Source organism: Paraburkholderia lebeckiae (genome assembly GCF_050436325.1).
In the GTDB taxonomy this organism is placed as follows: Bacteria; Pseudomonadota; Gammaproteobacteria; order Burkholderiales; family Burkholderiaceae; genus Paraburkholderia; species Paraburkholderia tuberum.
The window spans coordinates 2327045-2383960 of sequence record NZ_JBNDLZ010000002.1 but is presented as its reverse complement, the minus strand read 5'-3'; the positions used below and the strand labels follow the sequence as shown (position 1 = coordinate 2383960).

55 protein-coding genes, 1 tRNA gene and 4 pseudogenes (2 of these 60 only partly in view) are annotated in these 56916 nt (G+C 62.8%); 28 read left to right on the top strand and 32 right to left on the bottom strand.

Annotated features, from left to right (window positions below):
* Positions 1-161 carry the beginning of a beta-glucosidase family protein gene (locus OKW44_RS14175; protein ID WP_018423745.1) on the bottom strand. It extends 2056 nt beyond the left edge of the window, so the window shows 161 of its 2217 coding nt (coding positions 1-161); it begins with the start codon at positions 159-161; its stop codon lies beyond the left edge, outside the window.
* A gap of 398 nt (positions 162-559) precedes the next feature.
* On the opposite strand from OKW44_RS14175, the gene OKW44_RS14170 reads away from it, so the two are divergent.
* The 4 genes from OKW44_RS14170 to OKW44_RS14155 all read left to right on the top strand — a co-directional run bounded on the left by OKW44_RS14170 (position 560) and on the right by OKW44_RS14155 (position 3035).
* Positions 560-1147, top strand: coding sequence for a helix-turn-helix domain-containing protein (locus OKW44_RS14170; RefSeq protein ID WP_018423746.1), 588 nt, complete (start codon positions 560-562; stop codon positions 1145-1147).
* A complete protein-coding gene (locus OKW44_RS14165) occupies positions 1144-1671 on the top strand; it encodes a GNAT family N-acetyltransferase (RefSeq protein WP_018423747.1) in 528 nt (175 codons plus the stop codon). Before OKW44_RS14170 ends, OKW44_RS14165 begins: the two co-directional genes overlap by 4 nt.
* A 97-nt stretch (positions 1672-1768) precedes the next feature.
* Positions 1769-2224, top strand: coding sequence for a MarR family winged helix-turn-helix transcriptional regulator (locus OKW44_RS14160; RefSeq protein WP_018423748.1), 456 nt, complete (start codon positions 1769-1771; stop codon positions 2222-2224).
* A gap of 166 nt (positions 2225-2390) precedes the next feature.
* The gene (locus OKW44_RS14155) at positions 2391-3035 is read left to right on the top strand and encodes a trimeric intracellular cation channel family protein (RefSeq protein WP_018423750.1); all 645 of its coding nucleotides are present in this window, start codon (positions 2391-2393) and stop codon (positions 3033-3035) included.
* A 127-nt stretch (positions 3036-3162) separates the two neighbouring features.
* On the opposite strand, the pseudogene OKW44_RS14150 reads toward OKW44_RS14155, so the two are convergent.
* From OKW44_RS14150 to OKW44_RS14130, 5 genes and pseudogenes are all read right to left on the bottom strand, one after another.
* Positions 3163-3363, bottom strand: a pseudogene (locus OKW44_RS14150) (type II secretion system F family protein); the annotation flags it as partial.
* Positions 3364-3464: 101 nt separating this feature from the next.
* Positions 3465-4658, bottom strand: a complete 1194-nt coding sequence (locus OKW44_RS14145; protein ID WP_018423752.1) for a YbfB/YjiJ family MFS transporter — start codon at positions 4656-4658, stop codon at positions 3465-3467.
* 120 nt (positions 4659-4778) lie between these two features.
* Complete coding sequence (locus OKW44_RS14140; protein WP_018423753.1) at positions 4779-5642, bottom strand: MurR/RpiR family transcriptional regulator; 864 nt, start codon at positions 5640-5642, stop codon at positions 4779-4781.
* A 94-nt stretch (positions 5643-5736) separates the two neighbouring features.
* Positions 5737-6819 carry an ABC transporter ATP-binding protein gene (locus tag OKW44_RS14135; protein ID WP_018423754.1) on the bottom strand — a complete coding sequence of 361 codons (1083 nt, stop codon included), beginning with the start codon at positions 6817-6819 and terminating at the stop codon, positions 5737-5739.
* Between the two features lie 78 nt (positions 6820-6897).
* The gene (locus tag OKW44_RS14130) at positions 6898-7683 is read right to left on the bottom strand and encodes an SDR family oxidoreductase (protein WP_026226401.1); all 786 of its coding nucleotides are present in this window, start codon (positions 7681-7683) and stop codon (positions 6898-6900) included.
* A gap of 318 nt (positions 7684-8001) precedes the next feature.
* On the opposite strand from OKW44_RS14130, the gene OKW44_RS14125 reads away from it, so the two are divergent.
* The 3 genes from OKW44_RS14125 (at position 8002) to OKW44_RS14115 (ending at position 11147) form a co-directional block, all read left to right on the top strand.
* On the top strand, positions 8002-9234 hold the full coding sequence (locus OKW44_RS14125) for an ABC transporter substrate-binding protein (protein WP_018423756.1): 1233 nt from the start codon (positions 8002-8004) through the stop codon (positions 9232-9234).
* A 174-nt stretch (positions 9235-9408) separates the two neighbouring features.
* Positions 9409-10299: a carbohydrate ABC transporter permease gene (locus tag OKW44_RS14120; protein ID WP_018423757.1), complete on the top strand. Its 891-nt coding sequence runs from the start codon at positions 9409-9411 to the stop codon at positions 10297-10299.
* Positions 10296-11147: a carbohydrate ABC transporter permease gene (locus OKW44_RS14115; protein WP_018423758.1), complete on the top strand. Its 852-nt coding sequence runs from the start codon at positions 10296-10298 to the stop codon at positions 11145-11147. Before OKW44_RS14120 ends, OKW44_RS14115 begins: the two co-directional genes overlap by 4 nt.
* Before the next feature lie 47 nt (positions 11148-11194).
* Here OKW44_RS14115 and OKW44_RS14110 read toward each other — a convergent pair whose 3' ends face one another.
* A complete protein-coding gene (locus OKW44_RS14110; RefSeq protein WP_018423759.1) occupies positions 11195-11488 on the bottom strand; it encodes a DUF1330 domain-containing protein in 294 nt (97 codons plus the stop codon).
* 211 nt (positions 11489-11699) lie between these two features.
* Between OKW44_RS14110 and OKW44_RS14105 the strand changes: the two genes are divergently transcribed.
* Positions 11700-12851, top strand: coding sequence for a peptidyl-alpha-hydroxyglycine alpha-amidating lyase family protein (locus tag OKW44_RS14105; RefSeq protein WP_018423760.1), 1152 nt, complete (start codon positions 11700-11702; stop codon positions 12849-12851).
* Positions 12852-12917: 66 nt separating this feature from the next.
* On the opposite strand, the gene OKW44_RS14100 is transcribed toward OKW44_RS14105, so the two are convergent.
* The 9 genes from OKW44_RS14100 to OKW44_RS14060 all read right to left on the bottom strand — a co-directional run bounded on the left by OKW44_RS14100 (position 12918) and on the right by OKW44_RS14060 (position 22841).
* A complete protein-coding gene (locus tag OKW44_RS14100) occupies positions 12918-13358 on the bottom strand; it encodes a hypothetical protein (RefSeq protein ID WP_018423761.1) in 441 nt (146 codons plus the stop codon).
* Between the two features lie 203 nt (positions 13359-13561).
* Positions 13562-15265, bottom strand: coding sequence for a purple acid phosphatase family protein (locus OKW44_RS14095; protein WP_018423762.1), 1704 nt, complete (start codon positions 15263-15265; stop codon positions 13562-13564).
* Positions 15266-15496: 231 nt separating this feature from the next.
* On the bottom strand, positions 15497-15721 hold the full coding sequence (locus OKW44_RS14090) for a hypothetical protein (RefSeq protein WP_018423763.1): 225 nt from the start codon (positions 15719-15721) through the stop codon (positions 15497-15499).
* A 115-nt stretch (positions 15722-15836) separates the two neighbouring features.
* A complete protein-coding gene (locus OKW44_RS14085) occupies positions 15837-16259 on the bottom strand; it encodes a hypothetical protein (RefSeq protein ID WP_018423764.1) in 423 nt (140 codons plus the stop codon).
* A 29-nt stretch (positions 16260-16288) separates the two neighbouring features.
* Positions 16289-18238, bottom strand: coding sequence for a putative bifunctional diguanylate cyclase/phosphodiesterase (locus tag OKW44_RS14080; RefSeq protein ID WP_018423765.1), 1950 nt, complete (start codon positions 18236-18238; stop codon positions 16289-16291).
* A 330-nt stretch (positions 18239-18568) separates the two neighbouring features.
* Positions 18569-19510 carry an ABC transporter substrate-binding protein gene (locus OKW44_RS14075; protein ID WP_018423766.1) on the bottom strand — a complete coding sequence of 314 codons (942 nt, stop codon included), beginning with the start codon at positions 19508-19510 and terminating at the stop codon, positions 18569-18571.
* A 125-nt stretch (positions 19511-19635) separates the two neighbouring features.
* Positions 19636-20664: an ABC transporter permease gene (locus tag OKW44_RS14070; RefSeq protein WP_018423767.1), complete on the bottom strand. Its 1029-nt coding sequence runs from the start codon at positions 20662-20664 to the stop codon at positions 19636-19638.
* Between the two features lie 13 nt (positions 20665-20677).
* Positions 20678-21988 (bottom strand): sugar ABC transporter ATP-binding protein, encoded by a 1311-nt coding sequence (locus OKW44_RS14065; protein WP_018423768.1) that lies wholly within the window; start codon positions 21986-21988, stop codon positions 20678-20680.
* Between the two features lie 91 nt (positions 21989-22079).
* The gene (locus OKW44_RS14060; RefSeq protein WP_018423769.1) at positions 22080-22841 is read right to left on the bottom strand and encodes a GntR family transcriptional regulator; all 762 of its coding nucleotides are present in this window, start codon (positions 22839-22841) and stop codon (positions 22080-22082) included.
* A 190-nt stretch (positions 22842-23031) separates the two neighbouring features.
* Here OKW44_RS14060 and OKW44_RS14055 point away from each other — a divergent pair, with 190 nt between their 5' ends.
* From OKW44_RS14055 to OKW44_RS14040, 4 genes and pseudogenes are all read left to right on the top strand, one after another.
* A complete protein-coding gene (locus OKW44_RS14055; RefSeq protein WP_026226402.1) occupies positions 23032-24327 on the top strand; it encodes an L-fuconate dehydratase in 1296 nt (431 codons plus the stop codon).
* A gap of 15 nt (positions 24328-24342) precedes the next feature.
* Positions 24343-24600, top strand: a pseudogene (locus OKW44_RS14050) (RidA family protein); the annotation flags it as partial.
* Between the two features lie 27 nt (positions 24601-24627).
* Positions 24628-25824 (top strand): aminotransferase class V-fold PLP-dependent enzyme, encoded by a 1197-nt coding sequence (locus tag OKW44_RS14045; protein ID WP_018423772.1) that lies wholly within the window; start codon positions 24628-24630, stop codon positions 25822-25824.
* Positions 25825-25901: 77 nt separating this feature from the next.
* A complete protein-coding gene (locus OKW44_RS14040; protein ID WP_018423773.1) occupies positions 25902-26921 on the top strand; it encodes a D-cysteine desulfhydrase family protein in 1020 nt (339 codons plus the stop codon).
* 93 nt (positions 26922-27014) lie between these two features.
* Here the strand turns inward: OKW44_RS14040 and OKW44_RS14035 are convergent.
* Positions 27015-27099 (bottom strand) — tRNA-Leu (locus tag OKW44_RS14035).
* A gap of 284 nt (positions 27100-27383) precedes the next feature.
* Between OKW44_RS14035 and OKW44_RS14030 the strand changes: the two genes are divergently transcribed.
* The 4 genes from OKW44_RS14030 (at position 27384) to OKW44_RS14015 (ending at position 30115) form a co-directional block, all read left to right on the top strand.
* Positions 27384-27581: a hypothetical protein gene (locus OKW44_RS14030; RefSeq protein WP_162634082.1), complete on the top strand. Its 198-nt coding sequence runs from the start codon at positions 27384-27386 to the stop codon at positions 27579-27581.
* A 49-nt stretch (positions 27582-27630) separates the two neighbouring features.
* The gene (gene yfcF / locus OKW44_RS14025) at positions 27631-28287 is read left to right on the top strand and encodes a glutathione transferase (protein WP_051103837.1); all 657 of its coding nucleotides are present in this window, start codon (positions 27631-27633) and stop codon (positions 28285-28287) included.
* 593 nt (positions 28288-28880) lie between these two features.
* A complete protein-coding gene (locus OKW44_RS14020; RefSeq protein ID WP_026226403.1) occupies positions 28881-29606 on the top strand; it encodes a cytochrome c oxidase assembly protein in 726 nt (241 codons plus the stop codon).
* Positions 29603-30115 carry a HemJ family protein gene (locus tag OKW44_RS14015; protein ID WP_018423777.1) on the top strand — a complete coding sequence of 171 codons (513 nt, stop codon included), beginning with the start codon at positions 29603-29605 and terminating at the stop codon, positions 30113-30115. The genes OKW44_RS14020 and OKW44_RS14015 overlap by 4 nt, the downstream gene beginning before the upstream one ends.
* Here the strand turns inward: OKW44_RS14015 and OKW44_RS14010 are convergent.
* Positions 30079-30591: a DUF2231 domain-containing protein gene (locus tag OKW44_RS14010; RefSeq protein ID WP_018423778.1), complete on the bottom strand. Its 513-nt coding sequence runs from the start codon at positions 30589-30591 to the stop codon at positions 30079-30081. The genes OKW44_RS14015 and OKW44_RS14010 overlap by 37 nt on opposite strands.
* A gap of 87 nt (positions 30592-30678) precedes the next feature.
* On the opposite strand from OKW44_RS14010, the gene coxB reads away from it, so the two are divergent.
* From coxB to OKW44_RS13980, 6 genes are all read left to right on the top strand, one after another.
* On the top strand, positions 30679-31329 hold the full coding sequence (gene coxB, locus OKW44_RS14005) for a cytochrome c oxidase subunit II (RefSeq protein WP_239499229.1): 651 nt from the start codon (positions 30679-30681) through the stop codon (positions 31327-31329).
* Positions 31326-33863 (top strand): cytochrome c oxidase subunit I, encoded by a 2538-nt coding sequence (ctaD, locus tag OKW44_RS14000; RefSeq protein WP_018423780.1) that lies wholly within the window; start codon positions 31326-31328, stop codon positions 33861-33863. Before coxB ends, ctaD begins: the two co-directional genes overlap by 4 nt.
* Complete coding sequence (locus OKW44_RS13995) at positions 33860-34195, top strand: hypothetical protein (protein ID WP_018423781.1); 336 nt, start codon at positions 33860-33862, stop codon at positions 34193-34195. The genes ctaD and OKW44_RS13995 overlap by 4 nt, the downstream gene beginning before the upstream one ends.
* 51 nt (positions 34196-34246) lie before the next feature.
* Positions 34247-35572 carry a ferredoxin reductase family protein gene (locus OKW44_RS13990; protein ID WP_018423782.1) on the top strand — a complete coding sequence of 442 codons (1326 nt, stop codon included), beginning with the start codon at positions 34247-34249 and terminating at the stop codon, positions 35570-35572.
* A 176-nt stretch (positions 35573-35748) separates the two neighbouring features.
* A complete protein-coding gene (locus OKW44_RS13985; RefSeq protein ID WP_018423784.1) occupies positions 35749-36519 on the top strand; it encodes a tetratricopeptide repeat protein in 771 nt (256 codons plus the stop codon).
* A 20-nt stretch (positions 36520-36539) separates the two neighbouring features.
* Positions 36540-37238 carry a hypothetical protein gene (locus tag OKW44_RS13980; RefSeq protein WP_018423785.1) on the top strand — a complete coding sequence of 233 codons (699 nt, stop codon included), beginning with the start codon at positions 36540-36542 and terminating at the stop codon, positions 37236-37238.
* A gap of 336 nt (positions 37239-37574) precedes the next feature.
* Here the strand turns inward: OKW44_RS13980 and OKW44_RS13975 are convergent, their stop codons facing one another.
* Positions 37575-37835, bottom strand: a complete 261-nt coding sequence (locus tag OKW44_RS13975; RefSeq protein ID WP_239499230.1) for a hypothetical protein — start codon at positions 37833-37835, stop codon at positions 37575-37577.
* Positions 37836-37857: 22 nt separating this feature from the next.
* Between OKW44_RS13975 and OKW44_RS13970 the strand changes: the two genes are divergently transcribed.
* On the top strand, positions 37858-39636 hold the full coding sequence (locus OKW44_RS13970; RefSeq protein WP_239499231.1) for an arabinofuranosidase catalytic domain-containing protein: 1779 nt from the start codon (positions 37858-37860) through the stop codon (positions 39634-39636).
* Between the two features lie 267 nt (positions 39637-39903).
* Complete coding sequence (locus OKW44_RS13965; RefSeq protein WP_018423787.1) at positions 39904-40293, top strand: YunG family protein; 390 nt, start codon at positions 39904-39906, stop codon at positions 40291-40293.
* Positions 40294-40355: 62 nt separating this feature from the next.
* Here the strand turns inward: OKW44_RS13965 and OKW44_RS13960 are convergent, their stop codons facing one another.
* From OKW44_RS13960 to ehuA, 6 genes are all read right to left on the bottom strand, one after another.
* Positions 40356-41705 carry an MFS transporter gene (locus OKW44_RS13960; RefSeq protein WP_018423788.1) on the bottom strand — a complete coding sequence of 450 codons (1350 nt, stop codon included), beginning with the start codon at positions 41703-41705 and terminating at the stop codon, positions 40356-40358.
* 208 nt (positions 41706-41913) lie between these two features.
* Positions 41914-42687 carry an ectoine utilization protein EutA gene (gene eutA / locus OKW44_RS13955; protein WP_018423789.1) on the bottom strand — a complete coding sequence of 258 codons (774 nt, stop codon included), beginning with the start codon at positions 42685-42687 and terminating at the stop codon, positions 41914-41916.
* Between the two features lie 3 nt (positions 42688-42690).
* Complete coding sequence (gene ehuD, locus OKW44_RS13950; protein ID WP_018423790.1) at positions 42691-43350, bottom strand: ectoine/hydroxyectoine ABC transporter permease subunit EhuD; 660 nt, start codon at positions 43348-43350, stop codon at positions 42691-42693.
* A gap of 4 nt (positions 43351-43354) precedes the next feature.
* On the bottom strand, positions 43355-44014 hold the full coding sequence (gene ehuC, locus OKW44_RS13945) for an ectoine/hydroxyectoine ABC transporter permease subunit EhuC (protein ID WP_018423791.1): 660 nt from the start codon (positions 44012-44014) through the stop codon (positions 43355-43357).
* A 74-nt stretch (positions 44015-44088) separates the two neighbouring features.
* Positions 44089-44931 carry an ectoine/hydroxyectoine ABC transporter substrate-binding protein EhuB gene (ehuB, locus tag OKW44_RS13940; RefSeq protein WP_018423792.1) on the bottom strand — a complete coding sequence of 281 codons (843 nt, stop codon included), beginning with the start codon at positions 44929-44931 and terminating at the stop codon, positions 44089-44091.
* 83 nt (positions 44932-45014) lie between these two features.
* Entirely contained in the window at positions 45015-45920 is a 906-nt protein-coding gene (ehuA, locus tag OKW44_RS13935) for an ectoine/hydroxyectoine ABC transporter ATP-binding protein EhuA (RefSeq protein WP_018423793.1), read from the bottom strand.
* Positions 45921-46208: 288 nt separating this feature from the next.
* Here ehuA and doeA point away from each other — a divergent pair, with 288 nt between their 5' ends.
* The 4 genes and pseudogenes from doeA to OKW44_RS13915 all read left to right on the top strand — a co-directional run bounded on the left by doeA (position 46209) and on the right by OKW44_RS13915 (position 49325).
* Entirely contained in the window at positions 46209-47429 is a 1221-nt protein-coding gene (gene doeA / locus OKW44_RS13930) for an ectoine hydrolase DoeA (protein WP_018423794.1), read from the top strand.
* Between the two features lie 65 nt (positions 47430-47494).
* Positions 47495-48586: an alcohol dehydrogenase family protein gene (locus tag OKW44_RS13925; RefSeq protein WP_018423795.1), complete on the top strand. Its 1092-nt coding sequence runs from the start codon at positions 47495-47497 to the stop codon at positions 48584-48586.
* Positions 48587-48798: 212 nt separating this feature from the next.
* Positions 48799-48963 (top strand): annotated as a pseudogene (locus OKW44_RS13920) (type VI secretion system tube protein Hcp); the annotation flags it as partial.
* 88 nt (positions 48964-49051) lie between these two features.
* Positions 49052-49325, top strand: a pseudogene (locus tag OKW44_RS13915) (hypothetical protein).
* A gap of 37 nt (positions 49326-49362) precedes the next feature.
* Here OKW44_RS13915 and OKW44_RS13910 read toward each other — a convergent pair.
* From OKW44_RS13910 to ehuR, 7 genes are all read right to left on the bottom strand, one after another.
* Positions 49363-50760, bottom strand: a complete 1398-nt coding sequence (locus OKW44_RS13910) for an aspartate aminotransferase family protein (RefSeq protein ID WP_018423797.1) — start codon at positions 50758-50760, stop codon at positions 49363-49365.
* Between the two features lie 44 nt (positions 50761-50804).
* Entirely contained in the window at positions 50805-52328 is a 1524-nt protein-coding gene (locus tag OKW44_RS13905) for an NAD-dependent succinate-semialdehyde dehydrogenase (RefSeq protein WP_018423798.1), read from the bottom strand.
* A 166-nt stretch (positions 52329-52494) separates the two neighbouring features.
* Complete coding sequence (locus OKW44_RS13900) at positions 52495-52986, bottom strand: Lrp/AsnC family transcriptional regulator (RefSeq protein ID WP_018423799.1); 492 nt, start codon at positions 52984-52986, stop codon at positions 52495-52497.
* Between the two features lie 7 nt (positions 52987-52993).
* Entirely contained in the window at positions 52994-54031 is a 1038-nt protein-coding gene (doeB, locus tag OKW44_RS13895; RefSeq protein WP_018423800.1) for a N(2)-acetyl-L-2,4-diaminobutanoate deacetylase DoeB, read from the bottom strand.
* A 53-nt stretch (positions 54032-54084) separates the two neighbouring features.
* Positions 54085-55089: a cyclodeaminase gene (locus OKW44_RS13890; RefSeq protein WP_018423801.1), complete on the bottom strand. Its 1005-nt coding sequence runs from the start codon at positions 55087-55089 to the stop codon at positions 54085-54087.
* Positions 55086-56117 carry a hydroxyectoine utilization dehydratase EutB gene (gene eutB, locus OKW44_RS13885; RefSeq protein WP_018423802.1) on the bottom strand — a complete coding sequence of 344 codons (1032 nt, stop codon included), beginning with the start codon at positions 56115-56117 and terminating at the stop codon, positions 55086-55088. The genes OKW44_RS13890 and eutB overlap by 4 nt, the downstream gene beginning before the upstream one ends.
* A 183-nt stretch (positions 56118-56300) precedes the next feature.
* Positions 56301-56916, bottom strand: the end of a protein-coding gene (gene ehuR / locus OKW44_RS13880) for a MocR-like ectoine utilization transcription factor EhuR (protein WP_018423803.1). Its footprint extends 782 nt past the window's final position; only the last 616 of its 1398 coding nucleotides appear in the window; the start codon falls outside the window, past its right edge; its stop codon occupies positions 56301-56303.

Sequence of the window (56916 nt, the reverse complement as noted above, 5' to 3'; positions counted from 1 at the left end):
TTGACGAGCGTTTCCGCGCGCCGATGCGCCGCGGCCGACGCGAACGCGTTCAGCACCGTCGACATGGGCGCGAAGTCGAGACCGGGAGTGGGTATTTCCGCGTGCGCAGCGGCGCTCACGGCCGCCGCAATCGCGACGGCCGGCCATAGTTTCTTCTGCATAGGTGTCTCTCCGAAATTGTGCTTTTCTGGGGCAACGGAGCGCGTCGGGGGGTGGGAAACGGACGCGAAAACAGGCATGCAGCGATGACTGCAAACGTTTGCCTGTGGAAAGAAGAATCGGCGCAACTGGATGGGCTGTAGCGACTCTCCGTGGTGAGTAATGTAGGAATGTAGTCTGACTACAGCATCAGTATTTATACCAATATGTGTAATTTTATGCGTAATGGTGCGTAAGGCTTTTCCGACACAGGCTAATTGAAAGTTATCGAATCAAAGCGAATAAAGACTCGTCATTTGGTGCGGGTTTTTATTCAAATTGGTGAGTGGGCATTTGCGCATTGACAACAAAAAAGCCGCCGTCTAGTTTACTGGAAACCGCATCCCTTAAACTGGATTACATGGACATCAACGCCCTGATCGCGCGCCGGATCAAAGAACTGCGCGACGCTCAAAATTGGTCGCTCGATGCACTGGCCGAGCGCAGCACGGTCAGCCGCTCGAATATCTCGCTGATCGAGCGCGGTCAGAGCAGCCCTACCGCGACCGTGCTCGACAAGCTCGCGACCGCGTTGAACGTGCCGCTCGCGTCGCTATTCGAGCAGGATGGCGCGCCGGCTGCCGAGCCATCGCCGGTCAGTCGCGCGACCGAGCAGGCGGTGTGGACCGATCCGAGCTCGGGGTATGTGCGACGTCATCTGTCGCCGACCGCGCGCTCGGCGATCCAGTTGGTCGAGGTCAATTTTCCCGCCGGTCAGCGCGTCAGTTACGAAACCGGCGCGCGCGACGCGGACATTCATCAACAGGTGTGGATGCTCGACGGGTCGATGGAAATCACGGTCGGCGACACCAGCTGGCGGCTCAAGACCGGCGACTGCCTGGCGATGCGGCTCGATAGCCCGATCGTGTTCCGTAACCCCACTCGCAAACGCGCGCGGTATCTCGTCGCGCTGACCACATCGGCAGTCAACGAACGGAGAAACGGATGAGCGATAACGTGACCGTACGGCGCGTGGGCGCGAACGAAGCTTCGGCCTGCGTCGAAGCGCTCGCCGACGTGCTGATCGACTGCGTGGAAGGCGGAGCATCGGTTAGCTTCATGCTGCCGATCTCGCGTAACACGGCGCTCGCGTTCTGGCGCAACGTCGTAGAGAGCATCGCGCGTGGCGAGCGCGTATTGCTGATCGCCGAAGATCGCAGCGGCGATATCGTGGGCACCGTGCAGCTGATTACCGCGCAACCCGAAAATCAGCCACATCGCGCCGACGTCGCGAAGATGCTCGTGCACAGAAAAGCACGCCGGCGCGGCGTCGCGCACGCTCTGATGAGCGAACTCGATCGCATCGCGCGGGAAGAGAGAAAGTCGGTTCTCGTGCTCGACACCGTAACCGGTGGCGATGCCGAGCGACTCTATCAGCGCGCCGGCTGGCAACGCGTCGGCAGCGTACCGAATTACGCGCTGATGCCCGACGGCGCATTTTGCGCCACGACGTTCTATTGCAAACAGCTTTGACTGCGCTGGCAGTGCGCTCCGCGCAAGTGTTTGAAAATTTCAACTACCTGCCTATAATGCGAGCACCGCATATGACGGCCGATATCGGAGCAAATCCTTGTACTCGGACTTCCTGACTTTCAGGCTCGATCTGACCAGCGCGTTGCTGATCAATCGCGCGAACATGGTCTATCGCGAGCGCTGGGATCTCGACGTGCGTGCGCTGCGCGTGCTGCGCCTCGTCTGCGCGGAGCCCGACATCACGCCCAAGGCCGTTTCGCAGCGCGCGCTGATCGAAAAGACGCTGCTTTCCAAAGTCCTCGCCGAGCTTCAAACCCGCGGCCTGATCACGCGCAACATGCATGCGTCGGACCGTCGTAGCATCGCGTTACGCGCCACCGCGCACGGCCTCGAGGTCGCGCAGGCGTCCGAAGCGGTGGGCACCGAGCTCGAGGTCGAGCTCGCGAAGGCGCTCAGCGCGAACGAACGCAAAACGCTCGAACGTCTGCTTGGCAAGCTTTCACACAGCCTGCTCGAAAGCGAGTCCGCAAGCGCGCCGCCTGCGCGATCCTGACAGACGATCCGCATTTCGCCGCCTTCCCTGGCGTCCACGCCAACAAGGAGTCCTCCATGTCGAAGCTGATCGAAGCGATCTACAAAGACATGTACGCACACGCCGAACTGTCGATGCAGGCGCTGCGCACCGCAGGCATCGTCGCCGACCAGGTTGAAACCATTCAGTGAATTCACACGCCGTCTATACCATTCTCGATCTGATCGGCACCTTCGTGTTCGCGATCAGCGGCGCGGTCGCCGCGCGTCAACGACGGCTCGACCTGTTCGGCATCGTCGTGATCGCCTTCATGGTCGCGTGCGGCGGCGGCATCGTGCGCGACGTGTGCATCGGCGCGATCCCACCGGCCGGGCTGTCGAACTGGCGCTATCTGGCCACCGCGCTCACCGCGTCGGCGGTGACGATTCTCGCGTATCCGCAAGTGCGCCGGCTGCGTCAGCCGGTGCTGTTCTTCGACGCGATCGGGCTCGGTCTGTTCGCGGTGTCGGGTGCGCAGAAAGCGCTCACGTACGGCCACAATGCCGAACTCGCGATTCTGCTCGGCGTCGTCAGCGCGGTGGGCGGCGGAGTGATGCGCGACGTCGTGCTCTCGCGCGTACCCGCGATTCTCGAGCGCGAAATCTATGCGTCGGCCGCGCTGTTCGGCGCGGCGGTGCAGGTCGGTTTTTCGTACGCGGGCTGGACGGACTGGTGGACGCCATGGTTCGCGACGTTGGCTTGCGTGTTGGTGCGGCTCGCGTCGCTGCGCTACGGCTGGCGGCTGCCGGTCTTCCAGGGCAGACGCACGGCCGAGACCCGCGACAATCCATAACAGGTCCTGCGCGCTTCAGCTCGCGGTTTGCGGAATCAGCACCGCTGCCCCGCCACGTTGTCTCGTGCGTTCCACCGGCTCTCTCCGTTCATTCCACATGTCGATCCGCTCGCGACGAAGTGCGTGGTCATGTGCCGCCCGCCATGCCCGGCAGCAGATCGCGATAGATATGAATCATCGCGGGCCCCATCAGCACGACGAGCAGCGCCGGAAAAATGCAGAACATCAACGGAAACAGCAATTTCAGCGCGATCTTCGCGGCCCGCTCCTCGGCGCGCATCCGGCGGCGCGTGCGCAGCGTATCGGACAGCTTGCGGGCGGGCCACCCGCGCTCGGCATCGCGCTAGTCGTGTGCGAGGTGCCGCCGCTCACGTTCGTCGCGCATCGGTGCTGGACCTATCGCTGAATACGAAGCATGCACAAGGCGACTCACGTCGCGCGCAACGCCTTCTGACACGCCGCGAGTACCGCGCCGGCCGCCAGCAGCAGCGCCGAATACACGAGCCCGCGCGCGAGCCCGGCGCCATCCGACACCCAGCCGATCACGACCGGCCCGACGATCTGCCCGAACGCGAACACGATCGTGAAGGCGCTGATGCCCTTCGCCCAGTGGCTCGCGGGCAGATTGTGGCGCACGAACGCGGTCGTCGAAGCGACCGCCGACAGGAACGTCGCGCCGAACAGCGCGCCCGAAACGAACGCGACCCACGGCTGCGTGAAGAGCGCGGGCAGCAGCGTCGCGATCGCCAGCAGCGCGTTGAGCAGGGCGAGCGCCTGGCCCCCGCGCATGCGATCGAGCAGCGTCGACCAGATCCGCGCCGATACCACGGTCGCCGCGCCGAGCAGTAGATAGAAAACGGTGACGACCGCCGCGCTCATGCCGGCGTTGCGCAGCAGCGCCACGATGAACGTCATGTAGCCGATATAGCCGATGCCGAATAGTCCGTAGCCCGCGAGCGCGGCCGCGAAGTGCGGCCAGCCCGGGGCGGGGGTGGCGCCGGTTGCATGCGCCGCAGCCGCCGCGCTCGTGTGCGCGCGCTCGATCCTGCGCGACGCGCCGATCGCGACCGCGGCGAACAGCGCGCAGGCCGCCGCGAGCGCGAACCACGCGAATTGCCAGCCGTGGGCGGCATCAAGGATCGTCACCGGCACCAGCACCGACGACGCGACGATCCCCCAACCCGTACCGCCGTAATACAGACCGAGCACGAGCCCCGCGTCGCGCGGTCGCGCCGACGCGAGCCGCGCCGCAAGCACGCCGCCGCCGATGAAGATCGCCGCGCTGCTCGCACCGGTGATCACGCGCAGCGTCAGCAGCGCATGCGTGCTGGCGGTGAGGCCGCTGCCGGCCATCAGCAGCGCGGTCAGCACGCAACCGGCCGCGAACAGCGCGCCGGCCGACCAGCGGCGCGCGAGGCGCGGAAACACGAGCGCGCCGAGCAGATAGCCGAGCGCGTTGGCGGTGTTCATCGCGCCGGCCTGCGCAAAGCTCCAGCCGAGGTCGAGTTTCATCGACGGCAACAGCAGCGCGTACGCGAAGCGCGCGAAGCCGAGCGCTGTCGCGCTGCCGAGCGATAGCGCAGCGGCCAGCAGCAGGGTCGGCACACGTTCGGCGGTGGTCATTGATGGGGCGTGCGATGCGGTGTCGGCGGAACGGGAGGACATGGGCGGACGGACGTGAACGGAAACGCTGTGAGCCGATTCTACCTGGAGCGACGACGAAAGTCGCGGAATGTGCGCGCCTTACCCGCCCGCCCCTTCCGGCGCATGCGGCACGAGCCGCGCCTTCGCGTGGCGCATCTTTTCCAGCGTCTCGGGCCCGGCCTTCAGCGCGACGCCGATCGCGAGCGCATCCATGATGCACAGATGCACGAGCCGCGACACGCCTGGCGTGTTCGGATCGATCGGGCTCGCCACGCGCAGCAGCAGCGGAATATCGACGAGCCATGCGAGTCGCGAGCCGACGTTGGTCAGCGCGATCGTTGTCGCGCCGCGCTCCTTCGCGATCTGGATGCTTTCATTCACTTCGACGCTGCGCCCCGAATGCGAGATTGCAAACGCGACGTCGCCCGGCTCCATCAGACCGGCGTATAGACGCTGCAAATGTCCATCGGTAAACGCGGCCGCCGCGATGTCGATGCGCAAAAAACGCAGCGCCGCGTCCTGCGCGACGAGCCCCGAGCCTGAGCCCACGCCGAAGAAAAACACGCGTCGGGCGCTCGAAAGCGCCGCGATCGCGCTTTCGACCACGGCAGGATCGAGCGCGCCGCGCGCATGCGTGATGCCGTCGATCGCCGCTTCGCCGACCTTGTCCATCAAGGTCTGCACGTCGTCGTCGCGCGCGACCGCGGTCGATGCATACGGCAGCCCGCCCGCGACGCTCTGCGCGAGCTGCATCTTGAAGTCGCGCAGACCGTGCGCACCGATCGCCCGGCAAAAACGCGTGACGGAAGGCTCGGACACTTCGGCGCGCTGCGCGAGTTCGGTGATGCTCGCGCGCATCGCGAAGTCGACGTCGGCGAGCACCATGTCGGCGACCTTGCGCTCGGCGGGCCGCAGACTCGCGAGTGCGTTGCGGATGTGGGGAATCAAGTTCGGTGCGGACACCCGGTGTTCCTTAGGGGCTGTTTCATATGGATCCGCGTCGCTCGCAGCTTCTTCGGCTTCAATCGGCCTGATCGAAGTTCAAGCCGCACGCGGTTCAGACCAGCCTGCGTCCACTCTCCGTATCGAACAGATGGATGTGTTCGGCCGGCAGACGCAGCGCGACACGCTGACCGGGCTCGATCTTCGAGCGCTCGCGCGTGGTCACGCACCACGAAGCGCCGCCAATTTTCCCGTACAAGTGCGTTTCGGCGCCAGTTGGCTCGATCACTTCGACGTCGAGCGCGGCATCCGGTATCTGCGTCGTGATCTCGACGTGCTCGGGCCGCACGCCGAGCGTGGCCTTCGCACCGACCACGGCCGACGCAGGCGTGCGTTCGAGCGCGACCTCGCTGCCGTCCGCAAGCTTCAACGCGAGGCCCGCACCCTGCGTGCGATTGACGATCACGCCCTCGGCGAAATTCATCGACGGCGAGCCGAGGAAGCTCGCGACGAACAGATTCGCCGGCCGGTCATAGAGTTCGAGCGGACGGCCGATCTGCTCGATACGTCCCGCGTTCATCACGACGATGCGATCGGCCATCGTCATCGCTTCGATCTGATCGTGGGTGACGTAGATCACGGTGTTCTTCAAGCGCTGATGCAGCGCCTTGATTTCGGTGCGCATCTGCACGCGCAGCTTTGCGTCGAGATTCGACAGCGGTTCGTCGAACAGGAACAGCGACGGCTCGCGCACCACCGCGCGGCCCATCGCCACGCGTTGCCGCTGACCGCCCGACAGTGCGCGCGGCAAGCGGTCCAGATAGCCACTGAGGTTCAGCATCTTCGCGGCCGCATCGATGCGCGGCTTGAATTTCTCCGAGGATTCCTTGCGGATTCTCGGACCGAACGCGATGTTTTCATACACCGACAGATGCGGATACAGCGCGTAGCTCTGGAACACCATCGAGATGTTGCGCTGCTGCGGCGCGAGCGTATTCGCGCGCGTGCCGCCGATCATCAGCTCGCCGCCGCTGATTTCCTCGAGTCCGGCCACCATCCGCATCAGCGTGCTCTTGCCGCAGCCCGACGGACCAACCAGCACGACGAACTCGCCGTCGTCGATGTCGAGATCGATGCCGTGCACGACCTGGGTGTCGCCATAGCGTTTGAAGATGCCGCTCAGTTGCACTGCTGCCATGCTGTCCTCATTGTCTTGCTGTGTGTTGTATTGCCGATGTTGTATTGCCGGTGTCGTAGTGCACGCGCCGCGCGCGGCTCAGAACGACTCGAGCGTCAGCTCCTGCGCCATCAGGCGGTTGCCCGCCATCAAGCCGCCGTCGACCGGCAACGCGACGCCGGTGATCACGCGCGCTTGCGGCGATGCGAGGAACAGCACCGCATCGGCGATGTCGTCGGGCGTCGCGAAGTCGCGCAACGGGTACCACTTCTTCAGTTCCTCGAACACCTGAGGATTCTTGTCGACACGCGCCTGCCACGCCTGCGTCTTCACAGTGCCCGGACACACGATGTTCGCGCGAATGCCAAAGCGGCCCAGCTCGACCGCGAGCGCCTTCGTATAGCTGATCAGGCCGGCCTTCGCGGCGCTATATGCCGGATGACCGAGCGCGGCGAGACCGTTCACCGAGCCGATCAGCACGAGCGCGCCGCGCCGCCGTTCGATCATCGACGCGCGCACCGCCTCCACCGTGTGATACGTGCCATTCAGATTCAGATGGATGTCGCGCTGCCAGCTGGCGGCGTCGGTGGTCGCGAGCGACGCGCCGAGCGCCGCGCCCGCGTTCGCGACCAGCACGTCGACCGGTCCACGCTGCGCGACCGCCGCGGCCACCGCGTGCTGCACCGCAGCGGCGTCGCCGAGGTCGACCGCGACCGGCACGACCTTGTCCGAACCCCGGCGCGCGCCGAGTCGCGCGCTCAACGATTGCAGCGCGGGCGCGTCGATATCGAGCGCGAGCACGGTGTCACCCGCCTCGACGAAGCGCTCGCATAACACGCTGCCAATACCGCCGCATGCGCCCGTTACCAATACGACACGATCCATGTGTTCCTCGCTCGTTGGCCTGGCCGTTTCGGCCGTCTTGCCGGCGCCGTCCGCCACCCGGCTCGCGCTACGTGCAACGCTGTAAATTTCCTACATATCCAACCCGCGACGACTGCCGGCCGTCCCGAAGAGTGGGTTTCGCATCCGTCGCGCAGTGCAGAATACCCCATGCTTTACAGCATCTTATGCACAAAACAGCCCGCGAAAAAATATCGAAGACCCTACGTGACAAGCTATTTTGCGTCATGTAGGATTTTTTCAAACAATTTACCCCAGGCGGCCGGCAACGGCAGCAAACCACCCCCAGGAGAGAGAAAAATGTCGTTGCATGCCCGTGCTTCCCTCGCGCTAGGCAAAGTCGCCGTGGCGCTCGCGTTTGCAGGTATCGCCGTCTCGGCCCACGCCGACACGGTCCGCGTGACGGTCGCTCACTACAGCGACGCGACCGCGCCGTACTTCGAGAAAATGGCCCGCAACTTCGAGAAGGCCAATCCCGGCACGACCATCAAGATCGAAGACGTGAACTGGGACACGCTGCAACAGAAGCTGCAAACGGACATCTCCGGCGGCGCCAACGCGGACCTCGCGATCGTCGGCACGCGCTGGCTCCTCGACTTCGTGAAGGACGACGTCGCCGAGCCGCTCGACGGCTATATGGACGCGAACTTCAAGGCACGCTTCATCGGTCCTTTCCTCGCGCCTGGCCAGATCAACGGCAAGACCTACGGCCTGCCGATCGCCGCTTCCGCGCGCGCGCTCTACTACAACAAGGATCTGCTCGCGAAGGTCGGCTACCCCGACGGCCCGAAGACCTGGAATGAAGTGATCGATGCATCGAAGAAGCTGAAAGCGCAAGGCATCGCCGGCTTCGGTCTGCAAGGCAAGGAAATCGAAACCGACGTCTACTATTACTACGCGCTGTGGACGATGGGCGGCGACGTGGTCGGCAAGGACGGCAAGGCCGCGTTCAATTCGCCGGCGGGCGTGAAGGCCGCGACGATGTACAAGCAGATGATCGACCAGGGACTCACGCAACCGGGCGTCACCGGCTATAGCCGCGAAGACGTGCAGAACCTGTTCAAGCAGGGCCGCGTCGCGATGGTGATCTCCGCGCCGTTCCTCGCCAAGCAGATCAAGAAGGAAGCACCGAACCTGAAGTACGGTATCGACCCGGTACCGATGGGCACGACACACGCCACCTACGCGGTCACCGACTCGATCGTGATGTTCAAGAACTCGAAGGCGAAGAAGACCGCGTGGAAGTTCCTCGACTATCTGTTCACGAAGGAACCGCGCGTCGAGTTCACGACGACCGAAGGCTTCCTGCCGACCACGAAGGCCGAAGCGGCTGACCCGGCGTTCAACGATCCGGACATCAAGGCATTCATCGCACTGCTGCCCACGGCTCACTTCGCGCCGACCGTGTCCGGCTGGGAAGACACCGCGAAGGCCGTGACCGACGCGATGCAGGCGATCTACCTGAACAAGGCGCAACCGGCGGAAGCGTTGAATGCGGCCGCTGCGCAGGCGAACAAGTCGCTCGGTCACTGATACGCGGCTTTTGACAGTAACGAGACGAGCAGGGGACGCGCGGCGCCGTAGCTAAAGCGCCGCGCGTTGCGCCGCGCCACTCCCACATTCGAGCCTATGCAGCACGATGCACCCTCCGGCCCATTCCGTCGTGCCCGCCGCCAGAGAGCGGGCGCGTCTTACGATCGAGCACGCATGAGCCGTTCCGTTTCTTCGCGCGCGCAGGCGCCCTGGTTGCTGATTGCGCCGAGCCTCGTGCTCGCGCTGTTCATCATCAGCTATCCGATTTTCAACATCGTGTGGCAATCGCTGCATGAGGTATCGCGCTTCGGCGCGATCCGCGACTTCACCGGCGCGCAGAACTTCATCAACGTGTTTCAGGACCCGGTGTTTCTCGCTTCGGTACGCCGCACGATCATCTGGACCGTGTGCGTGGTGGGCGGCACGGTGCTGATCTCGGTACCTGTCGCGCTGATTCTGAATCAGGACTTTCACGGTCGCGGCGTGGCGCGCACGATCGTGATGCTGCCGTGGTCCGTCTCTTTGACGATGACCGCCGTCGTCTGGCGCTGGGCCTTCAACGACGACTACGGCATGGTCAATGTCACGCTGCAGCGGCTCGGCCTGATCGGCGGGCCGATTCACTGGCTCGCGACGCCCGAGTTCGCGTTCCCCGTCGAAATCGCGGTCGGCATTCTGGTGTCGATTCCGTTCACGGTGACGATTTTTCTTGGCGGCCTGTCTTCGGTCCCAAGCGATATCTACGAAGCCGCGCGTATCGACGGCGCGAGCGCCTGGCAGCAGTTCCGTCAATTGACGATGCCGCTGCTGCGCCCGTTCATCAACATGGCGATCCTGCTGAACGTGATCTACGTGTTCAACTCGTTTCCGATCATCTGGGTGATGACGCAAGGCGGCCCCGACAACAGCACGCACATCCTCGTCACTTACCTGTACGAACTCGGCTTCCGGCTCGGACGACCCGGCGAAGCGGCCGCTGTTTCGCTGATCATGCTCGTGATGCTGTTCGTGTTCTCGATCGCTTATCTACGTCTGCAACGCGCGAAAGAAGGAGTGCCATCATGAGTCTGAGCGCGAAGACGAAACGCTCGCTGTGGTGCTGGATCGCCCTGTCGCCGCTCGTGATCGTCATACTGTTTCCGTTCGCGGTGATGTTTTTCACCGCGGTCAAACCGGCCTCGGAGATCTTCGTCTATCCTGCGCGCTGGCTGCCGGTGCAGTGGCAGTGGCGCAATTTCATCGACATGTGGGACGCGGCCAACTTCGGCGTCGCGCTGCGCAACAGCACGATCATCAGTTTCCTGTCCACCGCGCTCGCACTCGCGGTGAGCCTGCCCGCCGCTTACGCGCTCGCGCGCTTCCCATTTCGCGGACGCGGCCTGTATCGGCAGTTCCTGCTCGTCACGCAGATGCTGTCGCCGATCCTGCTGGTGGTCGGCCTATTCCGGCTCGCGGCGATGATTCCATGGGGCGACGGCAACCTCGTCGATTCGAGGATCGGCGTGATCGTGTCGTACGCGGCGTTCAATATCGCGTTCGCGGTGTGGATGCTGTCGTCGTACTTTCAGACCGTGCCGCAGGATCTCGAGGAATCCGCGTGGCTCGAAGGCTGCAGCCGCACGCGCGCGGTGTTCAAGGTGTTTCTGCCGCTCGCGGTGCCGGCGATCGTCGTGACCGCCATCTTCACGTTCATCAATGCGTGGAACGAGTTCGCGGTCGTCTATACGCTGATCCGCTCGCCGGAAAACAAGACGCTGACCGTGCAGGTGACCGATATGGTCGCGGGCAAGTACGTGGTCGAATGGCATCTGGTGATGGCCGCGACCTTGTGCGCGACGTTGCCGGTTTCGATCGTGTTTGCGTGGTTGCAGCGATATATGGTGAAGGGGCTCGCGCTCGGCGCGGTGAAGTGAGTGAATGCGCGGCGCGTGCCGCGCAGTGTTCGCTTGCGGGTCGCGCGTCAGTCGGTGCCGCGCACGATGCGCAGATCGCGTTCGACGCCATCGCCCAATGCGGCCAGCGCCTTCTTGTATTCCTCGCTTTCGTAAGCGGCGACGGCCGCCTCGTACGTCGGGAACTCGATCACGACGGTGCGCTCCTTAAGGCCCTGCTCGCGCGCCTCGTCCGCCACACCTCGTACGAGGAACTTGCCGCCCGCCGCCGCCACGGCGGCCGGGGCCAGTTGCGCGTATGCGGCCAGTTTCTGCGGATCGTTCGTCTTGCGGTACGACGACACCCAATAACCTTTGCTCATTCAAATCTCCTTGTGTGATGGACCAACGCGGGACTAAAGCGGACCTAAGCGGTCGCGGTCTTACATAGTAGCAAAGCGGGCTGGCTCGCGACGCCGAGCGGTACCGCGCAACTATCTCTTTCAGCATCGCCAAAACGATTTAGCCATTAAACGTTTTGTGCACTAGGCTTGCCTTTGCACACTTCAAGCGATGGTCCAAAGGAGACAACGAATGAGCGAGCGTTACGAGTCGTTTTGCGCATGCTGCGGCGGTCCCGACCACCGGGCGATGAGCCGCCGGACTTTCATGAGCCTGCTTGCGGGTAGCGCCGCCGGACTGGCCATGCCGCCGGCGTTCGCCGCGGACACACCCGCCGTGCCCACGATTGCTTACGACTCGATTGCCAACCCCGTACGTTTGCCGAACGACAGGTACTTCGGCGAATGCTCGGGCGTCGCGCTCAATTCGCATGGTCACATCTTCGTGCTGTCGCGCGGCAACACCACCGGCCCCGCATATGGCGCGGCCGCCGCGCAACTGCTCGAGTTCGCGCCCGATGGACGCTTCGTGCGCGAGATCGGCCACAACCTGTACGCGTGGTCGTTCGCGCACACTGTGAAAGTGGACCGGCACGACAACATCTGGGTCACCGACAAGGGCTCGGACATGGTGATCAAGTTCACGCCGGAAGGACGCGTCGCGATGGTGTTCGGCCGCAAGCAGGAAGCATCGGACGAAGAGACCGCGCCGCTCAAGCATCCGAATCCGCCGCTGCCGTCCGAACCCGGACGCTTTCGCCAGGTGACCGACGTCGCGTGGGACAAGGCGGGCAACACCTATATCAGCGACGGATACATCGACTCGCGCGTCGCGAAGGTCGATCGCGACGGCAACTGGCTGAAGTCATGGGGCGATCGCGGCACGGGACCGGGGCAGTTCCATACGCCGCATAGCATCGCGGTCGATGCGCACGACCACGTTTATGTGGCCGATCGCAGCAACCGGCGCATCCAGGTGTTCGATACCGAGGGCACGTTCCTGCGCCAGTTCACGATCGACGTACCGGTGCCGCCGGACGCGCGCCCCGCGATCGGCAACATGCCGAGCGAAGCGGACCTCGCCGCGGGCACGTTCGCGCCGGGCTCGCCTTGGGCGATCTGCATCTCGCCGGGACCGAATCAGGTGCTCTATAGTGCCGACGCCTTTCCGGGCCGCATCTACAAGATGACGCTCGACGGCAAAGTGCTCGGTGTGCTTGGCAAAGCGGGCAAACAGCCGAAACAGTTCGGCTGGATTCACGAGATGGCGTGTCCTTCGGAAAACGTATTAGTCGTTGCCGAGTTGCTGAACTGGCGTATTCAGAAACTGGTTTTGCATGCGTGATGGACGAGGGCCGCCGCATTCGTCTGTGATGCGGACGCGGACCGGCCCTATCGATGTCAAGCCGTCTCAGTCGTAACGACGATGCTTGTGATGGTGCTTGCCCGATTGGTAGCCGCGCGAGTAGTCGTTGACATATGAGTTCGAGCGCGAGACGTTGCCGCCGAGCGCCGAACCCGCGCCGCCGCCGAGCGCCGCGCCAACCAGGCCGCCGGTGCGGCCGCCCATCGCGTTGCCGGCCGCGGTGCCCGCCCCGCCACCGAGTGCGCCGCCAATGATCGCGCCGGTGCGTTCGCGACGATTCGACGTGACCGCGCCGCCCGCCCCGCCGCCCACTGCGCCGCCGATCACCGCGCCGGTGCTGCCGCCCACCGCGCCGCCGACTGCCGCGCCGGCCACGCCACCGAGCGCGCCGCCGAGCATGTTGTTCATATCACCGGCGAGTGCCGGCAACGACGCCGCGGCGCTCAATGCAGCCACGGCAACCATCTGGATGATCTTCTTGGACATATCGGGTCTTTGTTTTAGTGAGACGGCGCCGAGTATAGCGGGGCTTTCGAAAGGCCTTTGTAACCACCACAGTCCGTGGCGGTAAGACGTGTAACAAAATGAATGGGGCATTGTTTTTTGCGGTGACCGTGAAAAACCAGGGGCCGCTCGAGATGAGCGGCCCCTGGAAATTGAATGCCGATCGGTGAATCAAATCTATCCTTCTACCCGCGCCGCTTCTTCAATTCGATCGTCTCGAACAGATCATATTCCGGTGTCGGCGTCTGATCCGCGCCCGGCGCATGGTAGTAGTTCATCGTGATCGTGGTGTCGCCGCCGGGCTGCCCCGGATCGTAGTCGAACACAGCGATGCCGTAGCCGGTGCCGGTGTCGCGTTGGGCGGACCAGATTGCGTCTTCGACCGCGTCGGCGCTCGCGCGCACGAACGTGCCCGCCGTCGTCGAGGGCATCGGGCGATTCGGCTTCGTAAAGATGCGCGCCTGCGGCAGGCCTGTGCCGGTATCGACGCCATACACGTCGAGCGGCGCGCTCGTGCCGCCGCCGCCGAGAATCAGGTGGATCGTGCCGTGGCTCGTATCGAACGTCGATGCACCCGCCGATACCGCCGACATGATCGGCTTGGGCTGCAACGTATCGACCGGGTGCCCCGTCGCCATGTCGGTGCCCTTGTTGTGATTGCAACCGCGCAACGGATAGCTGCGCTCGTAGTCGTGATCGTGACCGCACAGCACGAGGTCCACACCATAGCGATCGAACAGCGGCAGCCACGCTTCGCGAATGCCCTTGTCGGAACCGTTGCCGGTCTTCGACGAGCTGAGCGCGTCCTGATGCATCTGCACGATGATCCAGTCCACGTCGTTATCGTGCGACGCATGCTGCAGCACTTTTTCGAGCCAGCGCGTCTGCTCGCCATTGCTATAGCCGCGCACGTACAGCGACGTGCCCGCCGGAATCGGCGGATTGCCGGTGCTCGCGACCGGCGTCAGCGGCGCGGGCCCGGCGACGAAAGCGGCGGCATCCTGATAGACGACGTCGTCCGCATCGAGCGAAATGAACAGCACCGAGCCGACGCGGAAGCTGTACCAGCGGCCCGGAAAACGCGTGTGATTATCGGGCAGCACGTAGCGCGACAGATACGACGCAAGGCCCTGCTCGCCGTTGTTGAATTCGAGCTCGTGATTGCCGGGACACGGCATCCACGGCCGATTCGACGCCGACGTCTGCGCGTTGTTACCGAAGTCGCGCCACACCTCGGGCTGCTGCGTCGGATTCAGATTCGCATAGCAGAGGTCCCCGTTCAGCAGATGGAACAACGGCTGAAAGCGCTCGACGGCCGCCACCGCGAAGCGGCTTTGCGGCGACGACAGCACCCATTTCGTATTCGGCGTCGCGAGATCGCCGTAGCTCGTCCAGCGAAACGGCGCGCGGCCACGCGGCGCGGTACGAAAACTCGCGGTGAAGGGTTGCGCTGCGTTGCCGTCGTTATCGGCCGTCACTTCGTACTGATAGCTCGTGTCGGCCTTCAATTCGCGCACGCGTGCGTGATAGTTGAATACCACCTCGCCGTTGATGCCATCGGTGTAAGTGCTTTGCACCGCGTGCACCGTATGTTTCGCGTGGTCCCCGTTATTGGCGCCGCTTATGCGCACCTGCGGATTGACCGCGGGCGCGAGCGACGACCACGACACGGTAATTTCGCTCGTCGGGTCGCCGCCCCAGGTCAGATGGATCTGTTCGGGCGTGCCATCGGGTGTGCCGCTATTGGCGCCGCGCGCGGTCGATGCGAGCGCGCCCGCTGCCGTCGCGAGACCCGATGCGCCGGCGAACTTCAGAAAGCCGCGACGCGAGACGATCGATGCGCCGTGCTCATCGGCAGGCGTTGTCTTGACGAGTATTCTGTTCGACATGTCCGGTATGGTTGTTCAGGTGGAAGAATGCCAGCGCAAAACAACGCCCCGCGAGGCGAGCGCGGACGGAAAGTGACGGACGATCGTAGCCGGACGGCGATGACAGCCCGATGAAACATCGGGCGAATAGCGGAAGGAGGGTTCGATATCGAAAGGTCTATAAAAACAAATTGCCGGTGCATCGCGTGATTCGATCGCGCGCATGCAACCGGCAATCCGCTTGACGTCCGTTCAGGTCTGGGAGCTTGTATCGTCCGCGGCTTGAGCGTGGTTGGCGTCGTCCTGCTTCTCTTCTTCTTTCTTTTCCACCAGCGCTTCCAGCTTTCCAGCGCCTTCGAAACCGGCGATAGCGGCCAAGCCTTTGGTCAGCAGACCCGCTTCGGGATCGACTTTCTCCGCTGCTTCAACGGCGGCAACCGCACCGGCAATCTTGCCCACTTCGTCCAGAAGTCCCATGTCGCGCTCCCACAAAAATAAGTGAAGCTGCATCGTCTCACGAACTTTATGGCATGTCGTCAAATGTTACATCGCTTAACGATGAAGCTTTCGGAGTGAAATTTAAACGGCTGCCTCACGCGCGGGCGGGCGGCTGCGGATTGTTCGCGGGATTCGTGTCGTACCGTGACACGCGAACAATACCGTTCGCGTCGATCAGCTTCGACAAGCCGGCCTCGAGGGCATCGGCGACGTCCTTGTCATACACTTCGTCGCCATTCACATAGAGCGTGAACGACTGCAGGTACTTCGCCTTCTTCTCCGGGTTCTCGATGGTTTGCCGTGTCCATTGATAGAGCGGGTAGTTCTCGATGCCCATTCTCTCCGCTTCGCTCACGTAGTCCGCGAATGCATCGAACTGGCATTTGAGCGTTGCGTGATGCGTCTGCAAAATGGCACGTAGCGCTGGATGCGCGGCGCACGAAGGGTCAGCGCGCAGCGAGTTGGCGAGTTCCAGCGACGCGGTGATTCGCAGTTGAAATTGCAAGGGAGACGACATCAAGACCTCGATCGCATCGGTAACGGATATCAAAAGTCCGCAGGCGCGGCCTTGTCGGCGACACGCGCGTCGAGCACCGCTTCGCACTGCTCGATTTCTTCGTTGCACATCGGCTTGCCGAGCAGATAACCCTGCGCATGGGTGCAACCGCATACGCGCACAAAATTGAGCTGCTCCTGGGTTTCGATGCCCTCGGCCGTGGTCGGCATGCCGATCTCGCGCGCCAGCGCGACGATGCCGCGCACCACGGCCGCCGATTCGCGCCCATGCACGGACTCGCGGACGAACGAACTGTCGATCTTCAGCTTGTCGAACGAGAAGCGCACGAGCGTGGACATCGTCGAAAAGCCGGTGCCGAAGTCGTCGAGCGCCAGCCCGATACCCAATGCGCGCAACCGGGTGATATTGCGGCGAGTCACTTCGTCGTCGTTCAGCAGTGCCGTTTCCGTGACCTCGAGATTAAGCCGCGTCGGCGGCAGCCTCGTTTTCCGAAGTATTGCCGTCACCGTCGATGCGAACGATTCCTCGCGCAACTGCACCGGCGATACATTGACCGCGACGATCACCTTGTCGCGCCACGTCGACGCCGCCATGCACGATTGCAGCAGCACCCATTCACCCAACGAGAGGATCAGGCCGGTGCGCTCGGCGGTCAGAATGAACGCGGACGGCGACAACTCGCCGCGCGTCGGATGGGCCCAGCGAATCAGCGCCTCGCGGCCCGCTACCGCGCCGGTATTCAGATCGATGATCGGCTGATACTCCATGCGCAAACCATTGAACGACTTCAGCGCGCCTTCGAGGTCGCTGCGCAGCAGGCTCAGGCTTTCGTCGGATGCGTGTTTCTCGGCATCGAAAATTGCGAACGCGCTTTTGCCGCTGCGCTTGACGCCGTACAACGCGCGGTCCGCGCAGATCAGCAATTGCGGACCCGTTTGCGCATGTTCGGGATAGAGCGCGATGCCGACGCTCGCGCCGATATGCACGAGCGCTTCGCTCAACACGAACGGCCGCGCCAGCGTTCTGACGATGCGATCGGCCAGCACGCGCACGTCGCGAAGCTGCCCGGCGTCGTCCGAAATCGCGACGAACTCGTCGCCCGCCAGGCGGCCAACCTGGTCGCCGCTCGGCAGCAGATCGCGCAAACGGGAGGCCGCTTCCTGCAGAATCTGGTCGCCGGCGGCATGACCGAGACTGTCGTTGATCGCCTTGAAGCCGTCGAGGTCGATCAGCAGCACCGCGAACGCCTCGCCCTGCCGCGTCGAACTCTCGCCGGTGCGTTCGATCAGCAACTCGCTGATATGCGCGCGATTCGGCAAACCGGTCAGGCTATCCTGGCGCGCGAGGCGATGACTGTTTTCCCGCGCGAGCAGCAACGCAACGGTGTCGCGATTACTGCGCAGCGCGACCGTGAAGAAGCCGGCCGCGCAAAACGGAGCCTGAAATAGCAGCACGAGCTTGCCATTGCCCGGCGACATCGCCGCGCCGACACTCAGAAAGCTGAGAATAAAAACGATCTGCAATAACGCAAGCCGCGGCGTGCCCGCATTGCGTCCGGCCAATCCGCCGATCACACCGACCGCGCAAACGTTTCCAAGCAGAAAAAGCGTGGGACTTCCGCTGATATTGCACAGGAATGTGCCAAACCCGAATAACGCGCTCCATAACAGACTCACGAAAATAAACGCGGAAGTCGGCGTGGCCAGCCCTTCGGCGGCCCGCATGCGGCATAGCCAGATCAGCGTGAGCCGCGCGATCAGCAATGCGACGACCGCAATGCCCCACGCGGCATATAGAGGAATCGGATAAAGATAATACGCGGTTGCGCAAACGCTGATTTCGCAAATCGATGCGAAAACGATCGATGCGGTTCGCGTGAACAGGTTGGCAAGCAGAATCTGCCGGTTGTCCGGACTGAGGTTCTGGGCCGAGGATACGACCCACTTGAAAAATGGAGATCTTGGTTCGGTAAAAGCCATGACCTGCGCATTCGACGGTGGGTGGGTCCGAATCGGCATGCGAATGGACGGCTCGTGCAGCGATTACATAAACATAAGGTATCAGATTAATGCATGCAATGGCGTGAAATGACCAGCACCCGTGGATCAAAAGCACTGCATGAGAGCGAATCCCGACTTGCTCGACGGAGTACGAGCGTTCGGATTGCATGTTGTTGCAGCGCAACGGGCCGCCCGGTATAGCGCGATTCCGAAGTTGCGGAACGGCAATAAAAAAGAGGAAGAGCGTGGCTCTCCCTCTTTGATGATTGTCGCAGCCCCGGCTTCCCGAGTCGCGATCGCCGGCCTCGCTTAGTCGTACAGTACGGCCGCGATCTTCGGATCGTTCATGTTGGTCTTGTCGTACCAGTAGAAACCGGTGTCGATCTTCTTCGGCAGCTTCTCGCCGTGCAGCGCCTTGACCGCCGAGTCGACCGTGCATTTGCCGATACCGACCGGATTCTGCGTAATCGCGCCGGCCATCAAGCCCGACATGATGTTCTCCTTCTGCTCCTTGCCGGAGTCGAAGCCGATCAGCACGAGTTTCTTGCCCGATTCCTTGACGCCGATCGCCGCGCCTTCTGCGGAACCTTCGTTTGCACCGAAGATACCCTTCAGGTTCGGATTCGCCTGGATCATGGCCTTGGCAATTTCCGCGGACTTCAGGTGATCGCCGGCGCCGTATTGCACGGACACGATCTTGATGTTCGGATGCTTCGACTTGATCTGATTGACGAAACCGTCGCGGCGATCGACACCGGTGCGGCTCGTCTGGTCGTGCACGATCACGCCGACTTCGCCGGAATTGCCGATCAGCGCGGCCATCTTGTCGGCGGCGAGCGCGGCGGCGGCGACGTTGTCCGTCGAGCAGGTGGTCAACGGAATATCGCTGTCGACGCCCGAGTCGAATGCAATCACCGGAATCTTCTCGTTCTGGGCGCGCTTGAGCAAGGGGATGGCCGCCTTACTGTCGAGCGCCGCGATGCCGAGCGCCTGCGGCTTCTTCGCGAGCGCGGCCGACAGCATGTCGATCTGCTTATCGACCATCGCTTCCGTTTCCGGTCCCTCGAACGTGATCCTGACGTTGTTCGCTTTCGCGGACTGCTCGGCGCCCGATTTGACGGCTTGCCAGAACTGATGCTGGAAGCCTTTCGAAATAAGCGGAATATACGGCTCGTCCGCATACGCGAGACTACTTCCGCCGACGAGCGCACCGACACCGACCACGATACCGATCAGTCTTCTCTTCAACATGAGGCCTCCTCCAATGGTTGGGCTATCAAGCCGCTATCGAGCTTTCGAGGGAGCCTTCACGTGCCCTCTCTCTCCTGCTCCTGCTCCTGCATTCCCTGCTTTTTTGCTGCTGCCTTGCTCCTGCGTCAACTTCTCCGGCTGCGCCGCAGGATATCCGCATACACCGCCAGAATGATGATCAAACCGGTCACGACGATCTGCCACTCCTGCGCGACCGACATGATGCGCAGTCCGTTGGTCAGCACGCTCATGATGAAAGCGCCGATGATGGTGCCGAGTATCGTTCCCGAACCGCCGCTCAAGGACGTGCCGCCGATCACGACCGCCGCGATCGCATCGAGCTCGTAGCCTTGACCGAGCGCCGGTTGCGCCGAATTGAGCCGCGACGCGATCAGCAGACCCGCGATGCCGCAGATCGCGCCGCCCACGCCGTAAATCGCGATCTTCCAGCGATCGACATTGACGCCCGAGAGCCGCACCGCTTCCTCATTGCTGCCGAGTGCGAACGTATAGCGGCCGAGCGCGGTGCGATTGAGTGTAATAGAACTGACGATCGCGAGAAAGAACAGGATCAGTACCGCATTCGGAATCGGCACGCCCGGCAGGAAATAGCCGATCAGCGAATCCTGAGAAATGCGGTAGAAGTTCTCGGTATCGGTGAAATAGATCGGCTTGTCCGCCGACACGACGAGCGAAAGACCTTTGAGCAGCATCATCATGCCGAGCGTCGCGATGAATGGCGGGATCTTCATTTTGGCGGTCAGCGTGCCCGATACCGTTCCGCATACCGCGCCCGTCGCGAGTGCCGCGAGCACGCCCGTCCACATCGGCAGATGCCAGTACGTGAGAAACACTCCGCAAATCACGGCGGTAAATGTCATCAACGTACCGACCGACAGATCGATGCCACCCGTAATGATCACGAACGTGGCGGCGATCGCCAGCACGCCATTCACAGCTGTCGCCTGAAAAATGCCGAGGATGTTGTCCATCTGCATGAAGGCCGGCGACGCGAAGCTGAAGAACACCAGCAACAGGATAAGGCTCGCGAACGCGAGCATCTTTTGCACGGCGGTCGGCGCGAAAATTCGCGCTTTCAGCCCGGAAGTGCGCCTTTCGTTGTCCAGCGCCGCGGTATCCGTTCGCAATGTCATGTCGTAGACCTCTTCAGGCTTGTACCGTTTTCAGGGTTTCGCGCAGCGTCGCGAGATGCATGATGCGCTCCTGCGTCGCTTCGCTGGCGGACAGCTCGCCGGTAATGCGGCCTTCGCACATCACGACGATGCGGTCGCTCATGCGCAGAACTTCCGGCAGCTCGGAGGAGATCATCACGATCGCCTTGCCTTGCGCCGCCAGCGAGCGCAGCAGCTTGTAGATTTCGCTTTTCGCGCCGACGTCGATGCCGCGCGTCGGTTCATCGAAGAACAGTACATCGCAATCGCGCTCGAGCCATTTCGCGATCACGATCTTCTGTTGATTGCCGCCCGACAGGAGCCGCACCTGCTGCGTCGCCGAAGGCGTGCGAATCGCAAGCAGCTTGATGAAGTGCTGCGCTCTTTTGCGAATCTGCCCGCGGCGCAGAAACATATTGATTGACAGGAACTTGCCGAGGTCAGCCATCACGATGTTCGATTCGACATCCATTCCCGTCGCGAGACCGAAGCGCTTGCGATCTTCGGACAGGTAGCCGATGCCGCGCTTGACCGCATCACTGGGCCTCTTGATCGACGCCTTCACGCCTTTCACGAGTATCTCGCCCGATTCGACCGGATCGGCGCCGAACACCGCACGCGCGACCTCCGTGCGGCCCGCGCCCATCAAGCCTGCGAAACCGAGTATTTCGCCCTTGCGCAATTCGAAACTGACGTCGCGCACGAGTGGACCTGCGACGAGATTTCTCACTTCGAGCGCGAGTTCGCCTTTCACCGGCGCGCTCTCGACCGGCGTCACATCGCCCAGCGTGCGTCCGACCATCATGCCGATGATCGTCTCGACGCCGGTGCCCTCGGTCGGCACGGTGGCCACATACTCACCGTCGCGCATCACGGTCACGCGATCGGTGATCGTGCGCGGATCGAGTTTCACGTGCATGCGGGCAAGGATCTCGCTTGCCTGTGCATTCAGTTTGTCTTCATCGAGGAACAGACCCAGACCCTTGCGCGGCTCACGGCCGATAAAGATGTTCTGCGCGATGCTCAGATGATTCATCAGTTGCAGTTCCTGATGAATGATGCCGATGCCGACAGCTTGTGCGTCGCGTGGACCTTGAAAATCGACGTGCTTGCCGTCGAAGAGAATTTCGCCGGAATCGCGCGTATAGACGCCGGCGAGAATTTTCATCAACGTCGACTTGCCCGCGCCGTTCTCGCCCATCAGCGCATGAACCTCGCCGGCCATGAGTTCGAACCGGACGTCATGAAGCGCTCTTACGCCCGGAAAGCTCTTGCAAAGATTGTTGACGGAAATGAGTGGATTCATGTGCTGGTCTGTCGACGGCTGCCTATATCATCAACGTGTTTACGGTGGAGCTTTTCACGGCTTGAACAACGGCTTTCATTCCAGCTTTCATTCAAGGCGCGAACAGGTCGGGCCGCTCTTTTGCGGACCGGTGCAATTCGGCGACGACCTGGTCGAGGTGATCGTGCATCGCTTTCGCGGCCGCATCGCCGTCGCCGGCGCAAAGGGCCTTGAAGATGCTCTCGTGCTCTTCCAGCGTATGCGTGAGCCGTTCTGGACTCGCGAGCAATTGTCTCGCGCGGTCCAGCGCATTGCGCGACACCGCGACGATCTCCTTCACGCGCGGCAGCTTCACCGCGTCGAGCAGGATTTCATGGAAAGCCAGATCGAGCGCGTGAAACGCCAGACGTTCGCCACTTCCAGCCAGACTGCGCTGCTGATCGAGATTGCTTGCCAATGCGTCGAGCGTCGCCGTGTCGTGCATCAGCGCGACCCCACGCACCGTCTCGACTTCCAGTGCGCTGCGGATGAACAGATGCTGGCGGATGTCGTCGAGCGCGATCGGTTTGACGCGCGTGCCGCGTTGCGGCAAAACTTCGACGAGACCCGCATGCGCAAGCCTCGCCAACGCGGACGACACCGGAAAGCGCGACACCCCCATCCGTTCGCATACGGCCATCTTGTCGATCATCATGCCGGGTTCCAACGCCAACGTAACAATCGCTTCTCGCAACGCCGCCTCGACCGCGTCGGTCAAACTGCCGCGCTCGCCGCCGCCGACTTTTTGCAGTGCGACATATGGGCCACCGGCGGCATTCTCAAGTTCGGTCGAGGAATTCACGAAGGCCTTGATTTCGAGAAGACATGCTAGCATGCTAGAAAGTGAATGCCGTGTTGTCAACGCGTACAAATGCCTGGAAATAGCTAGGGATGCTTGGTATCTGGGAACTACGGACTTACCCGTACGCGTAGCAGGAACGCGCACACAGAGAGCGTGCGCACGAAACCGATCCGTCTGCGTCCGCGGACGACAAGCCGATAGCCATAGCCCGGAGGGTGCGCAGATGACAACGATCACAAGGCTGTCCGTTCGGGACATCCGGTTCCCCACCTCACGTTCGCTGGACGGCTCCGACGCGATGAATGCCGCGCCGGACTACTCCGCCACTTACGTCACGCTCGAAACCGACACGCCGAATCTCACGGGCCACGGCCTCACGTTCACGATTGGCCGCGGCAATGAAATCTGCGTGACTGCCGTGAATGCACTCACGCCGTTGATCGTCGGCAAGAAGCTCGAAGATATCGCCGCGAATATGGGCGCTTTCTGGCGCGCATTTACTTCGGATAGCCAACTGCGCTGGATCGGCCCGGACAAAGGTGCGATTCATCTTGCCACCGCGGCGGTCGTCAACGCGGTGTGGGATCTGTGGGCGAAATCCGTCGGCAAGCCGGTCTGGAAGCTGCTGGTCGACATGAGCCCGGAAGAACTCGTGCGCTGCCTCGACTTTCGCTACGTGACCGATGCAATCACGCCGCACGAAGCAGTCGCGATGCTGCATCGTCATGCGAAGACCAAGGGCGAGCGTGAAAAGGAAATGCTCGCGAACGGCTATCCGGCATATACGACATCGGCGGGCTGGCTCGGTTACGACGACGACAAGATTCGCCGTCTCGCGCGCGAAGGCGTCGCGCAGGGATGGACGCATTTCAAGCAGAAGGTCGGCGCCGATCTGGAGGAAGACGTACGGCGCGCGCGCATTCTGCGCGAAGAGATCGGCGAGAACCTGAAGCTGATGATGGACGCGAATCAGGTGTGGGACGTCGATGAGGCAATCGCGAACATGCGCCGTCTCGCCGAGTTCGACCCGTGGTGGATCGAGGAGCCCACGAGTCCCGACGATATCCTCGGTCATGCGGCGATTCGCCGGCGGCTCGGTTCGATTGGCGTCGCGACCGGCGAGCATTGCCACAATCGCGTGATGTTCAAGCAACTGCTGCAGGCGCAAGCCATCGACTTCTGCCAGATCGACAGTTGCCGGCTCGGCGGACTCAACGAAGTGATCGTCGTACTGCTGATGGCCGCGAAGTTCGGTGTGCCGGTGTGCCCGCATGCGGGTGGTGTCGGCTTGTGCGAGTACGTGCAGCATATTTCGCTGTTCGACTATATCTGCGTGTCGGCGTCGCTCGAGAATCGCGTGCTCGAATACGTCGATCATTTGCACGAGCATTTCGTGGATCCCGTGGTGATCCGCAACGGGCACTATATGCCGCCGCAAAGGGCCGGGTATAGCATCGAGATGCTGGAAGGGACACTGGACAGGTACTGGTATCCGGAAGGAGAAGCGTGGCAGGCATGATGCTGGACGGTATGGGTTGGTGTCGTCGCGCAGATCGTCGCAGCGACGAGCGACCGGCTCGAGCGCGTGGCACGCATCGTGCGCCTGAACGTGTTCATCGCGAGCACGCCGGCATTCCGTGCTCAAAGCACGGTTGCCAATGGCGCGTCGGATGTGATGGTGCAGATCTTCGGTGACGCCGGCCGTCACGCGCGCAGCGCCGTGGGTGTTGCGTCGCTGCCGGCAGGGGTCGCCGTCGAAGTCGAAGCGGTTGTCGCCTTGAAGAACGTCTGAATTCAACTCATACACTCGGAGCCGCCAATGTCTTCTCCGCTGTCGCCCGCTGTCATCGACGCAATACGTGCCCGCACACCCGGTGTTCGCAGTACCACGCACTTCAATCATGCGGGCGCGTCGCTGCCGTCGGCCGCCACGCTCGAATCAATTCACGCGCATCTGTTGCGCGAAGCCTCGATGGGACCCATGGAAGCGGGCGCGGCTGCCCGCGAACAGACCGAACGGGCGCGCACGCTCGCCGCGCGACTGCTGAACGCTCAGCCCGCCGAGATCGCGTTGACGACGGGCAACTCGCCGGGCTGGGGCGCTGCTTTCGCGGCATTGGGTCCGTGGCGCGAGGGGCAACGCATCCTCGTTGCGCGGCACGAATGGGGCGGCAATCTCGCGACGATGCGTCTTCTGGCGCAACGCGCGGGCGCATCGATAGAGACGATTCCTTCCGATGAGAGCGGCAGAGTCGATCCTCGCGCGCTCGAAGCGATGCTCGACGACCGGGTCCGACTGATTGCGCTGACGTGGCTGCCGGCCAATGGCGGACTGATCAATCCGGCCGCCGCGATTGGGCGGATAGCACGCCGTCACGGCATTCCGTATTTCATCGATGCGGCGCAGGCCGTCGGACAGCTTCCGATCGACGTCGACGAAGTCGGCTGCGATGTGCTGGCCGGCGCGGGCCGCAAGGCACTGCGCGGACCGCGCGGCACCGGGCTGCTATACGTCCGGCGGGATTTTCTGCCCCGCTTGACGCCAGCCTTCGTCGACACGTATTCCGCGCCGCTCGACGCCAATGGCGACCCTGTACTGCGCGACGATGCCGCGCGTTTCGAATCATCGGAAGCGTCGCTTGCACTGCATTGCGGATTGGCGAATGCATTGGACGAAGCGCTGGAAATCGGCATCGACAACATCCGCGCGCAGATCGATCGGACCGCGCAGACATTGCGCGAGCGGTTGGCCGCGATGGAGGGGGTGTGGGTGCTCGACCAGGGTGTCGAACGATCAGGTCTGGTGTCGTTCAACGTCGCCGGACTCGATGCCATGTCGGTGCGACGCGCGTTGGCGGCACAGGGCATCACGATCGGCTCGAATGGCGTCGCGTACACGCCGTTCGATATGACTAGCAGAGGGCTGACACAGATCGCGCGCGCATCGGTCAGCTATCTGACCACCGACGCCGAAGTTGATAAATTACTGGCTGGGATTCGGACGTTGACGCATTGAACACTCGGTAAAAGAGAACTTTGCGTCAGTCAAATGAATGGAAACGGCTCTTTCAACTCAATCGCGCGCACACGACCATGAACCCCGCCTCATCGCACCGCCTCGATTTATCAAAGTTTCCGCGCCATGCGCTTCTCGAAGGCCCGACGCCAATTCAGCACCTTGCGCGTCTGAGCGCTCGCCTCGGCGGGGCGGATATCTACGTCAAAAGAGAAGATCTGACGGGACTAGGTGGCGGCGGCAACAAGTTGCGCAAGCTCGAATTCCTGATTGGCGAAGCGCTCGCGCGCGGCGCGGACACCATCGTTACCGTCGGCGCGCGGCAATCGAATCATGCGCGCCTCACGGCGGCCGCGGCGGCTCGCATCGGACTTCGATGCGAGCTGGTGCTGACGAGAACCGTGCCACGTTTCGACCACGACTACATGGAGAACGGCAACGTGCTGCTCGATGCGCTATTCGATGCGCGCGTGCATGATCTTCCCGGCACGGAGAACGCATTGCAATTCGCGGAGGAACGCGCGAACGAGTTGCGAGCGCAGGGCCGTAACGTCTATGTGTGTCCGTTGGGCGGTTCGAGCCCGGTCGGTTGTCTCGGCTACGCGGACTGCGCAGCTGAAATCGTCGCGCAATCGCAAGCGCAAAACGTGGCCTTCGATCGCGTCGTGGTGCCGAATGGAAGCGGCGGCATGCATGCGGGGCTGGTCGCGGGTTTTGTTGCGCTGGGCCTGGATCCGTCGCGTGTTGCCGCATTCACGGTGTATGGGAATGCTGGCCACGCACGCACGGTTACTTTGGATAAGGCGAATCAGACGGTCCGGCTGATCGACCCTGGCCTAAGCGTGAGTGACGACGCGATCTCGATCGACGAAGCGCAGCTCGGACCCGGCTATGGCATTCCAACCGATAACATGCGCGCGGCTGTTCGGCTGATGGCATCGACGGAAGGTCTGTTGCTCGATCCCGTGTATAGCGGCAAAGCATTTGCGGGTCTTGTGGAAAACGTGAGCAACGGGAAGTACAGTGCCGGACAGAAAATTCTATTCGTGATGAGCGGCGGGCTTCCGGGGCTATTTGCCTACCGGAACGAGTTCTGAGCGCAGAAGCGGAGACAACGCGATGGTCTGATACGGCCGCCGTTGTCTGAAGAAAGCGCGAAGTACTTGAAGATTCGAATCGACGATTCGAAATGGTGCCCAGGGCGGGATTTGAACCCACACGCCTTTCGGCGCTACCCCCTCAAGATAGTGCGTCTACCAATTTCGCCACCTGGGCAGAGGGGCGCCATTGTATCAGCCTGATTATTTTTTTGAAGCCCCTCGCGCGATATTGTTCTGCAGTTGCAATACCGGTCTGCAGTTGCAATACCGGTCGAAAAACCGACGAGGCGTTCAACCCGTATCGCTGCCCGGCGACCGATTCGAGCGCGGCCCGGCGCCTAGCAAGAGCTCGTAAGGTCTGACGCTTGTGGGCCGCTACTCGGGTGAATGCGACAAATGGTGGGCCGCTATGCTCGTACGCTGATGCGCTGAAAGAGCGCCCTTCACGGCGAACATATCATGTCACCTCGACGCACATCTTCTTCGCGACTTCGGTATCGTCTTTTTCTCGCGTCGCTGCTGACGTCGATAACGCTGCTGCAGGGTTGCGCAACGACGGCGGAGAACCTTGCCGTAGGGTTCGGTCTCGGCGCGGTTGGCACCGTGTCGGCGTTAGGCTGCCTGCTCGCCTGCGAGATGGCCAATCCGCACTGGTGAAAGGCTGCACGGCGCGCGACGAACCGCTAGTGTTCGAAGCTCGACATCGATGACTAACGAAAACGGAGCCCCTGTGGCACACCCGCCCTTCCACCTCTACACCGACGCCCAATTCGCAAGCCCCTACGCGATGTCCGTATTCGTGACGCTTCGCGAGAAGCGCTTGCCATTCGACCTTTCGACCGTCGATCTCGCGAACAAGGCGAATCACGCCACCGACTATGCGGCCCGCTCATTGACGCGGCGCGTGCCGACCCTGATACACGAAGACTTTGCGTTATCCGAGTCGTCGGCGATCACCGAGTACCTCGAAGAGACTTTCCCCGACACCCCGGTCTATCCGCGAGATCGGCGTCTGCGCGCGCGAGCGCGCCAGCTGCAGGCCTGGCTGCGCAGCGATCTGCTACCGGTTCGCCAGGAGCGTTCCACCGAAGTCATTTTCTACGGATCGCGCGGCGGCCCGCTTTCCGCCAGCGCACAAGAAGCGGCACAAAAGCTCTTCGCCGCCGCCGATGCATTGCTTCCGGCCAATTCGCCAAATCTGTTCGGCGAATGGTGCGTCGCCGATACGGACCTCGCATTGATGCTCAATCGCCTCGTGCTGAACGGCGATCCCGTTCCGCACAAGCTCAACGAGTACGCCACGCAACAATGGCAGCGCAGCAGCGTGCAGCAGTGGGTCCAACTGGAGCGTCCACCGCTATAAAATCGACCGGCGTGGCTACCACCATGCCGAAAAGCCGTCGATAGAAGTAACAAAGACCAGCAAAATAGCTGAATACGAAAGTCTTAAAAGATGCGCTAAAAGCGAAGCGAATATTACATTCGCGTTTTATCAGACCTTCGCTGCTCCGCCATGGCCCGATTCCGCGCCCGCTCCCTTTGCTGCCTCGCGCGTACGATGCTGACAACGATCAGCACGATCGCAAGCAATGTCAATTCGATCATTGCGGGAATTCGGATGGGATCATGAAACATGGCGGGCCTCCGTCACATGATTTCATCATAGTACGCCGGGCAGGTAAGCCTGAAGTATTGCGCCGCACCATTGCCAATCTTACCGTCGCCATTACACCGGCTTTTATCCGGCTGGCAAAAGCCTCGAGTGACAAATTGAAAACATTCTGTCACGCAAAAACTTACGGGATTCAGATAGCCGTCCCTAAACAGTTTATTTGCGCTAGAGTACGTGAGCGATCAGTTGGATCGTGAGCCGTCCCGACAATTCGAAGGCGTTATCTGTCACGCGTTTGCTTGCGTGTACGGAAGAAGCACCTGGACTCGTTGAAGACATCGCCCATGCCATATTTTCCTGTCGCCTACTGTGGTCCCGCGGCTGTCCCTGAAAGCTTGTGGCTGCGCTGGAATACGGATCCGCCATTGCTCGTCGCGCTCGCTGCGCTCGCATGGTTCGTGGCCAGCAACCGCTCGGCGAATGCACGGGCGGGATGGGGCGCCGTCGCATTGATGGCCCTCGTGTTCGTGTCGCCGCTCTGCGCGTTGTCCTCGGCATTGTTCTCCGCACGCGTCACTCATCACGTCATTCTGATCGCTGCAGTAGCTCCATTGCTCGCCCTCGCGTTTCCGCTGCCGCGCCTCGCGCATCCACCGCTCGTGCCGGTGGTCGCCGCTCATGCGGTGATCATCTGGCTGTGGCATGCGCCGGGGCCTTATGCGTGGGGACTCGCGACGGTACCTGGCTACTGGCTGATGCAGATTACCTTGCTTGGCAGTGCATGGCTCATGTGGCGCAGCATCTTCTCGCCGTCGCTGCCGACCGGCCCCGCGCTGATGGCGCTCGTCGCGACGATCGGCCATATGGGTTTGCTCGGCGCGTTGATCGTGTTCGCGCCGGTGCCGCTCTACGTCGCGCACTTCGCGACCACCGCCGCGTGGGGGCTCACCCCGCTCGCCGACCAGCAACTCGCCGGACTGTTGATGTGGGTACTGGCGATGATCCCTTATCTCGCGGCAGGACTTTCGCTCGTCTGGTCAAGCCTGCGCGTCAGAGAGCCCGCGCTGTGACGACCCTGCTGAAGTTCATTCACCTGGCCGCGATCGCCGTCTGGTCGGGCGGATTGATCGTGCTGCCGTATCTGTTCTGGCAGCGCCGCGGGCTCGCGGCGGGCGCCGAACTCGACCGGCTGCACCGCATCACGCGTCTCGTATTCGTGGAGTTGACCTCGCCCGCCGCTTTCGTCGCGATTGCGAGCGGCACCGTGCTGATTTTTCTGCAGGCCACCTTCGTCGAATGGTTCACCGCGAAGATGGTGTTCGTCGGCATCATGGCGATGCTGCATGTGCTGGCCGGCCTCGTACTGCACGATCTGTATCTGCCCGACGGCAGGTTCAGCCGTGCCTCGGCGATCGCGCTGACCACCGCTTATCTGATCGTGATCGTCGCGATCATCTGGATCGTGCTGGCCAAGCCTCACATCGACTCGAACCTGCTGGCCCCGCATCTGTTCGAGCCCGGTGGACTTGGCCGCTGGCTGCATCACTCCTTCGGCGAAACGAGAATTCCGACGCCATGATCGAACACGAGCTTGCCCCCATGCCAGCCGGCGAAGCCCGTCATCACCGAGCTGAGCGCCGACAGCACGAGCCCATGCGGCAGGATCTCATCGGGGTAGTAAAGGCGCACGCCCCAGTTCGCACCCGCGAGCGCGACGAGCGTCATCGCGGCGACCGCATGCGACCAGCTCGCTTCCTTCAGGCGGATACCGCGCACCAGCAGCAGCTCGGCGGTACCGACCACGCTCGCAGCCACGCCGCTCCAGAACGCGAAACCGGCGGCCCACAAGCCGGCGCGAATCCAGAACGGGTCGCCCGTCCACCAGTAGATTACGTCGACGCCCAACGTCGCGACGACGAACGCGATCGGGAAATGCACCATCATCACGTGAATCGGATGACCGACGAGCGCCACCACCGACCCCTTGTCGAGCCGCAACAGCTCGAGCATCACTTCGCTTCGCGTCTCGTTTCCAGCATTGCCTTTGTTTGCCATGGTGGTGTGCCCTCGCATCGAATGCCTGGTGGTGCAAACCATCATAGCTGCTTGCGCCTGGCCGTCCAAGCAGGATCGCTCGCCGCGTTGTCCGGCTGCACCGGACCGCTCTCGACGCTCGAGCCATCGGGTCCGGCCGCCGCATCGATCGCCGGGCTGTGGTGGGTGATGCTGGCGGGCGCCGCGATCCTGTTCGCGATGGTGCTCGTACTGTTTCTGATGACGGTCTTCCGGCCCGGCTGGGGCTCGCACGTGTCGCCCGCGCGCTGGATCGTGCTCGGCGGTCTCGTGCTGCCGGCAGTGATCCTGATCCCGTTGATCTGCTACGCGCTGTACGCGGGCGAGTTGCTGCTGCCGCTGCGCGCGCATGCGCCCGCGCGCATCGAGGCGATCGCGCAGCAATGGCGCTGGACCTTCCGCTATCCGGAACTCGGCAACGTCGAAACCGGGAACGTGCTGCATCTGCCCGCGGGCACGCCGGTCGACATCGCCGTGACCAGCATGGACGTCGTGCACGCATTCTGGATTCCGCGCTTCGCGGGCAAGATCGACGCGGTCCCTGGCCACCATAACCTGCTGCGTATCCAGGCCAATCAGCCCGGCGAGTACGCCGGACAATGCAACCAGTTTTGCGGCATCGGTCACGCGGGGATGCACTTCACCGTGATCGTCGATCGTCCGGAAGATTTTCCGGCTGCTGTCAAAAACGCCGCCGCCAACGGGGAGGTGAAAAAATGAGTGTGCCCGTCGAGCCGCCATCACAGGGCATCAACGCGCTGCGGCTGCATCGCCAGCTTGCCGCGATCTGGGCCACCGGGCCAGGCGTGCAGAAGCTCGCTGCGGTCAACCATACGGTCCTCGGCATGCGCATGATGATCACGTCGTTCGTGTTCTTCGCGATCGCCGGGATTCTCGGCATGCTCACGCGCGTGCAACTTGCGACGCCGCATGCGGCCTTCATGGATGTGGAGACCTATAACCAGGTCTTCACGATGCATGGATCGATGATGCTGTTCCTGTTCGCAATCCCGATGGTGGAGAGCCTCGCGGTCTATCTGACGCCGAAGTTTCTCGGCGCGCGCGACTTCGCGTTTCCGCGCCTGACCGCTTACGGCTACTGGTGCTATCTGTTCGGCGGCACGATTCTGACCGTGTCGCTGATTCTGCGCAGCGCACCCGACGGCGGCTGGTTCATGTACACGCCGCTCAGCTCCAACGTGTACACGCCCGGACTGAACGCCGACGTGTGGCTGCTCGGCATCACGTTCGTCGAGATTTCGGCGCTGTCGCTCGCGATGGAAATCGTCGTGTCGATCCTGAAGATGCGCGCGCCGGGCATGTCGCTGGATCGCATGCCGATCTTCGCGTGGTACATCCTCGTCACCGCGATGATGATGATCGTCGCGTTTCCGCCGCTGATTCTCGGCTCGATCCTGCTCGAGGTGGAGCGCGCGTTCAACCTGCCGTTCTTCGATCCGACGCGCGGCGGCGATCCGCTGCTGTGGCAGCATCTGTTCTGGCTGTTCGGCCACCCGGACGTGTACATCATCTTCCTGCCGATGGCCGGCGTGCTGTCGACGATGATCCCTGTGTTCGCGCGCCGCAGGCTCGTCGGCTATCGCACGATCGTCGTCGCGATCATCGCGCTCGCGTTCCTGAGCTTCGGCATCTGGGTGCACCACATGTTTACGGTGGGCATCCCACATCTGGCGCTCGCGTTCTTCTCGGCGGGCTCGGCGATCGTCGCGGTGCCCACCGCGATCCAGTTCTTCGCGTGGCTCGCCACGCTGTCGCACGGCCGCCCACGCTGGGACGTGCCGATGCTGTACATCTTCGGCTTCTTCTTCGTGTTCACGTGCGGCGGGCTGACCGGCGTGATGCTCGCGATCGTGCCGTTCGACTGGCAGGCGCACGACACCTACTTCGTCGTCGCGCACCTGCACTACGTGGTGGCCGGCGCGCTCGCGTTTCCGATGCTCGCGGCGTTCTATTACTGGTTGCCGCTGCTGACCGGGCGCACCGCCGTGCATAACCTTTCGGTGCCGGCGTTCTGGCTCGTGTTCATCGGCTTCAACATGACGTTCTTCATGATGCACCTGACCGGCCTGCTAGGCATGCCGCGGCGCGTCTTCACCTATAGCGGCGACGAAGGCTGGAACTGGCTCAATCTGCTGTCGTCGGTGGGCAGCTTCGTGATGACGATCGGCTTCGCGCTCGTCGTGATCGACATCGTCGTGCAATTGCGTTTCGGCCAACGCGTGCGACGTAACCCGTGGCAATCGACCACGCTCGAATGGGCGATGCCGATTCCGCCCGCGCCGTACGCATTCGCGTCGATCCCGCACATGGACGCCGAAACCGAAAAGGTGCCCCCGGGCCAGCTAGCGACCTCTCTGGCGCGCGGCGAGGGTTACCTCGGTTTCACGCGCAACGGCTGGCAGGAGACGCTAGGCGTGCATATGACGTCGGGCGAGCCCGAACAGCTGATCGTGCTGCCGAACTCGACCTATCTGCCGCTCGTCACCGCGGTCGTGACCGCCGCGGCGGTGCTCGCGATGCTGTTCAAGTTCTATCTGCTGTCGGTCGCATTCGCATTCGTGACGTTTGGCCTCTTCATCTACGCGGGCCAGAGCGCGGGGCACGCACGCGATTACGGCGCGCTGCCGGTCGGCCGAGGCGTCAGCGTGCCGCCGCATACCGAGGTCGCCGGTTCTCCGTCATGGCTTTCGATGATCTGCGCGCTGATCGCGAACAGCACGCTGTTCACCTCGCTGATCTTCGGCACGTTCTACCTGTGGATTGCCGCGCCGAACTGGCCGGCAGCCGTGACGCCGCATCCGAACCGCGGGCTCGCGCTCGTCGCGGCCGTCGCGCTCGCGGTGGCCGCAGCCGCCACGCGTGGCTCGTTGCGCGCGGCCGCCGCCGAGCGCAAACCGCACGGCACGATCGGGCTGAGCGCGATCGCGCTGATCGTCGCGCTCATCGCCTGCGTGATGCTGATCAACGGCGTGACACCGAATCCGCGCGAGCATGCGCTCGGCGCGACGGCCGCGGCGCTGCTCGCCTACATCGCAGTTCACGCGGGCGTCGGGTTGTTGTTCCTCATCAGCAACGTGCTGCGGGTCGGCGCGGGCTTCGTTTCCGCGCGACGCCTGACCGATCTGCGCCTCACCCGCCTGTGGGTCGATTACACGCTGGCGACGGGCATCATCGCGCTTGGACTCGTGCTCGCGCTGCCGAGCCTCGTCGCCGTGCTGGGAGCCAGACCATGAATGCGCGTCCGCTTTCGCCGCGGCGGCTGTGGTGGCTCGCCGTCGGCTTCACGATCTGGTGTCTCGCGTTCGTGATCTTGTATGCGCTGCACGCGATCGGCTGCGCGTTCGCGTGGCCCACCGGCCCGCTGCGCGCGAGTCTCGCGATCATTCTGCTGCTGCATCTGATCGCGATCGGCTGGCTATGGCGCTATCGCGCCGCGACCCGCGACCCTGGTCCCGAACGCATCAGCTCGTTCATGCATACCGTCGTCGTCTGGACCCTGATCGCGGCGCTGGTCGCGACCGTGATCACGTTCGGGCCCGCGCTGCTGCTCACCACCTGCGTCTGAACGCGGACTGAGCGCGAGCGGGACCGCCGCACCCGGCATGGAGAAGCACCGATGCAGTCTCGAGATCTCGTGCGCAAGGCCGTCTGGTCGGTCATCTATCTACTGTTCATTCTCGCGCCGCTGTTTGCGCTGCTGACCGGCACGCTCCCGCCCGCGCGCAACTTCGGCACCGAGTTCTCGGTGGCGCTCGGCTATTCCGGACTCGCGATGATGGGCCTGCAATTCGGCCTCACCGCGCGCTTTCGTCACGTGACCGAGCCGTGGGGCGAGGACGTTATCTATCATTTCCATCGACGCGTGTCGCTGCTCGCGGTCAGCCTGGTCGTCGTGCATCCGCTGATCCTGTTCGCGATCCGCTCCGACAAGGTCGCGATGCCCGACTCGCTGCTCGAAGTCCCGTGGGGTGCGTGGTTCGCGTTCCTGTCGATCGGCTCGGTGATCGTGCTGGTGATCACCGCGCTATGGCGCAAGCAATTGAAGATTCGTTACGAGCTGTGGCATCTGTCGCATATCGGGCTCGCGCTCGTCGCGATCTTCGGCGGCGTGCTGCATATGATCGGCTGGGGCTTCTATCTGACCGATCCGTTCAAGCGCACGCTGTGGATCTGCATGACAGTATCCTGGGTAGCGCTGCTGCTGTACGTGCGTCTGTTCAAGCCGCTCTTCATGATCAGGCGTCCGTACCGGATCGCGGAAGTGCGCGCCGAACGCGGCGACACGACGACGCTCGTGATGCAGCCCGACGGCCACGCTGGCTTTCGCTTCAAGCCCGGCCAGTTCGGCTGGCTCAACGTGTGGGGCAGCCCGTTCAGGATCACCGGACACCCCTTTTCGTTCTCGTCGAGCGCCGAGGCCGCGAACGGCCGCGTCGAAATGACGATCCGCAATCTCGGCGATTTCACGAGCCAGGTGAAGACGATCGAAACAGGTCGGCGTGTGTATCTGGACGGACCGTATGGCGCGTTCACGATCGGGCATCCGACCGACATGCACGTGCTGATCGCGGGCGGTATCGGCATCACGCCGATGATGAGCATGATCCGCTCGCTCGCCGATCGCGGCGACCAACGTCCGCTCGTGCTACTGTACAGCGGCAAGACCTGGGACTCGCTGACTTTCCGCGAGGAGCTCGATGCGCTGAAAGCGCGGCTCGATCTGCGCATCGTCTATGCGCTGTCGGACCCGCCCGAAGGCTGGAGCGGGGAAGTCGGGCGCATCGATGCCGCGATGTTCCGGCGACATCTCCCGCCCGAGTTCGCCGATCACGAGTATTTCATCTGCGGCCCGGACTCCATGATGGATGCGATCGAAACGGCGCTCGGCGAAATGAAGGTGCCGCGCATCCGCTACCATTCCGAACGCTACAGTTTCGTCTAGGAGACTTGCGATGCGCCGACTGTTGGCCAACCGTCTCGTCATTGCCACCGGCGTGATCGTCGTGGCGTTGTCGCTTCTATTCGCGTATCTGCGGGTCGGTTCGCTGCATTAGGGCCCGGTTACGCCAATGACGGGCTCGCGGCGCGCTTTTCCTCATGCTCGAAGGTTGAATCGATATGCCCTACTTTTTTGGAATTGGTCTTCACGTTTTCATCGCGATTTTTTTCGCCGTCCACGCGTTGCGCAATAACCAGGGCATCTACTGGCTATTCATTCTGTTTGCTTTCCCGCTGCTCGGCAGCGTCGTGTACTTGTTCGCGATCTATCTGCCGAGTCTGCGCCACTCGCGCGGCGCGCGGGTGGCCACGCAGGCGATCACGCAATTTGTCGATCCGAATCGCGCGCTGCGTGAAGCGCGCGCCGAATTCGACCGCGCGCCGACCGTGCAACATCGGATGCGGCTCGGCGAGGCCTTGCTCGCGGCCGGCAATCCGCGCGAAGCGCTCGAACATTTCCAGGCCGCGGCGAACGGCCCATTCGCGAACGATCCCGCGCTGCTGCTCGGTCTCGCGCGCTCGCAGTTCGCACTCGGCGACTACCCGGCCGCCGATGCGACGTTGGCGAACCTGTTCTCGGTCAATCCGCGGGCACGCAACCAGGGCGAGGCGGCGCTGCTGTACGCGCGCACGCTGGCCGCGCTGAATGCGCCGGGCGCACGCGCGGCATTCGAACAGGCGCTGACCTGCGCGAGCGACGTCGCGCCGCGCTGCCTGTTCGCCGACTGGCTCGCCGCGCAACCCGAAGACGCGGACCGCCGCCGCGCCGGCGCGCTCTATGCCGAAATCGTGCAGGATGCCAAACATTGGCCACGTCACGCGCGCGAGCATAATCGCGAGTGGCTGCAGCGGGCGCAGGCCGCAATGTCGGCGGGTGCGGCTCGAACCTGAGCATGCTGAGGAGAACATCGATGCGACGTGCGATCCGGTTTCCTGCTTCGGCGCTGTGCGCCGCGATTGCCGCGATTGCATTCGGTGCCGGTGGCACTTCGACTTCCGCGCAGGCCGCTGGCATGGAGAAACCGTTCGAATGGCCCGCGTCGTTCGTCGTGCTCGGCGATGGCTATCCGCACTCGGGCGATGCATGCCGGCGGCTCGGCGAGTCGGCCGCAACCGTGAACTATCTCGACCATATGGCCATGCTGGTCGGCTGTCCAGGCTCGCGCGACAGCGCCACCGTGCGCGCGATCGTCGGGCATCCGCGGCATGGGCGCGTGGTTGGCGAAGCGGATGGCGTGACGCTGATTTCGATTTCGACTGAAAGCGCTCAGGCCGGCTCGCAGAGCGGCCACGGGCCCGTGAAGGAATCGCCGATCAGCGCGAGCGGCACGTTGCCGTGCGAGCGCGGCAACGGACAGACCAAAACGATGTGCAAGTTCGGCGTAGTGCATCACGGCGATCGATCGACTACGGTCGTGGTCTACTGGCCCGATGGCGCCACGCGGGCGATTTTCTTTGGCGTCGACGGTCGCGTGTTGGGTACGGCCGCGTCCGCGAGCGATCGGCCGATGCCCGGCGACACGCTGACGCGCAAGCATGCCGGCATCAATCTGATTTCAGTTGGCAATGAGCGCTACGAAGTCGAGGACACGGTTCTGTCCGGCGGTTGAATTGCATTGAAGCACATCGGCGCAAGCCATCCGCGGTCGAACGCCTGATTCGACGCGCGTCACGTTCACTTCTATCCCCTTCGCTTCACACCCTCGCGCAGACCAGCATGCAGCATGTCGCGCTGGACAAAATATTAGTAATAATCCCACCAAGACGCTAGCTTATGCGGAATGCGTATGCCGCACGTAGCTGGGATTCTTTCATTTTCATCCAACTCGCATGGGGATTACCCCATGCCGTCAAATCAATATTATTGACTAATATTATTACCTGCCGGAAGTTCGGCGCCGGCCTGCCGGCTGTCTCGATTCTTTATCCAGATCAACTAAGTGTTTTTAACCGATCAGCGGTTCAACAGGAGGGGTCATGATGTCCAGAAGAATGGGGTTAGTGGCGGTCTGGCTGGCGATGGCCGTCGGACTCGCCGCGTGCAATGGCGACAATAGCGGCGCGTCGACATCGCCGGTGGCGAATGCGGCCACCTCGAGCGCGGCGCCGATCAGCAATGCATCGCAATCGAATTCGAATGCATCGGCGGACAACAAGGCGACGACGGCTATCCCACTGCCCTGCGACGCCGCCGCCACGGCCAACACGCCCTGCTCCGCCGCGCACAGCGTGACCCGACTGCTGACGAAGAACTACACGGGCCCGCTGTTCCAGATTCAACGCGCGTCGGACAACACGACGCTCGACGTCTATCCGTACACCAACAGCACGCTGAAAGGCGGCGACCGCTCGCTGGTCGGCTCGGCGAATGTGCAGAACACGCAATCCTTCTGTAACAACACGACCTGCTCGGTCACCTACATCTACGATCAGATCGATCTGGTTGCGCCGCTGAAAAACGGCGCGTTCGGCAATGTCCCCGCGACGCTGACGCTGAACCAGGACGGCACGGAATCGCTCACCGTACAGAACGGCAGCAAAACGACCACCGTGCCGGTCCTCAACGGCTTCGCGACCATCACGCTGCCCGGCACCTCCGGCGCCTTGACCGTGCAGTTGGCGCAACCGCCGACCGCCTTGACCGAGCAGGCGCCGACGCAGCAACTGACGATCGGCAACGACTTGCCCGCGCTTCCCGGCACGCCGGCCAAGCTCGCGTTCGTTGCGACGAACGGCGTACAGATTCCGGCTCTCGGCACGCTGGCAGGCCAGGCCTATCGCAAACGTTTCGGCACGGTGAACCAGTCGATTGGCGATAGCGAAATCGCCGAGTACATGGTGGCTGGCGCCCACTACAGCCAGTCGTCGACCTGCTGCGGCACCTACGGCAACATGGAGAACAGCGCGAATCCGAGCACCTATTCTCACGGCGAAGTGGAAGGAGAAATGTTCGCACTCGCGTTTTCGAACGGCAACGCAGCAGTATTCGGCTATTGCGACGGCAACTCGATCCAGCCGTCGAACGTCAAGGACCCGGTGTGCAATGCGCTCGATACCAACTGGCCGGGCGTCGATGCCGAAGCCGGCGTCTATCTGTATGGTCCGCAGCAGCCGGCGAAGGAGAAGTTCGTGACGGTGCTGTCGAAGTACTCGCCGGTCACCGCGTCGAATCTGTTCGCGGTCAAAGGCGGCTCCGCTTCGCAAAGCGTGTTGACGTCGCTGTACGATCAGGCGCCACCTGAAGCACTGATCTTCGGCAACGATGCCGGTCACGCATTCAATGGCCAATGGCAAGGCGGTCTGTCGCTCGGCGAAGGCGGCGACGGCAGCGCCGCGCCGATCCAGTTCTTCGAAGGCGCGATCATCACGAAGGCGACGTCCGATACGACCGACAACGCGATCCAGTCGAGCATCGCGAGCTTCTACGGGCCGCCCACCAACGCGGCCGCGTCGGCTTGCTATGCGAACAACCTGATCAACTCGCCACTCAGTCTCGCGACGCCGGATGCATGGTTCCAGTCGAACGGCGGCACCGCCGTGCCCGCCACCGACATCTCCGGCGTAAATCGCGGCGCCGCGACGGTCACGAGCACGAACGGTTCGGCCGTGTCGAACATTCACGAAGTGATCCGTGTGCAGGGCGGACAGTCGTACACGTTCACCGACTACGTGCTCGCCACCACCAATGCAACGGTGTTCCCCGGCGGCTCGATCCAAACCGACGACCCGAGCGGCACCGAGTTCGGCTGGGTGCTGAACACGAACACCGGCGCGATCGTGCGCGGCACGTGGGGCGCGGGGCAAGCGACGGCGCTGAGCGCGGTGAAATCCGGCAACTGGTGGAAAGTGACGATGACGCTGACGGCACCGGCGGGATCGAACAACGCGCAGGTATTCATCGATCCGCCGACGTCGAGCAGCGCAGGCGTGCGCTCGCAGCAGGCCGCGTATCTGAGCGCGACGCACTACTGCCCGAGCCTCGCGATCCTGAGCGGCGCGAAGTCGTAAGCACGGTCAGCGCGGCGCAGTTATCGATGATTCGTTGACGCGTCGCGCAATCGAAGGCACACTCGCTCGCTATGCAAGCCCTCACGTACCACCCGACTGCAAAGCATCATCATGCGCATGCCCGCGTGGGACTGCCTGTGGGGACTCGCATACGCATACGCCGCTAGACATCATTCGCAGCGACATGCGCCAGAAAGCCCCGCCGGCAACGACGGGGCTTTTTGTTTTCCACGACCTTTTGCGCTCATCGAACGAAGGATTGCCGCCATGACACAGGAAGCACAGACGCCTGCCGTATCGAAGACCTTTGCGACGCCCATCGATCTATACCGCGTCCTTGCACGCTTATGGGCCGGCGATACGTCGAGCCCCACGCACGCGTGGTCGTCGACGAATCCCGCGCAGAATCATTGCAGCGTTACGTCTCTGATCATGCAGGACTATTTCGGTGGCGAGATTCTGACGACGCGTACCTCGGGGGGCACGCACTTCTACAACCTGATCGACGGCAGCAGATGGGATCTGACGGTCAGTCAGTTTGCCGAGCCGATTCCATTCGACGATACGCGTTCGAATCGTGAGGCAGCGTTCGCGGATACGTCGCGGGAGAAATACGAACTGCTGAAGTCGAGGCTCGCGCAAAGCCAGCTGAAATAAACGCTCAATCAAACACGCGTGGCCGAACTGCATCGATACGCGGTTGGCCACGCCATTTCACTTCAAACAATCACTTCCTGCTTCCCCGGAATGCCTTGCCCGCGCAACGAACACCCGCGCGTTTCAGGCACGTAGATCAACGCAATCGCCCCGACGACGCACGCGGCCATCATGTAATAAGCGGGCACCAGCGCGTTGCCCGTATGCGCGACCAGCCATTCGTTCGCCATCGGCGCCGTGCCGCCGAAAATCGACGTCGACAGGTTATACGCAATCGCCATCCCCGCGTAACGGACCTGGGTCGGAAACATCGCGGGGAACATCGCCGAGATGCTGGCCAGTTGCGGCACGTACAACAGCCCGAGCACCGCAAAGCCGATGAACGCGCCCGCCACGCCGAGCTTCATCAGCAGGAACATCGGAATCGCCGCGACGAACAGGCCAATCAGCGAAAACCACCAGACGTTCTTGCGTCCCACGCGATCCGAGAACGTTCCCGCAAACGGCAGAAACACCATCATCGCGAGCATGCCGATCAGCGGCACGAGCAGGGACATGTTGTCGCTCATGCCGAGCTGCTTCTGCATGAACGTCGGCATATAGGCGAGCAGCACGTAGTTGACGACATTCAAAGCAACCACGAGTCCGCCGAGCTGAATCAGCGGTTTCCAATAATCGCGCAGCAATGCCTTCAGCGTGACGCAGCTATGCTGCTCCTTGTGCATCGATTCTTCGAGTTCGCGAAAGACCGGCGTGTCTTCGAGCTTCGAGCGCAGATAGAAACCGATCAGGCCGAGCGGCGCCGCGATCAGAAACGGCAAACGCCATCCCCACGCATGCATCGCCGTGTTGCCGAGCACGACTGAGCAACCGAGCATCAGAAACGCGCCGAGCGAGAAACCCGACAGCGTCGCGAATTCGAGGAAGCTGCCACAAAAGCCGCGCTTCTTGTCCGGCGCATATTCGGCCATGAAAGTCGCCGCGCCGCCATATTCGCCGCCCGTCGAAAAGCCCTGGATCATCCGCAGAACGACGAGGATAGCCGGCGCCCACCAGCCGATGCTCGCGTAAGTCGGCACGAGTCCGACCAGCAGCGTTGCGACCGACATCAGGATGATCGTCAACGCGAGTACGTGCTTGCGGCCGAGGCGATCGCCGAGCGGCCCCCAGAACAGGCCGCCAAGCGGACGCACGAGAAACGAAATGGCGAACGTCGCGAGCGCGAACAACGTGGCCTGCGCGGTGCTGCCGGGAAACAACGCGGCCGAAATATAGCTCAGGCCATAGGCGTAAATACCGTAGTCGAACCACTCGGTCGCGTTTCCGAGTGCCGACGCCGCGATTGCGCGCCGCAGCAAGCTGCGCGCCTGCGGTTGCGCGCTCTGCGCGGTCCATGAATGTGCGTAGTGCATGTCTTCTCCTGGGATGTTTCTATGCGACACAGGCAACGTCGCCCGAATCCACGATACCGGCGACCCGCGCCTGCAACGATGTTCTAGGACGATGCAGGCATCGGGGTTTTCCATAAAGCCTGAAACGGATGCGGTAATCCGTACGCGTGCGTCGGCGACGCGTCGCGCTCGTTCGGGAAAAACAACATAATCGGCGTCGCGCAGGCTCTCAGCGCATCAGCAACGGCAGCGTCATCAAACGACCCTGCTGTGGCCTCGCCTCGTTCTCGCCGCAAAGGCGCAAACACATCCACGCGGTCGCGAGGTTGCTGCTCACTACCGGCTTGCCGATGGCGGCTTCGATTCGCGCGATGATCTGCGCGGCTCTCACCGCAGTGCACGAAATAAACAGCGCATCGGAATCGGGCGCTGTCGCATCGCGCGCGAAGGTGACGATATCGTCGTGCGAAATCCGTGCCATCTCCCGGTCGTCGGTCAGACCCAGGCATGAGAAGCGGTCGATCGCAAAGTCTTGCGCGGCAAAGTACTCGAACATCGGCCGACTGGTTTCGGCGGTGTACGGCGTCAGCACGCTGATACGCCGCGCGTTCAGCGTGCTCAGCGCAGTGACCGCGGCAGCGGTCGGGGTGACGACTTTGGCCGATGGCTTCGCCGCATGAATAGCGCGCTCGATCTGCGCATCGCCGATCATCACGGATGCCGACGTGCACGAATACATCACGACGTCGAGCGTTTCGTCGGGCAGGATCAGCGCCGCACCCGCGCTCAGCGATGGTTGCATCGCGCGCAGATTGTCGGGCGTCACCGGGTTCGCATACGGCACGCGATTCACATAGATCCCGATACGCTCATTTGCGACGAGTGCCGCGAAGTCCGGCTCGGTCGTGTGATCGGTTGCGAGAATCACGAGGCCGATACGTTTGTCGAAAGCGCGTTCGATCAGATGCGGCGCGCGCTCGAACTGTCGAATAGTTATTTGCATCGTTCAATGCCCCGGAGCCGGAAAACGCTTTTCAAGGAGTCGCACACCGGCCACCGCGATCAGGCTGATGATCAGGAACAGCACGCCGACGAGCGTCATCGGCTCCAGATAGCGGTAATCCGTATTCGCGATGATCTTTGCCTGATTCATCAATTCGAGGACCGTGATCGCCGACAGTAACGGCGTCTCCTTGAACATGGAGATCAGATAATTGGCGAGCGCGGGCACCATCGGCGGCACCGCTTCGGGCAGGATCACGTGCTGCCACGTTTGCGCGGGACTCAGGTTGCAGGCCTTTGCAGCTTCCCATTGCCCGCGCGGAATGTTTTCGATGCCGGCGCGATAAACCTCGGCCGCATATGTCGCGTAATGCACGCCGATTGCGAGCACACCGGCCGCGAGCGCCGGCATCCGTATGCCGATGTCGGGCAGGACATAGAACACGAAGTACAACTGCACGAGCAGCGGCGTGCCGCGAATAAAACTCGCGATCGCCGACGTGCCGCGCGACACCGCGCGATTCGGCGCCAGCCGCAAAATGGCAATCGCCATGCCGACCACGGCCGCCACCACCGCGCCGAGGAAAGTGGCGAGCACGGTGATCTCCAACCCTTGCAGCAGGGTCGGCAGAATCTCGCGCACGAAGCTCCAGTCCCATTCCATTCGTCTATCTCCTGATGCGGTCGAGACCAAAACTCATCCGGCTTTCCAGCTTGCGCATGCCGAACGAGATCAGACAGGCCATGGCGAAGTACAGCGCGAGAATCGTCGCGAACGGGATCAACGTGTTGCCGGTTTGCGAGCGCACCACCTGCGCCTGGAACGTCATGTCGCCGAGCGAGATCAGCGACACGACGGCCGTGCCCTTCAGCAGCTCGATCGCGTTGTTGCCGAACGTGGGCAGCATCAGCGGCAAGGCCTGCGGCAAGATCACGTGCCGCATGCGCTGATAGCGGGAAAGATTCAACGCGATGCAGGCGCTGCGCTGCTCGTGGCCGATCGCGGCGACCGCGCCGCGCACCACTTCAGCGCCGTACGCGCCGACGTTCAAACCGAGCGCGAGGACGCCGGCCTGCAGCGGTGTCAATGTCAGGCCGGCCATCGGCAACACGAAATACGCCCAGAACAGCTGCACGAATATCGAGGTGCCGCGAAAGAACTCGATATACGACGTGGCCAATGCGCGCACCACGAAGAACCGCGACAGGCGCCCGAGTCCAGCGACGAATGCCATCACGAGCGCGAGGACCGCGCCCATCAGCGTCAGTTCGACGGTTGTCTGCGCTCCCTGCAGAATCAGCTGCAAATAGCCGGACCAGTGGTTCATCGACGCACCTCGCGCACAATGTGTCATGGGCCATGCGCGCTATCGCGTTGCGCGCATGGCGTCTTACCGCGGACTCAGTTCTTCGCCGCGCACAGTTTCTCGCGGCTCGTCGACATTGCCGCCTTCGCCGAGAAGCCATAGGGCTCGACGATCTTCGCGAACTCGCCGGACTCCTTCATCTTCTTCAGCTCGACGTCGAATGCATCGCGCAGCGCGGTGTCCTGCTTGCGGAACGCGACGCCGTCGCATTGAACCGGCGTGTTCTGCACCGGCGCGATCGATTCGAGGTTCGGGTCTTTCGCCTTTGAGAGCAGATCGGTGATCGACAGCAGCGGCAACGCGAATACGTCGATGCGGCCGTCCTGCAGCATCTTCAGACCGCTTTGCCCGTCCGGCACGATGATCACGCGATCGGTCGGAATGTTCGCCGCGGTCGCGAGCTTCTGCTCGGTCGTGCCGCCTTCCACACCGATCACCGCTTTCGGATCTTTCGCGATTTCCTCGTAGGTCTTGATGCTCTTCGTGTTGCCTTTCTTGACGGCGAACGCTTCGACCGCGCACAGCACCGGCTGCGAATAAGCGACGGCCGCGCAACGCTGCGGGGTCATGAACAGCCCCGCCGCGATCGCGTCATGCCGTCCGGCCGCCAGGCCCGGAATCATCGCGCCGTACTCGGAGACCGACGCGACGACGTCGTTGACACCGAGCTTCTTGAACACCGCACGCGCGACGTCCGGCGCCGCGCCCGTCACCTTGCCGTCGGCGCCGACCGCGGTGAACGGCGGCTCGTTCGCGATCGCGATGCGCGCGAAACCTTGCTGACGCAGTTGCGTGAGCTTGTCGTCGGCGGCATAAGCGAGGCTCGCGAGCGTCAACAGCGACAGCCCTCCCGCAATCAGAATCCCCTTTAGCTTCATGATTTTTGGCTCCTAAGGCGTAGTGGTATGGCGTAGTAGTGAGTGATGTGCAGCGTGGGAAAAACAATATGTTCCGGCTCAGCTCAGATTCGATGCCCCGCGGCGAGAATCTTGCGCAGGAAGCTCTGGGTCCGCTCGTGCGTCGGATGCGTGAAGATGTCTTCGGGCTTGCCTTCCTCGACGATCCTGCCGCGGTCGAAGAACAGCACGCGGTCGGCGAAGTCGTGCGCGAAGCCCATTTCGTGCGTGACGAGCAGCATCGTCATATCGGTCTCACGCGCGAGCCGCTGCATCACGTTCAGGACTTCCTCGACGAGTTCAGGGTCGAGCGCGGACGTCACTTCGTCGAACAGCATGATCCGCGGTGCGAGCGCGAGCGCCCGCGCGATCGCCACGCGCTGCTTCTGACCGCCCGACAGTTGCGCGGGACGGCTCTTCGCCTTATCGGCCATGCCGACCATGTCGAGCAGTTCGAGCGCGCGCCTCTCCGCCGACTCACGGCTCTCGCCCTTCGTCAGCATTGGCGCGAGCGTCACGTTGTCGAGCACGCTCTTGTGCGGAAACAGATTGAAGTGCTGAAAGACCATGCCAATCTTCTCGCGCATCTTCTGCAGATGCCGTTCGTTCGCGGGCACCATCTGGCCGCCGCGCGGCATATGGAACAACTGTTCGCCGTCCACTTCGATATGGCCGCCGTCGATCGTTTCCAGCGTCATCAGGATGCGCAGGATCGTGGTTTTTCCTGATCCCGACGGACCGATCAGCGCGAGCTTCTCGCCGGGCATCACGTCGAGCGACAGTTCGTCGAGCACGGTCAGCGCGCCATATCGTTTCGTGATCCGGTCGAGCCGGATCAATGGCTTGCTCGCCGGGCTTTCGTCTTGGCGCGCCGGTGTGCTTGCGGAGGCGACCGCGCGCTCCTCGGAGGAAAGACTTGCCGGGGCGATGCCTGAAGCGCTCAACAGATCGGTAACTCGCGCAGTGTTCATATCGATTCGTTCCCGTTCGCCGTACGTGTAGTGCGAACCAGAATACGCAGCCATATTTGCGAACCAGATTGCTCTAGAACAATTCTTTTCTACACGCGGGCAAGGGCGGTGCAGCGTGCACTGCAACAAACATGCAGCGTCCGTCGATAACGTCTCGAACATTGAACTAGCACATTCAGCGGCGTTTTTTCGCGGCATTAGACTGCAGCGAGAAATACCCGTGGCGCCGCATTCTCGTGCACCGCGCGCCACTTCCCGCAACGACGTCACGCTCAGAGAGAGGGGAAGATGTCAAATACGACGCTACACGAATCGCGAATTGAGGCGCCCGTCGTGCGCCTGCCGTTCGAACGCGACGAATACGCCGCGCGTCTCGCGAAAACGCGCAAGGCCATGCAGGCGGCCGGCATCGAATTATTGATCGTGTCGGACCCGACCAATATGGCCTGGCTCACCGGCTACGACGGCTGGTCGTTTTACGTGCATCAGTGCGTGCTGCTCGCGCTGGATGGCGAGCCGGTCTGGTTCGGCCGCGGTCAGGACGCGAACGGTGCCAAGCGCACCGTCTTCATGCAGCACGATCAGATCGTCGGCTATCCGGATCACTACGTGCAATCCACCGCGCGTCATCCGATGGACTACCTCGCGCGCGACGTGATCGCGGCGCGCGGCTGGGCCAACGCGAAGATCGGCGTCGAAATGGACAACTACTATTTCAGCGCCGCCGCTTATCGCTCGCTCGTCGCGCATTTGCCCGATGCGAAGTGGCAGGACGCAACCGGCCTCGTCAACTGGCAACGCGCGATCAAATCGCCGCGCGAGATCGAGTACATGCGCGTGGCCGCGCGCATCGTCGAGAAGATGCATGCGCATATCGTCGAGCGAATCGAGCCGGGCATGCGCAAGAATGACCTCGTCGCGGAGATCTACTCGGCAGGCATTACCGGCATCGACGGTTATGGCGGCGACTATCCGGCGATCGTGCCGCTGCTGCCGACCGGCGCCGACGCGGCCGCCCCGCATTTGACCTGGGACGACACGCCGTTCGCGAAGGACGCCGGCACGTTCTTCGAAATTGCCGGCTGCTTCAAGCGTTATCACTGCCCGCAGTCGCGCACCGTCTACCTCGGCAAGCCGCCGAAGCATTTCATCGAAGGCGAACGCGCGGTGGTCGAAGGGATCGAGGCCGGGCTCGCCGCGGCGAAACCCGGCAATACCTGCGAGGACATCGCCAATGCGTTTTTCGCGGTGCTGCATAAATACGGCATCGAGAAGAACAGCCGCTGCGGCTATCCGATCGGCGCGAGCTATCCGCCGGACTGGGGCGAGCGCACGATGAGCCTGCGCCCTGGGGACAAGACGGTCCTCGAACCCGGCATGACGTTTCATTTCATGCCGGGTCTGTGGCTCGACGAATGGGGCCTCGAAATCACCGAGAGCATTCTGATTACGCGGACCGGCGTCGAGACCTTTTGCAGGACGCCACGCAAGCTGTTCGTCAAACCGTGATTGCGCGGGCGTCGTGCCCGCGTGAACTCGCTAAGCACGACGCCCGTTTCAACGAAAGGGGAAACATGCTTCCGAAAACGATGAAGGCCGTCGTGCTGACCGCGCACGGTGGCCTCGACAAACTGGTCTATCGCGACGACGTGCCGGTGCCCTTGTGCGCGGCTGGCGAGGTACTGATCGACGTCACCGCATGCGGTCTCAACAATACCGACGTGTGGGTCCGCCAGGGCGCCTACGGCACCGACGACGATCCGCAAGCGGTGTCGACGTGGCGACGCGGCCGCTCGACGCTGACTTTTCCGCGCATTCAGGGCGCGGATATCGTCGGACGCGTGGTCGCGGTGGGTCGCGGCGTCAGCGACGCGCGTATCGGCGAGCGCGTGATCGTCGACGCGTCGGTCTACAACCGCGACGACGACAGCCTCGCCGATATCGACTACATCGGCCACGGCCGCGACGGCGGCTACGCCGAATACACGGCCGTGCCCGCGGAAAACGCGCATCGGGTCGACTGCACCTATTCCGACGCCGAACTCGCCACGTTCTGGTGCGCTTATCACACCGGCGAGCAGATGATCGAACGCGCGGCCGTCAAGCACGGCGAAACGGTGCTGATTACCGGCGCGTCCGGCGGCGTCGGCTCGGCCATCATCCAGCTATGCCGCGCGCGCGGCGCGATTCCGTATGCGGTGGTCAGCAAGGGCAAGGAAGAAGCCGTGCTAGCGCTCGGTGCGCAAGGGGTGATGCTGCGCGATAGCAGCGATTTCGTCGCGGACGTCGAACGGATGACCGAAGGCCGGCCCGTCGATGTGGTTGCGGATCTGGTTGGCGGGGCGCTGTTCGGCAAGCTGTTGAACGTGTTGCGGCCTGAGGGACGATATACGACCGCGGGCGCGATCGCGGGACCGGTCGTGCAGCTCGATCTGCGCACGATGTATCTGAAGCAGTTGCAGTTGAATGGATCGTCGCAGGGCACGCGTGGCGCGTTCAAACGCGTGCTCGACTATATTCAGAACGGGGCGATCCGGCCGGTTCTGGCGGCGACTTATCCGCTGTCGAAGTTTCATGATGCGCAGACGCGGTTTATGGAGAAGCGCTTTGTGGGGAATATCGTTGTGATTCCGGATCGGCATTATGGCGACTCGGTCGCACGCTAACGCTCGAAGCAGGCACACTGCGAGCCCGCCCTTCAAGGCGGGCTTTTTTTCGCGCCTAGCAATCGTTAATTGGTGTCAATTTACATTTTTATTTGCCTTGAATCGCTGTCCGGTCCTCCATCATTGGGGGCAGCGTAGCGAAGGCGCCGCTCAGACAAGGTGCGCCTTTCCCGAAAATTAAACTGCTTTCAATCAAGGAGGATTTACTCAGCATGGGCATTCCCGCACATATGTGGCTAAAGGATGATGGCGGTGCAGATATCAAGGGTTCGTCAATCGTTCAGGATCGGGAAGGAAGTATTGAACTCATCAGTTTCGGTCACGGCGTTAGCCTGCCGGTTGATAACGCCAACGGGAGAATTACCGGCGCACGCATACGTGGCGATCATGAAGCTATGGCGGCACTATCGACGAACAAGGCGCACAGTGAGAGATAACGAATGACAGTCATCGAGGTCATCACGTATGGCAACTCTTGTCCGTAGAATATTCAAGGTCGCGCTGTTCATCGGGGTTTTTTATATCAGCTCGTTATATCCCACTATCCAATGAGTGGACAGAAGGTGAAGCGCATGCATGGTGGCGTGTTTCGGATTGGCTCGGTATTCGCGATCCCGAGGATTTGTATTTCGTAGTGTGGATGACTATTGAATTGATCGTGGCAGCGCTTGCCTACGTGACGATCATCAAGCTATGGCGGTACTACCGCACGAAGCAAATAAAAACCCCGACCGCATGACATGACAGCGGCCGGGGTTCTCTTTCACCTCACTTGATCAAAGCGAAGCGGCCGGCGTAAACACCTGCGACGCCACCTCATCCACCGCCTCGCGCGTCAGCTTCACGATCTCATCCACGTCGCCGCGCGACGTCACCAGCGGCGGCGCAAAGCCGAGAATGTCGCCGTGCGGCATCGCCCGCGCGATCAGTCCGCGTTGCATCGCGGCAGCCGACACACGCGGCCCGACCTTCAGCGCCGCATCGAACGGCGTGCGGACATCCTTGTCGGCCATGAACTCCAGCGCGGCCAGCATGCCCACGCCGCGCACTTCGCCGACGAGCGGATGCGAGTCGAACGCCGCATGCAATTGCTCCAGCAGATAAGCGCCGGTTTGCGCCGCATTCTGCATGAGGTTCTCGCGTTCGAGAATCTCGAGGTTGGCGAGCGCCGCCGCCGCGCAGATCGGATGGCCCGAATAGGTCCAGCCATGCCCCAACGCACCCGATTCCTGCGATGCCTTATCGATCACGTCCCATACGCCTTCGCTGACGATCACGCCGGACAGCGGCGCGTAAGCACTCGTCAAACCCTTCGCGACAGTGATCAGATCGGGTTGAATGCCGTAGTGCTGCGCACCCATCTTCGAGCCTAGCCGGCCGAAACCGCACACCACTTCGTCGCAGATCAACAGGATGTCGTGCTTCTTCAGCACCTGCTGGATCGCGGGCCAGTAACCGGCTGGCGGCGGTACGATGCCGCCCGTGCCCATCACCGGTTCGCCGATGAAGGCCGCGATCGTATCGGCGCCTTCGCGCGCGATCAGTTTTTCGAGTTCGTCGACGCAGTACGCGACGAACTGCGTTTCATTCATACCGGCCGGCGCGCGACGATACCAGTGCGGACACACGGTATGCTTGACGCGCTCGATCGGCAGGTCGAAGAACTGGTGGAAGCTCGGCAATCCCGTGAGACTGCCGGTGACGATGCCCGAGCCGTGATAGCCGCGCTCGCGCGAGATGATCTTCTTCTTGTTCGGGCGGCCCTTCACATTGTTGTAGTACCAGACGAGCTTGATCTGCGTTTCGTTCGCGTCCGAACCGGACATGCCGTAGTACACCTTCTTCATGCCCTGCGGCGACCAGTCGATGATGCGCGACGACAGCTCGATGATCGTATCGGTCGAGTGGCCGACATACGTGTGGTAATACGCGAGCTTCTTTGCCTGCTCGTAAATCGCCTCGGCCACTTCGGTTCGGCCATAGCCGATGTTCACGCAGTAAAGACCGGCAAACGCATCGATAAAAGACTTGCCTTCATGGTCTTCGATACGGATGCCTTTCGCGCCGGTCACGATCCGGCCCGGCAGTGCGCCGCTCGCGTGATCGTGCGCGTGCGTCGACGGATGCATGAAGTGCGCGCGATCGGCGCTCAGCAGTTGATCGAATTGAGTCATGGGTCGCTCCTTCGTGTGATGTCTGGATGAATGAATCGGTAGGTTCAGGCCGTTGCGTCCGTCGCCATCGCATGTGCAGCGGCACGAGCGGGGGCGCTGTCGCTGACCGGCAAGCCAAGCTGGCCAAGGCAGAAATAACGTGTCTCGACGAACGGCTCGAAGCCTTCGACGCCGCCTTCGCGTCCAAGCCCCGACGACTTGATGCCGCCGAACGGAATCGGTGCGCCGGTGAACTTCGCGCCGTTGATGGACACCATCGCGAAGTCGAGTCGGCGGATCAGTTGAAACACGGTGTTCAGATCTTTCGCGCACACGTAGGCGGCGAGTCCATACTCGGTGTCGTTCGCGCGTTCGACCACTTCGTCGAGCGAATCGAACGGCGTGACCGCCGAGATCGGCGCGAAATTTTCTTCGTCGTAAATGCGCATGCCGGGCGCCGCATCGGCGACCACGGTCGGCTCGAAGAACCAGCCGCCGCGCTCGTGCGCCGCGCCGCCTACCGTGACGCGCGCACCCTTCTCACGCGCGTCGGCGACGCGCTGCACGGTCGTGTCGAACGCGGCCTGGTGCATCAGCGGGCCGACGTCCACGTTCGGGTCGAATGCGCCGCCCACTTTCAACGCCTTCACGGCATCGCTATATCGCGCGACGAACGCTTCATACAACGAACGCGCGACGAAGATCCGGTTTGCCGCGCAGCAGTCCTGGCCCGAGGTCTGGAACTTCGCCGCGACCGCGACGCGCACGGCCTGTTCGAGGTCCGCATCTTCGGTCACGATGAAAGGCGCGTTGCCGCCCAGTTCGAGCGCGGTCTTCTTGATGCCTGCCCGTGCGGCCGTTTGCATCACTAACGCGCCGACACGCGTCGAGCCGGTGAAGCTGACCGAGCGCACGCGGCTATCTGAAACCAGCGTTTCCATCGCCATTTGCGGCTCGCCGAGCACGACGTTGAACACGCCGGCCGGAAAGCCCGCTTCTTCGGCGAGTTGCGCGAGCGCGAGCGCGGAGAACGGCGTCTCGTGCGCGGGCTTCGCGACCACCGTGCAACCGGCGGCGAGCGCGGCGGCGGCCTTGCGGGTGAGCATGGCGCACGGGAAATTCCACGGCGTGATCAGCGCGGCCACGCCGACCGGCTCGATGATCGTGCCCAGATGAGCGCCATCGATATGCGTCGGAATCGTGCGCCCATTCAGGCGCCGCACCTCATGCGCGAACCATTCGACGAAGCTCGCGCCATACGCAATTTCGCCGCGCGCTTCAGCAACCGGCTTGCCCTGTTCGAGCGACAGAATCGCGGCGAGATCCTGCTGATGACGCAGAATCAGCTCATGCCAGCGCAACAGCAGCGCCGAACGTTTGGCGACCGGCACCCAGCGCCACGTGTCGAACGCGCGCTGCGCGGCATCGACCGCCGCGGTGATCTGCGCCGCGTCGAGCATCGGCACATGGCCGAGCACTTCCTGATTCGCGGGATTCTGCACCGCGACGCTCGCGGCGCTCGCGCTATGAACCCAGCGTCCATCCACGTAGCACAGCGATTTGAATAGGACCGGATGACCCAGCAACATGACGACCTCCTGTGTGCAATGTCTGCTATCACTGTAGGTCCGGCGGCACTGCGGTTTTTTTTGTTGTCGCTTGTCGAGGACTACGTTTTTTCTGCAATCCGCCGCATGGTTATCGTTTTTTCGGGTGCGGCTTTTCGCCGTACTTCGACCGCATGTAGCGCGCCACTCAGCCGTTCTCGCCAATCGACTGCTCGGCCCATTCGGGCAAGCCTTCGGCCCCGCTCTTCACCACCTTCGTGACGATATACGTGAAGTACTTTTCGATGCCCAATTCGTCGGTCAGTAACGTATCGATGAAGCGCTGATAGTGGTCGATATCGCGCGACAGCACGTGCATCACATAGTCGACACCGCCACCCGTCGCGAGGCATTGCGCGACTTCGGGCGCGGCCGCGATGCGCTCCTCGAAGCGCCGCATGTCCGGCGCGGTATGACGCGCGAGCGTGACCTCGACCACCACGCGGCTGCCTTTGAACGCGCGCACCCAATCGATATCCGCGCGATACCCGCGAATCACGCCCTCTTCTTCGAGGCGCTTCACGCGCTCCCATGCCGGCGAAATCGACAGATTGATTTCTTCGGCGAGGCGCGACTTCGTGATGCGTCCATCGCGCGCGAGAATGCGCAAAATCGCGAGATCGTAGCGGTCGAATTTCATCGCGCGTTCAGACCTTTACCGGTATGCCCCGTTCAAGCACGTCCGCGACCACCGCAACCGTGTCGCCGATCCGCACGAGCCCCGGAAAATGCCGCGCGGCCAGCATGCCGCCGCGTCGCGCGCGATATTCGATCGGCGCGGCGCCGGTGCGCTTCGCATCGTAAATCCGCGCGATCACCTCGCCGCTGTCGACCATCTCCCCGAGGTCCTTGCACAGTTCGAGCAGGCCATCGTGCTCGCTCGTCGTGTAGCACGTGCCGTCGGGCATATCGAGCAGCGTCGTCGTGCGCGGCGCGCTCGCGCTCGAGCGACCCATTGCTTCGTCTTGCCTGACGATTCCCGCATGTTGCAGAAAGCCGCGCACACCGCGCTCCGTAATCGCAACGCTGTGCACGGTTGCCGTGCCACCACCGCCAAGCTCGGTCGACACGAACACCTTGCCCGCTTCCTCGACGGCCGTGTCGAAAAGGCCGACGCTATCGAGTTCGAGCATCCGCATCGAGTACGGCGCGCCGAATGCGCGCATCGCTGCCTCGCAGCGCGCTTGCTGGGTCGCGTCGGGCAGCACGTGAATCGCGGCGAACGGCACGAAGTCGAGCGTGCGGCCACCCGCGTGCAGATCGAGCACATAGTCGGCGAGCGGCAGCAGATAGCGCTGAAAATAATCGGCGATTTTCTCGGTCACGGTGCCGTCCGGCTTGCCCGGAAAGCTGCGATTCAGATTGCCGTGATCGATCGGCGACGTGCGCGTGCCCGCGCGAAACGCCGGAAAATTCATGAACGGCACGATGATCACGCGCCCGCGTACGTCACTCGCCTTCAACGTGGCGGCGAGCTTCGACAGCGCAATCGGCCCTTCGTATTCGTCACCGTGATTGCCGCCCGTTAGCAGCGCGGTCGGTCCCTCGCCGTTGCGGATCACTGTGATGGGGATCATCTCCGCGCCCCATGCGGAGACGTCGTGCGAATGAGGCAGCTTGAGGAAACCATGCTGTTCGCCGTCGGCATTGAAATCGACCGTCGGTTGAATCGGGGATGCCCGCATCTGTACTACTCCTTCGTGAGCCGCTTGCGCGGCGTATTGCCGTTCATCGCGCGTCATTCAAGCGGCGCGTCGTTGCCAAATGTCGTTCCCGCCTTCGCGGCACGCGCGCGCTGCAATGCGAGCGCGGCGATAGCGGTGTCCTGCGCGCCGGTTCCGGTCAGATCGCAGATCGTCACGTCGGCGTCGCCCGTGCGGCCCGCGGCCTGTTTCGCGATCACCTGGCCCAATTCGACGATCGCCGCATCGTCACGCATCGTGCCCGCGGCGAGCGCATGATGCAGTTCGCCGAGCACGCGCGTTTGCTGCGCGCGGTCGCATACGTAGCGCGCCGCCGCCAGCGCGGCCGGCGCGATTTCGTTCTTGTGCTCCGCGTCCGAACCCATCGCGGTGATGTGCAGGCCCGGATGCAGATCGGCGGCTTCGATCAGCGGCGTGCGGCTCGGCGTGGTGGTAATCGCGACGTCCGCTTCGGCGAGCGCGTCATGAACGCTGGCCGCGACATCGCATCGCACGCCGAGCGTGTCGTTCACTTCCGCGGAGAAACGCAGCGCGCTCGCCGCGTCGCGCGCCCAGACGCGTACGTGTTCGACGCGGCGCACCAGCATCAAGGCCCGCAGTTGCAGACGCGCCTGCTCGCCCGCGCCGATCACCGCGACCTGCGGCGTGCGCGCCTTCGCGAGCCAGCGCGCCGCCACTGCGCCGGCGGCCGCCGTGCGTATCGCGGTCAGATAGCCGTTGTCGAGCAGCACCGCTTCGGTCAGCCCGGTCTTCGCCGACAACACCAGCATCAGACCATTCAGGCTCGGCAGACCGAGCGACGGGTTGTCGAAGAAGCCTGGACTGACCTTGATCGCGAAGCTGTCGAGGCGCGGCAGCCAGGCGGTCTTCACGTCGACTTCGCCGTTATGCGCGGGCAGATCGAGCCGCAGGATCGGCGGCATCGCGACCGCCTCGGTCGCGAGGGCGACAAAGGCGGCTTCGATCTGATCGATGGCCGCGAGATCGAGCGGCACGAGTTTGCGAAGCTCGGCTTCGCCAAGGAGCGTGATCGAGGTCATGATGGGGTGTGTGAGTTCGGTGACGGCGCGGCTTGCGGGGATTCGTTGCCGATGATCCGCCGATGCAGATTCATGTCGATGTTCGCGCCCGTCACGACCAGCACGAGCGGCCCGCGCGCGATGCGTTCAGCGGGCAGCGCACGATCGAGGACCGCGGCAATCCCCACCGCCGCCGCGCCTTCGACGACGAGCCGTTCCTGCCGATACGCATGCGCGATGCCGCGCGCAATCGACGCCTCGTCGAGCAGCACGGTCTCGTCGATCAGATCGCGCGTCAGCGCATACGTATAGCGGTTTTCGAGTCCGATGCCGCCGCCGAGCGAATCGGCGAGCGTGTCGACTTCCTCGACCAGCACCGGCTGACCGGCGGCGAGACTCGCATGCATCGCGGCGCCGCGCGCCATCGTGACGCCGGTCAAGCCGATCGTGGGATTGGTGCTTTTCGCCGCGAGCGCGATGCCGGCAAACAGCCCGCCGCCCGACAACGGCACCACGATGTTCGCGACATCGGGCAAGGCCTCGACGATTTCGAGTCCGATCGTGCCCTGTCCGGCGATTACGCGCGGATCGTCGAATGGCGGCACGTATGCATAGCCTTCTTCGCGCGCGAGCCGCAATGCTTCGTGCTCGGCCTCGTCCTGACTTTGGCCGGCAATCCGCACGTGCGCGCCGAGCGCCCGTACCGCGTCGACCTTGTTGGCGGGCACGAGGCGCGACAGACAGACGGTTGCGTCCATACCGAGCGCGCGCGCCGCATGCGCGACCGCGCGGCCATGATTACCGGTCGATGCGGTCACCACGCGAGTGCAGCCCTGCTCGGCCAACTGCGCGAGCGCATTGGTCGCGCCGCGCAGCTTGAAGCTGCCGGTCGGCTGCACGGTTTCGAGTTTCAGATAAACCGGCGTGCCCGCGTGCGCCGACAGGCTCGGCGATTCGACGAGCGGCGTACGGCATACGCGACCGTCGATACGGCTGCGCGCGCGGTAAATGTCGGCTAACGAAAGATCGGTTGACGATGGAACGGACATGCACCAGGCCCTGCATCAAAGAGGTCGATTCGCTATTCGATGCGGGCACGGCTATCGGAGATAAACGCAATGACTCGCGACCGCATCGCTTTCCATGCAGCCCAGTCTAGTGTTCTAAAAAAGGATTTTTATTGTCCTAGTTCATTTCGGTCAGCGCGTTACACAATTCGCGCACCGGCGCGATCAGGTGAAATCGTGCACCTGCGGGTACTGCTCGAACACGTCGCGCATCGTTTCGAGCGCGGCTTTATAGGCGTCTTCGCTGACCTCGGCGCCGACGCAAACCCGCACCGCATTGGGCCGGTCGGCGTCGCGCACGAGAAACGGATCGGGCGACGTGACCGCGATGTCGCGGTTGCGCAGTTCGCGCACCAGCCGATCAGTGCGCCAGTGATCGGGCACCCGCAGCCACGCCGATAGCGCCTGCGGATGCGCGCCCAGGACATATTTACCGAGCGTCTGCTGCAGTTGCGACTGACGCCGCCCGAGCCGCTCGCGCTGGATTTCGACGAGCCGCGCGGCCGTGCCGTCGACGATCCAGCGCGTGGCGACCTCGGCCATCGGCGGCGTCGCCATCCAACTGCTCACGCGCAGCACGCTCTCGGCGCGCAGCGCGAGCCGGCGCGGCGTCGTCATATAACCGATGCGCAAGCCGGCCATCACCGACTTCGTAAAACTCGTGCAGTAGAACGAAAGATCCGGAATCAGGCTCGAAATGGGCGTGGAATGTTTGGCCGGCAACGGCCCGTACACGTCGTCCTCGATCACGTATACGCCATAGCGTTCGGCGATTTTCGCA

Bases quoted from the DNA above. Each gene is read 5' to 3' on its own strand.
- OKW44_RS14170 (WP_018423746.1), top strand. From the start codon at position 560: ATGGACATCAACGCCCTGATCGCGCGCCGGATCAAAGAACTGCGCGAC.
- OKW44_RS14165 (WP_018423747.1), top strand. From the start codon at position 1,144: ATGAGCGATAACGTGACCGTACGGCGCGTGGGCGCGAACGAAGCTTCG.
- OKW44_RS14145 (WP_018423752.1), bottom strand. From the start codon at position 4,658: ATGACCACCGCCGAACGTGTGCCGACCCTGCTGCTGGCCGCTGCGCTA.
- OKW44_RS14135 (WP_018423754.1), bottom strand. From the start codon at position 6,819: ATGGCAGCAGTGCAACTGAGCGGCATCTTCAAACGCTATGGCGACACC.
- OKW44_RS14130 (WP_026226401.1), bottom strand. From the start codon at position 7,683: ATGGATCGTGTCGTATTGGTAACGGGCGCATGCGGCGGTATTGGCAGC.
- OKW44_RS14125 (WP_018423756.1), top strand. From the start codon at position 8,002: ATGTCGTTGCATGCCCGTGCTTCCCTCGCGCTAGGCAAAGTCGCCGTG.
- OKW44_RS14120 (WP_018423757.1), top strand. From the start codon at position 9,409: ATGAGCCGTTCCGTTTCTTCGCGCGCGCAGGCGCCCTGGTTGCTGATT.
- OKW44_RS14115 (WP_018423758.1), top strand. From the start codon at position 10,296: ATGAGTCTGAGCGCGAAGACGAAACGCTCGCTGTGGTGCTGGATCGCC.
- OKW44_RS14110 (WP_018423759.1), bottom strand. From the start codon at position 11,488: ATGAGCAAAGGTTATTGGGTGTCGTCGTACCGCAAGACGAACGATCCG.
- OKW44_RS14105 (WP_018423760.1), top strand. From the start codon at position 11,700: ATGAGCGAGCGTTACGAGTCGTTTTGCGCATGCTGCGGCGGTCCCGAC.
- OKW44_RS14100 (WP_018423761.1), bottom strand. From the start codon at position 13,358: ATGTCCAAGAAGATCATCCAGATGGTTGCCGTGGCTGCATTGAGCGCC.
- OKW44_RS14095 (WP_018423762.1), bottom strand. From the start codon at position 15,265: ATGTCGAACAGAATACTCGTCAAGACAACGCCTGCCGATGAGCACGGC.
- OKW44_RS14090 (WP_018423763.1), bottom strand. From the start codon at position 15,721: ATGGGACTTCTGGACGAAGTGGGCAAGATTGCCGGTGCGGTTGCCGCC.
- OKW44_RS14085 (WP_018423764.1), bottom strand. From the start codon at position 16,259: ATGTCGTCTCCCTTGCAATTTCAACTGCGAATCACCGCGTCGCTGGAA.
- OKW44_RS14080 (WP_018423765.1), bottom strand. From the start codon at position 18,238: ATGGCTTTTACCGAACCAAGATCTCCATTTTTCAAGTGGGTCGTATCC.
- OKW44_RS14075 (WP_018423766.1), bottom strand. From the start codon at position 19,510: ATGTTGAAGAGAAGACTGATCGGTATCGTGGTCGGTGTCGGTGCGCTC.
- OKW44_RS14070 (WP_018423767.1), bottom strand. From the start codon at position 20,664: ATGACATTGCGAACGGATACCGCGGCGCTGGACAACGAAAGGCGCACT.
- OKW44_RS14065 (WP_018423768.1), bottom strand. From the start codon at position 21,988: ATGAATCCACTCATTTCCGTCAACAATCTTTGCAAGAGCTTTCCGGGC.
- OKW44_RS14060 (WP_018423769.1), bottom strand. From the start codon at position 22,841: ATGCTAGCATGTCTTCTCGAAATCAAGGCCTTCGTGAATTCCTCGACC.
- OKW44_RS14055 (WP_026226402.1), top strand. From the start codon at position 23,032: ATGACAACGATCACAAGGCTGTCCGTTCGGGACATCCGGTTCCCCACC.
- OKW44_RS14045 (WP_018423772.1), top strand. From the start codon at position 24,628: ATGTCTTCTCCGCTGTCGCCCGCTGTCATCGACGCAATACGTGCCCGC.
- OKW44_RS14040 (WP_018423773.1), top strand. From the start codon at position 25,902: ATGAACCCCGCCTCATCGCACCGCCTCGATTTATCAAAGTTTCCGCGC.
- OKW44_RS14030 (WP_162634082.1), top strand. From the start codon at position 27,384: ATGTCACCTCGACGCACATCTTCTTCGCGACTTCGGTATCGTCTTTTT.
- yfcF (WP_051103837.1), top strand. From the start codon at position 27,631: ATGACTAACGAAAACGGAGCCCCTGTGGCACACCCGCCCTTCCACCTC.
- OKW44_RS14020 (WP_026226403.1), top strand. From the start codon at position 28,881: ATGCCATATTTTCCTGTCGCCTACTGTGGTCCCGCGGCTGTCCCTGAA.
- OKW44_RS14010 (WP_018423778.1), bottom strand. From the start codon at position 30,591: ATGGCAAACAAAGGCAATGCTGGAAACGAGACGCGAAGCGAAGTGATG.
- ctaD (WP_018423780.1), top strand. From the start codon at position 31,326: ATGAGTGTGCCCGTCGAGCCGCCATCACAGGGCATCAACGCGCTGCGG.
- OKW44_RS13995 (WP_018423781.1), top strand. From the start codon at position 33,860: ATGAATGCGCGTCCGCTTTCGCCGCGGCGGCTGTGGTGGCTCGCCGTC.
- OKW44_RS13990 (WP_018423782.1), top strand. From the start codon at position 34,247: ATGCAGTCTCGAGATCTCGTGCGCAAGGCCGTCTGGTCGGTCATCTAT.
- OKW44_RS13985 (WP_018423784.1), top strand. From the start codon at position 35,749: ATGCCCTACTTTTTTGGAATTGGTCTTCACGTTTTCATCGCGATTTTT.
- OKW44_RS13980 (WP_018423785.1), top strand. From the start codon at position 36,540: ATGCGACGTGCGATCCGGTTTCCTGCTTCGGCGCTGTGCGCCGCGATT.
- OKW44_RS13965 (WP_018423787.1), top strand. From the start codon at position 39,904: ATGACACAGGAAGCACAGACGCCTGCCGTATCGAAGACCTTTGCGACG.
- OKW44_RS13960 (WP_018423788.1), bottom strand. From the start codon at position 41,705: ATGCACTACGCACATTCATGGACCGCGCAGAGCGCGCAACCGCAGGCG.
- eutA (WP_018423789.1), bottom strand. From the start codon at position 42,687: ATGCAAATAACTATTCGACAGTTCGAGCGCGCGCCGCATCTGATCGAA.
- ehuD (WP_018423790.1), bottom strand. From the start codon at position 43,350: ATGGAATGGGACTGGAGCTTCGTGCGCGAGATTCTGCCGACCCTGCTG.
- ehuC (WP_018423791.1), bottom strand. From the start codon at position 44,014: ATGAACCACTGGTCCGGCTATTTGCAGCTGATTCTGCAGGGAGCGCAG.
- ehuB (WP_018423792.1), bottom strand. From the start codon at position 44,931: ATGAAGCTAAAGGGGATTCTGATTGCGGGAGGGCTGTCGCTGTTGACG.
- ehuA (WP_018423793.1), bottom strand. From the start codon at position 45,920: ATGAACACTGCGCGAGTTACCGATCTGTTGAGCGCTTCAGGCATCGCC.
- doeA (WP_018423794.1), top strand. From the start codon at position 46,209: ATGTCAAATACGACGCTACACGAATCGCGAATTGAGGCGCCCGTCGTG.
- OKW44_RS13925 (WP_018423795.1), top strand. From the start codon at position 47,495: ATGCTTCCGAAAACGATGAAGGCCGTCGTGCTGACCGCGCACGGTGGC.
- OKW44_RS13910 (WP_018423797.1), bottom strand. From the start codon at position 50,760: ATGACTCAATTCGATCAACTGCTGAGCGCCGATCGCGCGCACTTCATG.
- OKW44_RS13905 (WP_018423798.1), bottom strand. From the start codon at position 52,328: ATGTTGCTGGGTCATCCGGTCCTATTCAAATCGCTGTGCTACGTGGAT.
- OKW44_RS13900 (WP_018423799.1), bottom strand. From the start codon at position 52,986: ATGAAATTCGACCGCTACGATCTCGCGATTTTGCGCATTCTCGCGCGC.
- doeB (WP_018423800.1), bottom strand. From the start codon at position 54,031: ATGCGGGCATCCCCGATTCAACCGACGGTCGATTTCAATGCCGACGGC.
- OKW44_RS13890 (WP_018423801.1), bottom strand. From the start codon at position 55,089: ATGACCTCGATCACGCTCCTTGGCGAAGCCGAGCTTCGCAAACTCGTG.
- eutB (WP_018423802.1), bottom strand. From the start codon at position 56,117: ATGTCCGTTCCATCGTCAACCGATCTTTCGTTAGCCGACATTTACCGC.